The sequence below is a fragment of the Pseudomonas sp. L5B5 genome, assembly GCF_020520285.1.
Taxonomy (GTDB): Bacteria; Pseudomonadota; Gammaproteobacteria; order Pseudomonadales; family Pseudomonadaceae; genus Aquipseudomonas.
The window spans coordinates 2,548,568-2,603,159 of sequence record NZ_CP084742.1 but is presented as its reverse complement, the minus strand read 5'-3'; the positions used below and the strand labels follow the sequence as shown (position 1 = coordinate 2,603,159).

Genomic DNA, 54,592 nt, shown 5'->3' with positions numbered 1-54,592 from the left:
GTTCGACTATTGCACGTTCTGCGAGGAATGATTCCTCGTCTGCCTGTGGCCCGCCTCAGCGTCCGGCGTTGAGCCGGAACTGCCGCGGGCTGAGCCCGGTCAGGGCCTTGAACTGCCGGCTGAAGGCACTGTGATCGGTGTAACCGCATTGCAATGCCACTTCGGTGATGGGTTCTTCGGTGACCAGCAATCGCGAGGCATGCTCCAGGCGCGCCTTGTGGATCATCTGCCGTGGCGTCAGGTGGAAGATGCGCTTGCAGTAGCGCTCCAGCTGGGCGATGGACAGGTTGGCGATGCGCGTCAGGTCTTCGAGGCGGATAGCCTCGCTGTAATGTTCGCGAATGTGTCGGTCCACCGCCGCCAGGCGCTCATAGGCCGGATGAGTGTCGCGAGCGGCCTGCAAGTCCAGGGAGATGCCGGCCATGCCGATGATTTCGCCATTGCGCCCGTGCAGGGGCAGTTTGTGGGTCAGGCACCATCCGGGTTCGCGACTGCCGTACAGGTGCAGTTCCAGTTGCCCCTTGATGGTGATGCCCTGGCGCAGTACCCGTTGATCCTGCTCGGTATAGACCGGGCCGAGCATCACCGGAAAGACTTCGGCGGAGGTCTTTCCCAGCAGTGGCTGGATGTTCTTGAAGCCGCAGCGCTGGGCCAGGGTCAGGTTGGCGCTCAGGTAGCGGGCCTGCAGGTCCTTGATGAAGAACACGGCGTTGGGAATGCAGTCCAGCAGGGGGATGATCAGCTCCATGCTGGCCAGCAGGCTGTCGATATCCCGGGGGCGCAGGGTGGCAATGGCCTGGGGCAAATGGTGGAGCTGTGCGCTATCGATCATCGTCGGCCTCTCTGCGGGGGACTTGTTGTCGGGGTCGATGAAACCAGGGGGCACGACAGTGCGGGGCTGGGCCAGCCGGGACGATCACCCGGCTGGCGGTTCGCAGATGTCGGAATGCGGTGGTACCCCGTCCCGCATCAGGGTGGCGATCCGTGCCGGTACCAGCGGTGCGCGTGGCGGCGTGATGCTCCAGCCGAACAGCTGCTGGGCGGCGCTGGCACACACCCGGCCCTGGCAGGCACCCATGCCGCACCGGCTTTGCAGCTTGGCCGTGGGCCAGTCGGGGGCGGCGGCCACGGTGGCATAGGGCACATCCTCGCAACGACAGAGCAGGGTATCAGGACGGGCCAGTTCGAGGATCGGCGGCTGCAGGGCGAAGTGTTTCCGTAGTTGACCGGCAAACCGCTGCCAATGCCGGCGCTGGCGAACCAGCCCGGCAGCACGATCTTGCTGCCCTGTGGCGATACAGCCGGCTATTTCACCTTCAACCTGCGACAGCTCGCTGCCGCCGATACCGGTGCATTCACCGGCGGCGTAGATGTGGGACAGGCTGCTGCGCTGTTCGGCGTCGACGGCGATGGCGCCCTGTTCCAGACGGCAGCCCAGGTGACTGGCCAGGCGGGTGTTGGGCACCAGGCCGAAACCGCAGGCCAGGTAGTCGCAGGGTATTTCCTGGATGCGCCGCCCCTGGCGGATGCGCACGGCTTCCAGGCGCTGCTCGCCGAGGGCCTCGACCACATGGGCATTGCACCGATAGGCCGGGGTCGCCAGGCGCAGGGCCTGGGCCAGCTTGTTCGGCCAGCGCCACAACTGGCTGGTGAAGCCCAGCAAGGCACTGGCGGGGGCCTGCTCCAGCACCCGGGTCACCCGGGCCCCGGCCTGGCGTGCGGTGGCGGCGCTGGCCAGCAGCAGCGGGCCACTGCCGGCGATCAGCACGGATTGGCCGGCCAGAGGCAGGCCGTTCTTGAGCAATGCCTGCAAGCCTCCGGCACCGGTGACGCCGGGCAGGGTCCAGCCGGGAAAGGGCAGCAGCAGTTCCTGGGCGCCGCAGCACAGGATCAGTTGTTCATATTCCACCTGCCAGGCTTGCCGGGCATCTTCCAGCAGCAGGCTACGGGGCCCCAGGGCGCAAATGATGCGGGTGCCACCCAGGTGGCGCACCGCCGGATGCTGCAACGCCTCGAAGCGTTCGGCCTGGGTGGCGGTCGGCGGGTGATCGGGCCCGTTGCGCCAGATCTGGCCTCCGGGGCGCGGGTTATCGTCTACCACGAGGATCGAGCGTGCGCGCTGGCTGGCGGCCCGAGCGGCCGCCAGCCCCGCCGGACCACTGCCGACGATCAGCAACTGGCATTGCAAGCGGGTGGCGGTCATTGGCTGCGCTCCACCTGCATGCCATCGCGGCACAAGGTCTGGCAGGCCAGTTGGCGATAGCCATCGATGGTCATCCGGCATTCCTGGCAGATGCCCATGCCACACAGTGGTGCCCGTGGGCGACCGGTACAGGAGGTGCGGGTGCGCAGGTCGCCGCTGGCGGCCACCGCTGCCGCGACGCTGATACCAGGGCGCACCTGCAAGGGGTGCTGGTCCAGGTAGATGATCATGGAGTCTCTCCAGTCAGGGTGGCAAAGCGCCCGGGCAGGTAGGGGCGAGGGTCGATCGCCGGGCGTTCGCCGAGCATCAGGTCTGCCAGCAGCCGGGCACTGCCGGGCGCGGTGGTCACTCCCAGGCCTTCGTGCCCGACCGCCAGCCACAGGCCGGGCTGCAGAGGGTGTTCGCCGAGGATCGGCAGGCCGTCGGGGGTGGCAGCGCGAAAGCCGGTCCAGGCGCGGATGCCGTTGAGTTGCGCCAGTTCCGGCAGGTAGTCCACGGCCCGGTGCAGCATCGTTGCCAGCACTTGGGGGTCGACCTGGGGATCGAGTACGTCGAACTGGCGGGACGAGCCGATCAGCAACTGGCCGGTGGGGCGTGGCTGGACATTGAAGGCCACCGAGGTGCCGTCGCTGGCATGGGCACTGGCGGCATACCCCAGTTCCACCAGTTGATGGCCAACCCGGCGTGGATAACGGTCGGTGATCAGCAGGTGGCCCTTTTTCGCGCGCAGGGACAACGCCGGTAGCAATGCGTGGGCTCCCAGGCCGTTGGCCAGCACTACCCGGGGAGCGCGCAGCAGGCGGCCGTCGCTCAGCTCCAGCTGGTCTGCGGCGAGGCGGCGCACATGGGCGCGGTGGTGGCTGATCCGCGGGTGGCTGTCCAGTAGCCAGCGAGCGGTGGCGGGGGCATACAGGATGCCGTCGCCGGGGATTTTCAAGGCACCACCCAGGCCCTTGCGCAGCATCGGCTCCAGTGCAGCCAGTTGCGCACCATCAAGCATCTGGGTGGCCACTGCGTGGTCGACCAGGGTGCGCTGCTTGGCTCGCGCAAGGTCCATTTCATCGGCGTCGGCGGCCAGCCACAGGGTGCCGCAGCCGCGATAGGCGCAGGCCTCGGGCAGGCGCTCGCGCATTCGTCGCCAGAGCTCGATGGAGTAGTGACTCAGGGCCAGCTCCGCCGGGTTGTCATCCATGACCACCAGGTGGCCCATGCCGGCCCCGGTGGCCCCTCCGACCGCATCATCCACGACCAGAACCTGCAGGTTGCGCCGGGCCAGCTCGTGGGCGCAGGCGGCACCGATGATTCCACCGCCGACCACGATCACGTCTGCTTCGAGCGCCTGGCTCACGAATCGATGCCCCAGGCGAACGGGTCGCTGTCGTCCAGCAGCAGGGTCGCCTCGGCGCTGATGTGGGCGCTGCCCCGCAGGATCGGGATGATCTGCTCGCCGGCGGTTTCGTAGTAGGCGCTGAACTGGCTGCCGATGACACTGGCCTGGCGCCAGGTCTGGCCCGGTGCAAGCTTGCCGTCCGCCGCCAGGCACGCCAGCTTGGCGCTGGTGCCGGTGCCGCAGGGCGAGCGGTCGTAGGCCTTGCCGGGGCACAGCACGAAGTTGCGGCTGTCGGCCTCGGGATCGTCGGCGAACAGTTCGATGTGATCGATGAGCCCGCCCTGGGCCCCGGTGATCCCGGAAGCTTCCAGGGCCTGGCGCACGTTCCAGGTGTACTGGGTCAAGGCTTCGACATTATCCAGGGCAATGCGCTGGCCATGGTCGCTGATGAGGAAGAACCAGTTGCCGCCCCAGGCGATGTCGCCATGCACCAGGCCCAGTTCGGGGACTTGTACGGCTACCTGGCGGCGAAAGCGATAGGCGGGAACGTTGCGCACGCTTACCGAGAGGTCGTCGTGCAGGGTGGCTTGTACCGTGCCCACCGGGGTCTCGATGCGATGCACGCCGCAGTCGATGCGGCCCAGGTGATGCAGCGAGCGCACCAGGCCGATGGTGCCGTGGCCGCACATGCCCAGGTAGCCGCTGTTGTTGAAGAAGATCACACCGGCACAGGCATCGTTCGCCTGCGGCTCGCAGAGCAGGGCTCCTACCAGTACGTCGCTGCCCCTGGGCTCGAGGACGCAGGCGCGGCGCCAGGGATCGTGGCGCTCGCGCAGCACTTGCAGGCGTTCGGCCATGGATCCACGGCCCAGGTCAGGGAAACCATCGATGACCAGGCGAGTGGGTTCGCCGCCGGTGTGGGAGTCGATCACGGAAATTCTGTTCATGGCAGCACCTGATGGGAAAGGGCTACAGAGTGGGCCAGGGGAGGGCCGTGCCGCTTGTGGGTTTTCGCTGTATGGAATGACGAAATCAGCATAGTTGAAGCGACTGGAACGTTGCCTGGGCGCAGACCGGTGCCAGCTGGTGGCAAACAGAAAACCAGGCAAGGACGGTGGTTGCCAGTGCAGGGGCAGAGCGGAAAAGTGTGCCGATTTCGTCTATTTCGCGGAGGAAAACCCTCAAGCTGCGGCGAGGATAAAAAGCGACTCTGGTTTTTGTTTCCGGTCCCGAGCGGCCGGAACGACTTCTTATAAGGAAAAGACCATGAGCCGTACAGCCTTCTGTCGAAGCGGTGTTTTGCCCTCCGCGTCCACTGTGTTCGAAGCCCGTTCATTTCTCGATCCGCAGACCTTTGGCGAGCTGCTGCCGGGCCTGGTGGACGCTGCTGCTTCAGCCTTGCCAGGCACAGGCTGCTGAACGCTGGCGGGCTTGCGATTCAAGGACCACGACACGCTGTGACCGCCGGATGGCTCCCTCGGCGTGACATTCGATCTGCCTATTCCAATAACCCATAAAGGCGCGCCTCCATGTCAGGCAAAGGTAAATTCAAGAAACAACTCTCTCTGGTGGACCTGACCTTCATTGGTCTGGGTGCCATCTTCGGTTCCGGCTGGCTGTTCGCCGCCAGCCACGTCTCGGCGATCGCCGGGCCGGCGGGAATCTTCTCCTGGCTGCTGGGCGGCTTCGCCGTATTGCTGCTGGGCATCGTCTACTGCGAGCTGGGGGCAGCGCTGCCCCGTGCCGGTGGCGTGGTGCGCTATCCGGTGTTCTCCCACGGCCCGTTGCTCGGCTACCTGATGGGCTTCATCACCCTGATCGCTTTTTCCAGCCTGGTGGCGATCGAAGTCGTGGCAGCCCGGCAATATGCCGCGGCCTGGTTTCCCGGCCTGACCCACGAAGGCACCAGCAATCCGACAATCATCGGCTGGCTGGTGCAGTTCGCGCTGCTGTGCCTGTTTTTCTGGCTCAACTACAACAGCGTCAAGACGTTCGCCAAATCCAACAACTTCATCAGCCTGTTCAAGTTCATCGTGCCGCTGCTGGTGATCGGGGTGCTGTTCACCTTCTTCAAGCCCGACAACTTTCATGTCCAGGGTTTTGCCCCGTTCGGCATGTCGGGAATCGAGATGGCCGTCTCGGCGGGGGGCATCATCTTCGCTTACCTGGGACTGACGCCGATCATTTCGGTGGCCAGCGAAGTGCGTAATCCGCAGCGCACCATTCCCATCGCCCTGATCCTCTCGGTGCTGCTGTCGACCCTCATCTACGGCCTGCTGCAACTGGCCTTCCTGGGCAGCATCCCCACCGAGATGCTGGCCAACGGCTGGAGTGGCATCAGCAAGGAGTTCTCCCTGCCATACCGCGATATCGCCCTGACGCTCGGAGTGGGCTGGCTGGCCTACCTGGTAGTGGCCGACGCGGTGATCTCTCCCAGCGGCTGCGGCAACATCTACATGAATGCCACGCCGCGAGTGATCTACGGCTGGGCGCGCACGGGGACGTTCTTCAAGATATTCACCCGTATCGACGAGCAGTCCGGCATCCCGCGTCCAGCGCTATGGCTGACCTTCGGCCTGTCGGTGTTCTGGACCTTGCCCTTCCCGTCCTGGGAGGCGCTGATCAATGTGGTTTCCGCAGCGCTGGTGCTGAGCTACGCGGTGGCCCCCATCAGCGTTGCGGCCTTGCGCAAGAGTGCGCCGGACCTGGCACGGCCTTTCCGGGTCAAGGGCTTTGCACTGCTGGGGCCGGTGTCCTTCGTGATCGCCGCGCTGATCGTCTACTGGTCGGGCTGGAGCACGGTGTCCTGGCTACTGGGGCTGCAGATCCTGATGTTCGTGATCTACCTGTTCTGCAAGCGCCTGGTACCCACTGATCACCTGAGCCTGGGGGAACAGGTCCGGTCGTCCCTGTGGCTGATCGCCTTCTATGCCCTGACCATCGTCATTTCCTACCTGGGCAGTTTCGGCGGCATCGGTGTCCTGGCCCATCCGTTCGACACCTTGACAGTCACGCTGATGGCCCTGTGCATTTACTACTGGGGAGCCAACACCGGGGTGCCCAGCGCCAAGCTGGCGCTGGATGGCGACGAGTCGGAGTGATCCTGCCCATGAAGCAATAGCACCTGCTGCAATACCGCCTCCTGGCTGCAATGGCCAGGGAGGCGGTCAGCCATGCTGATGCTGGCAAGGGTTTGCTCACGTCAGGTGTCGTGCTGATTCTCTTTTGTCTGGCGCTGCTGTTTCATGGATACCTTCGGACCAGGAAGATGAGCCATGGAACTGCATTTCGAAACCCCCAACCTGCTGCTGCGCCCCCGGACTATCGAGCACTTCGAAGCCTGCTTGTGCATGGACCAGGATCCGCAAGTCACGCAATTCATCCCCGGGACCTGGGACGGTGGCCAATGGCACAGGGATTTCCTGCGCGGGCGAATGTCCCAGGACTTCGGTGATCGTTGCGGTTATTGGGCGATCTTTGCCAGGCAGGCGCCGGATGAGTTGCTGGGCTGGGTTTCGTTCATTCCGTTCGATGCCGTCGGGCCCGAGCTGGAAATGGGGTGGCGCCTGGTCCGCCGAGCCTGGGGGCGTGGCGTGGCGTCCGAGGCCGCCTTGCGCATCGTCGAGCATGCCTTCGCCGACCCGGCTGTCGAACGGCTGGTGGCCGACGCCCATGTGGACAATGCCGCGTCGCTGGCGGTGGCTCGCAAGATCGGTTTTCGGGTGACCCACGATGGTGAGTTCGAAGGCGTACCCAGCCGGTTCATGGAAATGACCCGCGAGGATTTCCATCAGCGCCAGGTTGCGGCACTGAGCCGGGTGGTTCGCTGACAGGGCAGGCGAGGCGCCGGTCTCTCGCGCCTCGCCGGTCCTTCACAGATGGCGACCGACCCACCACAGCACCAGGAAGGCGATACCGGCGACCAGGGCCGAGAGCTGGAACAGATTGATCAGCCACTTCAGGCCCAGGGGAAAGTTGCGGTAGTCACGCACATTCAGCCCGCCATTGCGCAGGAACAGATGGGGCATGGCGAACATTCCCCCGATGCACAGCAACATGAAGAACCGGCTCAGGGGATCCTTGCCCAGCAAGGGGATGCGGATGGCGATGACCCGGCACCGCGATAGATGCCCGACCATGTCGTCGAGCCTGAAATAGCCCAGGTAGATCTGGATCGCCAGGGACACCAGGGCGGACATGATCACCAGTACCCAACCGGCGGTGTAGATATCTTCGGCATTGCACATAGCTGTTCAGTGACCTCCTCAAGCCTTGCGCCATGGCGCTCGGCGTATCGCTCCTTCAGTGGACCCTGCACGCAGGGCAGCCGACCACCATACCATTGCGGGAGTGGTCAGGCCGGGCGAGGGAGCAATGGCGGTCGTGCGGGCCACCGGGTGAGGTGCGCGGGATTGTTGCTAGAGCTTGGCGCAGCGGTCGATGTCGGCCTGGGTCGTGACCTGGGTATCGATGCCCAGGCGATACTTGCAGTAGTCGATGATCATCTGCCGTTCTTCGCTGGTGAGCTTCTCCACCTTGCGGTGGTCACCGTCATTGGCGTGGATGTTGAAGAACTCCAGCTGCAGGCTTGGCGAGTGCTTGAGGAACCAGCGGGTATGGGTCTCGGCCTCCTCCAGTTCGGTGTAGTAGCCGACGTTGAGCAGGACCAGCAGTGCGAGTGTCAGCAGCAGGATGATTTTTTTCATAGGCGATACCTTCCATGGACAGAGGCACCTGTGGCGCCGGGATGGGCATGCTCCCGGGCTTGGCTCGACTTGGCAAGCCCTGGCGCCAGCGGGGCGCTTGTCATCAACTGTCACGATTGCCCCGGGCAGGTTCAGCTGGCAGACAGGCGAGGGCTGATAAAAAACCTTCGCCCGGCAGGAGCTGGGTGACGACAGGGGGCACACAGGCCGGGACTACGTCCCGGCCTTTTTTCATGTCGAAAAGGGCGATCGCCGGATCAATGCCAGTCAGTTAAGGAAATGCTAGGAGCGAGGCTTGCCCGCGATGGACTCCAGAGCGTCGCGTTGATCCAGTCAATACGCGCTACCGCTAACGACCATCGCGAGCAATCGAGCGTCGACCGGCTGCTCCTGCAGGGGACCACCTCGCTTGACTGACAGGCATTAATCAGCGGATCGCTTTTTAGTGTCTGCGATCAGGGGCAGGGAGCATGGCACCAGGGCGAGGACGCAGCGGGAGCGCGGTGTGTCGAGCGCAAAGCTCTGGCCCGGCCCTTTGGCGAGCGTGGCGGTTGCCGAAGGGCTACCGTTCGTCCGACGGATGGAATTGGCAAGCACCAGTCACTGCGTCATGCTGTCGACAGATATCGTAGTGCCACTACTTTGCTTGTAGGGCAATTCTCCAGGTGTCGTACTCCCCCCCTTTTGCTGGCGAGATAGGTTTTTTGATGATGCTGTTGATCCTGTCCGAGTCTAGGCATGCCGGATAAGGCATTGGCCGAGGAACAGCGCCTGGCCGCCCTGTATGCCCTGGAGCTGCTGGACACTGCCCGCTGCGAGCGTTTCGACCGCATCTGCCGGTTGGCCGCGCAGTTCTTCAAGGTGCCCACGGCGCTGATCACCCTGGTGGATCGTGATCGGCAGTGGTTCAAGTCGCGGGTGGGTTTCGTCGCCACGCAGACTCCGATCGATCAGTCGTTCTGCGCCTACACGATCAAGTCCGACGATGTGTTCGAAGTGGAAAATGCGCGCCAGGATGTGCGTTTTCACGCCAATCCGTTGGTGACCGAGGCGTCGGGTATCGGTTTTTATGCCGGTGCGCCCCTGATCACCTCCACCGGGCATGCCATCGGCAGCTTGTGCATCATCGACAAGCACCCGCAACGGCTCGATGCAGCCGAGCGCCAGCAGCTGCGCGACCTGGCGTCCCTGGTGATGGAGCAGATCGAGCAGCGCCAGCGCCAAACCCGTCGCGATCCGGTCAGTGGTCTACCCAACCGCGAGCAGTTCCAGCGCGACCTGCACGATCTGGCGGACCAGCATCCAGGGGAACGACGAGTGCTGGTGCTGGTGGATGCAGTGGACATGACCGTGGCCCATGAGCTGACGCTGGCCATGGGCATGGCGCCCTTCGAGACCATTGTGCGGTTCCTTGCCCAGCAGTTGCTCGCCTATCTGGGCCGGCATGTGCGGGTGTATCACGTCTCGGCCAAGCGCTTCGGTTTCCTGCTGCCTGCGGACCCGGCGGTGGAGCGCTTGCTCGAGGGCCTGGTGCGCCGCCTGCGTCGCCAGCCGCCAGGTCTGGAGCTGCCGATGATCCCCGCGGTATGTGGGGGCATGGTGGAGTTCTCCACGAACCACGATGCCGTGCCGGACGTCTTGCGCAAAGCCATGTTCGCCCTCGAACTGGCCGCCCTGGAGCGTTGTACCTGGGCGCCCTACGATGTGGTGCGTGACCAGGCCTATCGACGTGCGTTCAACCTGGCCTCGGACATCAGCGAAGCCCTGGCCACCGGGCAGATCTACTTGATGTTCCAGCCGCGCTTCGCCTTGCCCGATGGTGAGCAGGTCAGCGCCGAGGCGCTGATTCGCTGGGATCATCCCTGGCTGGGGCCGATTTCCCCGGCGGAGTTCATTCCAGTGATGGAGCGCAACGCCCAGATCCACCAGGTGACCCACTGGCTGATCAACGCTGTACTGCACAAGTTGCACCTGTGGAGGGGAAGCGAAGTGCAGCGGCTGTCGATCAACCTCTCGCCGCAGGATTTCGAGGACCAGGACATCGCCGATGTGCTGCGCGATGCGTGCCTGCGCCACCGCATCGATCCTCGCTGTCTGGAGGTGGAAATTACCGAGGGTGCCTGGCTGCGTTCCAATCCGAAGGTGCTGGAGCAGCTGAGCAAGATCCGCGCCCTGGGCATGGATGTGGCCATCGACGATTTTGGCACCGGCTACAGCAACTTCGCCTACCTGCACCAGATTCCGGCCAACGTGGTGAAACTCGACAAATCCATGGTGACCGACCTGGAGAGCAGCGCCCAGCACCAGAAGATCACTCGTTCGGTGATCGCCCTGGCCCGCGAGCTGGGTTATCGCACCGTGGCCGAGGGAATCGAGAGCTTCAAGTGCCTGCAGATGCTGCGTTCCTTCGGCTGTGACGAGGCCCAGGGTTACTTCCTGGCCCGGCCCATGGCCCAGGACAAGTTCCTGGCTCGCAGCGACGCGCAGCGCTTTCCGCTGCAGGGTGGTTTCTAGGGCGCGCCGAGCGTCCTGGCCTCGGGTTTCAGCGTTGCGCTGCCACCAGGAGCAGCATCGGGCGTTCCCGCTCCTCTTCCAGCGCCGGTTGGGCGCTTACCTGTTGTGGCGTCGGTCCCCATTCCTCGACATGGCGGATGCTGAAACCGCTGGCGATAAGGCTGTTGAGCAATGTGCCCAGGGTCCGGTGCTGCTTGACCACCCCTTCGGCTAGCCAATGGGTCACCCGCTCGCCTTCCTCCTGGTAACTGTCCACTGGCCAGGACTTTCGGCCTTGCTCATCCACTTGCCAGCCGGGGGTGCGCGGGGCCATGAAGATCGGGTGCTCGATGGAGAACACCAGGTACGCACCAGGCACCAGGGCCGTGTAGATCCGGGCGAACAAGGTGTGCAGGTCCTTGATGTAGTGCAGGGTCAGGGAGCTGTAGGCCAGGTCGAGGCTGCAGGCTGGCAAGTGCAGTTGTTCCAGGTCCGCCTGCCGGTAATGGATGTTTATGGCCGAGGTGGTGTCACGCGCGGTGGCCAGCATTTTCTGCGAGACATCCAGCCCCAGCACCTGCTGGGCGCCGTGGTCGCTAGCCCAGCGGCAGAACCAGCCGTAACCGCAGCCCAGGTCCACCACGTTCAGGCCATGCATCGGTGGTAGCAGCGCTTGCAGGGCCGGCCATTCCGGGGCTGCGTCGAGGCCGCCGAGAGAGCGTCCCAGCTGACCATAGGCCTGGAAAAAGGTGGGGTCGTCGTAGATGTTCTGGGCCATGTCACAGCTCCTTCAGTCGTGTGTGCCGCCCGTGGTTTCGGGTAGATAGGCAAATGAAGCGGCTGAGGGGCTTTTCCCTCGAAAGGCACGACGCAGGTATCGTCGGTGGCCGGGCAGGGTGGTGCGGGACTGTTGGCCATTTTAGCCAATCAGGGGCGCGGGCCGTCGGGTGCTTAACCTTTCTATACAAAATCCGAACACTTCATGATGAATGGTCTAAAGCCGCTCATTAGGCTGCTATCGGCAGGGGTCTTTGCTGTCGATGGCAGGCCTTGCCGTTTTCTTCCAGCCTGAATACCCAAGGGATTGCTTGATGATGAAGTTCGTCAGAGTCATGGCGAGTTGCGGTGTACTGATGTTCGGCGTGGCCAGTTGCAGCAATGCCACGGTACAGCAGCCTTACTCGCGGCGCTGCGAGTTGCCGGCCGTGGCTGCCCAGGCCAGGCAAGTATCGGCTCCCGGCGGAGCCTGGTGCGTGGGCAAGGCCGGTTTCACATTCCAGGATCCTACGCGTGCGGAGCCGTTTTCCACCGTCGCCAATGCGCGTCGCGAGCTGGCGCTGAAGGTCTGGTACCCGATTGCCAACCCTGCTCGCCAACGGCCTCGTGCCGAATATGCCGAACCCGAAGCCCTGAGTGCGATGAAGGCTGCGGGCGAGGTGCAGGTCGCCAGTCACTCGGCTGCTGGAGCCACGATGCAGATGCACCGTCAGTATCCGGTCCTGCTGTTTTCTCCCGGCCTGGGCGCGGTAGCCGAGTTCTATAGCGGCCTGCTGGAAGACCTGGCCAGTCGCGGTTATGTAGTGGTGGCCATCAATCACCCCTACATTTCCGCCGTGACGGTGCTGCCGGGGGGGCGGGTCATTCCTCTTCTGGATGTCCTCGAGCAGGATGACAAGAAACTGGCGGGCGCCGCGCCGCTGGTGGTGGCGGATCTGCGCAGTACCCTGGATTGGCTGGAGCAGCGCAACCGGGAGCCGGAGCACCTGCTGGGCGGGCACCTGGACCTGACCCGCATCGGTGCTCTGGGCCATTCCTTCGGCGGTTCAGCCGCCTTGCAGGCAACACGGCTGGACCCGCGCCTGCGAGCGGCAGCGAACCTGGATGGCACCATCCAGGGCGATCTGAGCGGCCCCTGGGTCAAACCAATGTTGTTGTACGCGGCCGGCAATGACCCGCAGGATGCCAGCATGGAAAAAGTCGGTAACGCTCACCGTGGATCGTGGGCGTACAAGGTCCTGGAGGACGCGGGGCACCACGACTTCACCGACGGGCGCTGGGTGCTCCCTGGGCCGGTCATCGAAGCCATGGGGGACGATTTCGGCAGTGTCGACCGCAGTCTGGCACTGCGCATCCTGCGCAGCGATCTCGGCAGTTTCTTTCATCGCTACCTGGGCGGTCCCTGAGTCCTCCCTCAATCACAGGTGCAAAAAAACGGCCAGGCGAGGTGATCCCCTGTAGGAGCAGTCGGTCGACGCTCGATTGCTCGCGATGGTCGCTTACGGCCGTGTGTTGACTGGATAAACGCAGCGCCCTGAAGTCCATCGCGGGCAAGCCTCGCTCCAACCATTTCCAGCTGCAGGGTCGGTTTCCTGTTTCTGCAGAGAGGGTCCGGGTGCCAGGTTTCACCCGGTGCCGCTATGCATTATCGTGCGCTGCGCACCGAGCGATCGGTAACGCATCAATGCAAGCGGGTCCTCAAGGACGAATGGAGTTCGCCGGGCCGGTACCCAAAGCGAGGAATCATGGGCAAGACGCGAGTGACAGGCACGACCCTGGAGTCGATCCGTGCTGCCGAGACGGCATTGGGACGAACCTTGCCCAGGTCGTACGCGGATTGGCTGCTGGAGCACAACGGCAAGGCACTGGGCGCCCTGGAGGTGTTCCCGGTTTTCGATGCCCGTGATCCACGCAAGACCTGGCAATCGATAGTCCGTCATGTCGAGGAGGGCTGGCAGGCCTGGCAGGACAACTTCCGTGACGACGAGAGGGACTTTTCCAGCTTGTTGCCGTTCGCCCAGTTCGGCACAGGTGACTATTACTGCTTCGACTATGCCGCGCTCGGCGATGCCGGTGAGCCCGTGGTGGTGCTGTGGTCCCACGAGACGGGCCGAACCTCTGCCGTTGCGGACAGCTATGCGGCTTTCCTGGTCGATCCCGATCGGCCGGGATAGGACCCAGGCTGGCGCCGCACAGGGTTTTCATCCCATGAAGCGCTACCGCGCTGCTGTCGATTGTGCTGAAGGCACGGTTGGCGGTTTCTCGGTACTGGCGGCCTGCGGCATCAGGTTGACGCCGAAATGATCATTGCCTGAAGGCTTCCTGCCGGGTGTTGGCGAGGTCACGGCAATGATCGTTGCCTGCTCCGGACGGCGCATCGGCATGACCACGCTGGTGTCCGCGTTGAGGTAACTGGCCATCGTCGCCAGGGCGAGGCCAACAAACGGTGAGGCCGAGCCGGTGTCACCCAGGCGCTGGGTCAAATCGTAGCTTTCGCGCGAGTCGAGCAGATCCAGCGGGCTGTGTGCGGCGGTGAGCGCCGGCAGCAGTTGCGCCAGGGGTGTGGTGTGCGGACCACCGTCAAAGAACACCCGAACCGCTTTCTGCGCGAGTCCGTCAGTGGCCTCTTTCCAGCCAGCGACCAGTTTGGCAGCCAGGGCGTCACCCTTGAGGCGTTCGCCATTGTCTGGCCGCAGCAATGACACCGTGACCGGCCGATGCAGTCTGGCCAGCACTGGTTGCGCATCCCATTGCTCGAACGCGCGCTGAGTCCAGGGTTGAGGAATGAAGGTCGTAGGCTGGAACTCCACGGCGGGCTCCTTCCTGCCCCAACCAGTGAACTCCGGGTCGATTCTGTTCTTGTTGACCTTGGCAAATTGCGCGTAGTAACGCAGCCATTCGACGCGCTCGGGGCGCCCGACAACCATGGCAACCATGGTGTCGGTGAGCTCGCCCGGCTTGCGTGGGCCAGGCCCGCCAATCAATGGTGCCTTTTTCGCCGACAGCGCAAACGACATGCTGAAACCTTCCACGTTGTAGACCAGCACAGCGGGGAGGTCGGGGTTCTGTTCGAACAGGTTGAACAGGTTGTCCACCAGGCCTTCGGGGGTATCACTGCAGACCACGCCATCTTGCAGGTTGCGCACGCGATGCCAGTGAAGGCCCGCTTCCGGGCGGTAGCGGTTGACCATGCCCGAGAGCATTTCCCGGGTTCTTTCCGGGGAGTAGCGCAGGTTCGGCGTGTCGGGATTCCAGCCACGCACGACCGTGATGGTCGGGATCGGCCACTTCTCCATGAAGCCGCGCAGGCCCAGCTCCAGCGCATCGGCCTTGCGCTTGTCATAGGCCAGGTCTTTGTCGTCGCCATCCACCGGATACTGTTTCGGGTCGGTGGGCAGGATGCTGCCCACGTGGAGGGCCTTGGTCTGCCTTGCATTCTGTTCCTGCAAGGCTTTCCAGGCTTGGCCCTGACGGAACACGTCGAGGCTCAGGCCAATGGCGAGCACATCCAGTGTGTCCAGGTGGGGTGAGGAAGCAGGGGCGCGATAACGGGCATCAACCGGCATGGTGGCGGTCCCCTTGGCCGAGGTATAGGCAGTCACGGGTGAAGCTGCGCTGGCAAAGCAACGGCTGACCGTGGATGAATGTTCAGCCGCCTGAACCAGAGGGCTGGTCAGGAGCAGGCTGGTGAAAAAACAACTGGCAACCTCGAGGCGCATCAGGCGATGCCCCCACAACGGACAGGCTCGCCTTTGATGAGTTTGGTCCGGGGCTGAGTGGCCACTGTTGGGCATTGTGATCGATTGGCTGGAACAGGTTTTTTCGGCTGGGCGGCGTCAGTCATTGCGCATTTCCTCCATGAACATTATCCCGTTGGTCCCGACGATTGGGGGCAAGCGTCTGTCCGGGTTGCTGGCTGCTACCCGACGCCAGTCGGTGGGTGTCGTGATGAGCAGACCTGGTGAGTTGCTGAGCTTCATTGTGCTCCCATCGGGTGATGACCCCTGCACGCAGCCAGGTCATGACGGATTTGTCGGCCGATGCCTATGGGCGCTGCACCTCAAATACGAACGGGTCCCCCTGAGTCGGGAAGTGCAACAGGTACTGCGCCACCGGCTTCTTTTCACCAGGCACCCGATAATCCACTGTCAGCCCGGTCGGGTTGTTTTCCTGCTCCGCTCCCAGGTAGGCGTTTTCCGGATAGCTGAACGGGTGGCGGGGCGTCTTGCGAATGGCCGAGCAAGAGGCGAACAGCGGCGGTAACCCGTACAAATGCTGACCCTGAACCAGCAACACCTGGGTGTACCGATCACCATGGCCACTGCTGACGTACTGCATCTCCACGCAGGTCGCGGTGCCTTGGCGCCAGACCGTGGCTGTCGCCAGGTTTTCCGGGCGGATGGGATCGCCGACGGGCCATTGCGACGGGGCGAAGTTGATTGCATCGCGCAGTGGCCAGCGTTGTTTGCCGATCGTGAGGGCCTCGCCATCGAAGACCATTTCGGGCGTGCCTTTGGGCGGATCGAGATCCAGCCCATCGGGTGCGCTCCACTGCTGGTCAAAACGCTCGAACGCCGGGCGCATGGCATTGACCCAAAGGCAATGCCGTGGCGACTCCGAGCAGGGCATGGCCAGTTCAATACCGGGCCCTGTGAACAGGTTATCGCCCAGGGACTGATAAAAAGCACGGTAATCGGTGAACCGTACCGGGGAGGCCTGTACCAGAAGGGGCAGGCTTGCGCCGAAAAGCAGGCTCAGACAACGGACGAGTTTTCTCATCGATGCCCCTTGGCGCCGGATGCCTTGATGTACCCTGGATGGGGGGTCCAGAAGATCGTTTTGCCGGTAGCAACCACCCATAAATGCCCGAACCCACTTTGAACAGTGAGCTGAAAGACGCGTAGCACAAAGCTTTCAGCAGTGTTAGTCAAAGACCAACCGCCTTGATCTGTTTTCGATGGGGCAATGTGAAACGCCGATGGCACCTAGGGGTGGTGCTGGCTGAGGTCTCGCTGCTGTTTGCGGATGCATTCGCAAGCGGACCTCGAGACGGCCCCAGCTGATTGCAGTCATGTACATGCACCGCTGGAGGCCTTGGAAATACTTGGAGCGGGTGAAGGGAATCGAACCCTCGTTATCAGCTTGGGAAGCTGGAGTAATGCCATTATACGACACCCGCTCGAACGGCTGACTTTGTACCAGATGTGGCCGTGGATTTGAAGTTTTTCTTTATCCAACCCGTGCTTACGTGTTTTTTCAGAGCGTTGCAGGCGCGCCACACGCCTGGGAACAGTGCTGGTCCGAGGACGAGTGGTGGCCTGGAGGAACGGCATCAACTGGCACGTGCATGTTGGTCCTGCGCAGGGTGGGGACGGTTGCGGATGTCGTACTGACCCGGCTCGAGGAAGCTCAGCAGCACCTGGCGACTGTCGCGACAGGCCGTCTTGTGTTCCATGTCGAGAAAGTGCCCGGTGGCCTGGATGGTACTGAAGCTCGAGTGCTGTACATGGTGGGCGAACAACTGGGCGTCCCTGGCCGAGGTGTACTCGTCCCATTCGCCGTTGACGAACAGCACGGGCACCTGGATGTTCCTCGCCGCCTTGATGTAGCACTGGCGGTCGCCGTTGAGCACGTGACTGATGTGAAAGTGCATCTGCCCGTATTCATGTTCGGCCAGGCTGCTCACATGACGGTAGTTGAAGCGCTTGAACAGCGATGGCAGGTGCTTGCCGATGGTGTCGTTGACCAGGTGCCCGACGCGGTGGCGGTCGAGGTTGCCGAGGTAGTCGACCCCCCGTTCCAGGTAGTCGCGCATCGGCTCGTTGATCACCGGCGAGAACGAACTGATCACGGCCTTCTCGATGCGCCGTGGACGTTGGGAGAGTGCCTGCAGGGTCGCGGCCCCGCCCCAGGAAAACGACAGCACATGCTCGGCCCTGAAGTGCTCGATCAGTTCCAGCAGGATCTGCCCCTCGATTTCCTTGGTCAGCATCCGTTCGTGTCGGTTGTGCGCCTTGGAGCGGCCGGCATAGGGCTGGTCGTAGAGCACCACGTTGAACTGCGGATGGAGGTTCTTCACGGTCTGGGCAAAGGACGCAGTGGTGGCCATCGAGCCGTTGACCAGGATGATGGTCTTGTCTGCGGCATCTGCGCGATAGAACTCCGTGTAAACCCGATACTGACCCTGTATATCCAGCACAGCGATTTCTGGCCTCATGTCATAAGACTCCTGGCAAGCGGGTATGCGCGCATACGATGAGTGTGCACGGTCAATGTGACAGGTAGGCATACGCCTGGAATGAAAGCCCATGCCGATCCGTTAATGCAGGTCGACGGGTGTTGTTATAGGCGGGCGGTTTACCGGGGGAGAATGCAGAGCTGGCAGGGCTCAGGCCGGCAAGAGGTTTCTTGATATGTTTTGTGACTGGTCGGTCACGATTCGGCCGACGGACTGATTCAAGCAGGGCAATCCCGAACCTGCAAGTGCCGTTGGGTAAATTGTTCGACAGCTTCCGCCCAGTGGTCGTCCCGGGCGCAAACCGTCAGATCAGGCGGATCTCGGCGTCGTGCAGTGCGCGGTATTCGCCGGGGGCCAGGTCCGGGTCGAGCACCAGTGGACCCATGCACTCGCGGTGCAGGCGCACCACCTTGTTGTCGAAGTGGCCGAACATGCGCTTGACCTGGTGATAGCGCCCTTCGACGATGCTCAAGCGAGCGCTGCGGGGACCGAGGATCTGCAACTGCGCGGGCAGGGTAGTGAGGTCTTCGAAGGCGAAATACAGGCCTTGGGCGAAGGTTTCGACGTACTCGGGACCGATCGGTTGCTCGGTTTCCACGTAATAGAGCTTGGGCAGCTTGGTCTGAGGCTGGGTCAGGCGTCGTGACCAGTTGCCGTCGTTGGTGATCAGCATCAGCCCGGTGGTGTTGTAGTCCAGGCGTCCGGCGATGTGCAGGTCCTCTGGCCCGGGCTCGTGGATCAGGTCGAGCACGGTCTTGTGCTCGGGGTCACGGGTAGCGCTGACGCAGCCCATGGGCTTGTGCAGCATGAAGTAGCGCGCTGGCTTGCCGGCCTGCAGCACTTCGTCGTCCAGTTCCACCCGGCTGAACTCACGGACCTCGGCCTTGGGGTCACTGACCGGCTGGCCGTCGATGCGCACACGCCGTTGCACCAGCAACAGGCGTACCTGCTGTCGGTTGAACCGGGGCAGGTTGCTGAGGAAACGATCAAGGCGCATGGGGCAAAGAACCGGCTGGCTGCGGATGCGGGTTCATGGTGGCGTGGCCTGGGCCGCGCGCAGTTGGGCCTCGACCCCGGCACAGCGCGGGCACAGGCAGGACTGGTTGCGCAATTCGGGCGCCAGGGCCTCGATAATGGCCGGGTCGATGTTCACACCGTAGCACCAGCAACTCCGGTCGACAGTGCGTGGGTCAGCCAGGGTGCAGTCGTTGCGAGCACCGCAGGCAGGGCAAGAATCAGGTTTGTTCATGATCGAGGCAGGGCATTTCATGCAGGTTCTGTGGAGTCCGGTCTGCTGGGCGCGGCGCATCGCGTGCCTGGCACAGGGCAGACTGTGCAGGGTGTCTGCCGTTGGCCGGCGGGTCAAGCGGTCACTGACGTTCAGGGGCGGCCTGACGCCGACAGGGCGTTCTCAAGGGGACGGCGAACCCGGGTTACCGGTGGTCGCAGGACATGTATCAATGTGTTGCATAAAACGCACTGAAAGGCGTTTTTACGGTCAGATATTTCGTCAACCAGCCTGTTGCTGGTTGCCGCCTGCCAGCGTCGCTGGCGTGGCTTCTTCGCGGTCCAGGAGGCCGCCATGTATCGTCGACTTCTGCTGATTGCCTTGTTGGCTTCGAGCCTCTCTGCGTGTGCCCCTTATTACGGTGGAGGTTATTACGACTCACAGGTCTACCGTTCCTCGGCGCCGGTTTATGACTACGGCGGCCCTTCCTATTACTACTCCACCGGCCGCGGGTACTACCCACCGCGTTATTACCGGCCAGCGCCCCGTTATTACCAACCGGGCCCCCGCTACTATCAGCCACCGCGTGCGGTGTACCGGCCCTATCCGAGCCATGGTTGGGGCGGACACGCCCGTCCAGGCAACTGGGGCAACGACCAGGGGGGCAATCACGATTGGGGTGGTCATGGCGGACGGGGCAACCATGACCGAGGCGACCACGGCCGGGGTGGCCGTGGTCATTGAACCCTGGTTTCCGGCCGTTGCCAGCGGTGCTGGCGGTCAGTAGTCCGTGAGGTCCGCCAGTGGATGGCGGCCTTCCCAGGCCTTGTGGAAATGCGCTTGCACCACGGCCTCCGGCACGCCGTTGATATCGGGCCAGTGCCAGCGCGGTCGCTGGTCCTTGTCGATCAGGCGCGCACGCACCCCTTCAGCGAATTCCGGGTGCCGGCAGCAGTTCAGGCTCAGGGTGTATTCCATCTGGAACACCTGTTCCAGGGACAGGTAGCGGGCCCGGCGGATCTGTTCCCACACCAGGTGGGCAGTCAACGGGCAACCTTCGCCAAGGGTCTTGGCCGCGCGGCTGTAGAGGGCATCCGGATGGTTCTGCAACTGGCTGATGGCGCGCCAGGCACACGTCACGTCGCTGACATCCAGCCACTGGTCGATCTGTTGCCGGCGCGGCAGCCATTGGGCCTCGGGCATCTGTCCCAGGGCTTCCTGCTGCAGTGCCCGGAACAGGCTGTTGAGCTGGCGTGGAGTCTGTTCCTGCCAGTTCAGTTGCAACAGCCCTTCGATCAGTTCCTCTTGCTGTTCATCCAGCAGGAAACGGTCGGCGAGGTCCAGGTCCAGGGCATCGCGGCCGTTGATATGGGCGCCGGTGAGGCCCAGGAACAACCCCAGCTTGCCGGGCATGCGCGAGAGGAACCAGCTGGCGCCCACGTCGGGATACAGGCCGATGCTGATTTCCGGCATTGCCAGGCGGCTGCTGGGGGTGACGATGCGGATCCCCGCGCCTTGCAACAGGCCCATGCCACCGCCGAGCACATAACCGTGGCCCCAGCAGATCAACGGCTTGGGATAGGTGTGCAGGCGATAGTCCAGGCGATATTCCGCGGCGAAGAAGTGCCCGGCCAGGGCCGGCACCTCGCCCGGATTCGCCAGGCAGGCCTGGGCCAGGCTACGTACCTCACCCCCGGCACAGAAGGCCTTGGCACCGTTGCCACGCAACAGCACACAGACGACTTGCGGATCCTTGGCCCAGGCTTCCAGGCGCTCGCTCAACTGCTGGATCATGGGCAGCGACAGGGCGTTGAGGGTCTTTTCCGCGTCCAGGGTGGCGATGGCGATACGTGCACCATCGGTGCCGGTGAGTTCTTCGACGTGCAGGTTCATCGTGACCTCGATGGAAAACAAGAGCGGTCAGTATGATCGCTGTGGGGGAAAGTGCCGGTTCTGTGTCAGATCAATTGACAAGCGAAGTCGGCTTTCCTAGGGTGCGGCCATTGTTTTTTTCACGGGCATGGCCATGACTGCTGACGATCGTATCAAACTCGAACCGAGCTGGAAGGAGGCCTTGCGGGCCGAATTCGAACAGCCCTACATGAGCGAATTGCGGGAGTTCCTGCGCCAGGAACACGCTGCCGGCAAGGAAATCTACCCACCGGGCCCGATGATCTTCAACGCTCTGAACTCGACGCCGCTGGACAAGGTCAAGGTGGTGATCCTTGGCCAGGACCCCTATCACGGGCCGGGCCAGGCCCATGGGCTGTGCTTTTCGGTGCAGCCCGGAGTACCCGCGCCGCCCTCGCTGGTGAACATCTACAAGGAGCTCAAGCGCGACCTGAACATCGATATCCCCAATCACGGCTACCTGCAGAGCTGGGCCGAACAGGGGGTGCTGATGCTCAACACCACCATGACCGTGGAGCGGGCCAATGCGGCGTCCCACGCGGGCAAAGGCTGGCAGTTCTTCACTGACCGGATCATCGAAGTGGTCAGCGAGCACCAGCCACACCTGGTATTCCTGCTCTGGGGCGCCCATGCCCAGAGCAAGCAGAAACTGATCGATGCCACCAAGCACCTGGTGCTGACCTCCGTACACCCATCGCCACTATCGGCTTATCGCGGATTCCTCGGTTGCGGGCATTTCAGCCGGACCAACAAGTTCCTCGAGCAGAGTGGCGAAGCCCCCATCGAGTGGCGCCTGCCGCCGCTGTGAGGAACATCCTGCAGCCGCTACAGAGGGCCTTTGTTCCAGTGGCGGAACAGGGGCTCGGCGAGGAACAGCACGAACAACAGCCGCATCACCTGCATCGCCGTCACCAACGGCACCGACAGCTGCAGCACCTCGGCCGTCAGGCTCATTTCCGCAATACCGCCGGGCATCATGCCCAGGGTCAGCGAACGCAGGTCCAGGCGGGTCAGCACACTCAGCGCGAGGGCCGCGAGGCCGGCGATCAGCATGCTCAGGGCCGTACCCAGCAGGGTACGGCCCATGAATGACGGCGCCCGGCGAAAGAACTGCCGGTTGAAGTGACAGCCCAGGCCGCTGCCGATCAGCCACTGGCCCATCTTGCTGGCGCCGTCGGGCAGGCCGATATGCAGGTTCCAGGTGAGGCTGACCACGGCGCTGAGCAGCAGTGGACCGAACAGCCACGGATTGGGTTGACGCAGCCGTTGCCAGAGCCAGGCCAGCAGCGCGCCTGCGGGAAACAGCAGGGCCAGCCAGCGCCAGTCGACACTGGCCGCTTGCAGCACCGGTGTGCCTTGCCCCAGCAGGTACTTGAACGCCGCCGGCACACACAGCACCACCGTCAGCACTCGCAGGCTCTGCCCGGCCGCCACGCGGCTGAGCACCGCGCCGTTGCGTGCGCCGAGGTTGACCATCTCCCCCGAGCCGCCGGGCATGCTGGAGAAAAAGGCAGTGGCGCGATCTTCCCCGGTACGTCGCAGCAGCCAGACGGCCACGACGCTGGACAGGCTGGTGACCAGGGCGCCACAGAAGATCAGGCCGAAGTGGCTCATGACCTGCTCCATCACCTGTGGCGTGAAGTGCAGGCCGATGCCAATGCCCACTATCCATTGTCCGCACTTGCGTCCGCCGGGGATCTCCGCCAGTTGCCAGGGGGTCAGGCAGCGCACCAGGATGATCGCCAGCAACGAGCCGACCATCCAGGGCAATGGCCAGCCGACCTGGCTGGCGAGGTAGCCGCCGGCCAGGCCGACCAGGGGCGTGCCCCACCAGTGCCGGGCAGTAGCTTCAGACATCGGCCACCACACGCTGGCGGGCCGAACGCTTGCGCCATATCCGCAGCAGCGGCATGCACAGCATGAAGACGGTCAGCACCCAGACCCCGACGGTGATCGGGCTCGACCAGAGGATCTCCAGCGCGCCGTTGGAGATCGACAGTGCGCGGCGCAGGTTCTGCTCCATCAGGCCCCCGAGAATGAAACCCAGCAGCACGGGGGACAGCGGGAAATCGAGCTTGCGCAGGATGTAGCCGAAGATGCCGATGCCGACCATCAGGAACAGGTCGAAGGTGGTGGCGTGCACGGCGTAGACGCCGATCCCGGTGATGATCGCGATCGCCGGCACCAGGGCCCAGTTCGGCACGGCGAGGATGCGGGTGAAGATCCGGATCATGGGGATGTTGAGGATCACCAGCATGATGTTGGCGATGAACAGCGAGGCGATCAGGCCCCAGACGATGTCCGGCTGCTGCTGGAACAGCAGCGGGCCAGGCGTGATGTTGTACAGCGACAGGGCGCCGATCATCACCGCGGTGGTGCCCGAACCCGGTACGCCCAGGGTCAGCATCGGCACCAGGGCGCCGCAGGCCGAGGCACCGATCGCGGTTTCGGGAGCCGCCAGGCCGCGCTTGTCGCCCTGGCCGAACGTGCCGCTGGCACCGGCGATGCGTTTTTCGGTCATGTAGGCCACGGCGCTGGCCAGGGTCGCGCCGGCTCCGGGCAGCACGCCCATGATGAAGCCCAGCAGGCCGCAGCGCATGTTCACCATGAACACCGAGGCCGCTTCCTTGACGTTGAACATCATGCGCCCGGTGGCCTTCACCGCTTCCTGGCCGCGATGGGTCTTCTCCAGCAACAGGAGGATCTCGCTGATGGAGAACAGGCCCAGCACCAGCACCACGAACTGGATGCCATCGGCCAGGTGGATGTTGTCGCCGGTAAAGCGGTACACGCCGCTGTTGGCGTCGATGCCCACGGCCGACAGGAACAGCCCGATCAGCGCGGCGATAAAGGTCTTCAACGGCCGGTCGCCGGCCATGCCGCCCAGGCAGACGATGGCGAACACCATCAGCACGAAGTACTCCGCCGGGCCGAAGGCGATCGCCCACTTGGCCAGCAGTGGGGCGAACAGCACCATGCCGCAGGTGGCGATCAAGGCGCCGATGAATGAGCTCCAGGCCGACAATGACAGCGCCACGCCGGCCAGGCCCTGGCGGGCCATGGGGTAGCCGTCCAGGGTGGTCATCACGGTCGAGGCTTCGCCGGGAATGTTCAGCAGGATCGAGCTGATCCGGCCGCCGTATTCGCAGCCCAGGTACACCGCGGCCAGCAGGATCAGCGCCGATTCCGGCGGCAAGCCCAGGGCGAAGGCAATGGGGATCAGCAGTGCCACGCCGTTGATTGGGCCCAGGCCCGGCAACAGCCCGACCACGGTGCCGATCAGGGTTCCGGCCAGGGCGGTGACCAGGTTGTAGGGGCTCAGTGCGACGCCGAAGCCCTGGCCCAGGTAGCTGAGGGTATCCATATCAATTCTCCAGAACGTCGAGCAGGCCAAGGGGCAGGGGCACGTCCATGACTCGGTCGAACAGCCAGTAGAGGGCGACACTGAGCAGGCCAATGATCACCAGGCTGGGCAGCCAGCGGCCGCCGTACAGACGCGCCATCGGCACGCCGGCCAGGATGCCGGCGAGGATGAAGCCCAAGGGTTCGAAGGTTCCGGCGAACACCAGCAGCAAGGCCACGCAGAGGGCGATCTTGGTCAGGGTCTGCCGGTCCAGGGGCGGTTCGTCGTCGCTGTGCTTGATTGGCGCCGGGCGAAACAGCATGTACAGCAGCGCCATGCCCATCAGCCCGAGCATCAGCAGGGGAAAGGCCCGTGGGCCCACCGGTTCATAGGAAAACGCGGCCTGGTACGGCCAGGCCATCAGTGCCAGACCGGCACAGGCCAGCAGCAACACCGCGGCGAAGAGACGTTGAACGAGCATGGCTAACTCCCGGGCCCGACCCTCTATGCGCAAGGGGCGGGCCGTCAGAAAGGATCGGTCACTGGATCAGGCCGAACTCTTTGGCCAGGGTCTTGTAGTCGGCCACCTGCTTTTTCACATAGGTGTCCAGTTCAGGGCCGGTCATCGCGAAGGGAAACAGCTCGCGCTGGTCGCGCAGCTTGGCGAACTCCTCGGAGGCCAGCAGCTTGTCGAAGGCGTTTTTCCACCAGGCGTATTCCTCGTCGCTGACTTTCGGCCCAAGGTAGAAACCGCGCACCACCGGCCAGACGATGTCGTAGCCCTGTTCCTTGGCCGTGGGGATGTCCTTCATTTCCGGCTCGTCCAGGCGCTGCTCGGAGAACACCGCCAGCAGGCGCATGTCGCCGGCCAGGATGTGCGGCATGGAGTCGGAGATGTCGGTACTGCCCACCTGGATATGCCCGCCCAGCAGGGCGGTGGCGATCTCGCCGCCGCCTTCCAGGGCCACGTAGCGCAGGTCGCGCGGATTGATCCCGGCGGCCTTGGCGATCAGTGCGGTCTGCATCCAGTCCTGGCTGCCGACGGTGCCGCCGGAGCCGATCACCACTTTGCTCGGGTCTTTTTTCAGGGCCTGGACCAGGTCGTCGAGGTTCTTGTAGGGCGAATCGCTTTTTACCGCGATGGCGCCATAGCTGGTGCCCACCGCCGCCAGCCAGTGCACGGCGTTTTCATCGAAGCGGCCGAACTTGCCCTGGGCCAGGTTCAGCAGCGATCCGCTGGACCAGGCCACCAGGGTCCCGGCATCGGCCGGGCGCTGGGCTACCACGGCGTTGTAGGCCACGGCGCCAACGCCACCGGGCATATAGGTCACGCGCATCGGCTTGCTGAGGATCTTCTCGTTGACCAGGGCGCTTTGCACCAGCTTGCAGGTCAGGTCGAAACCACCGCCAGGGGAGGCCGGGGCGATGCATTCCGGGCGCTTGGGTTCGGCAGAGGCCGCCAGCAGTTGGCCGGCAAACAGCAGGCAGCCGGCGGCGAGGGCGAGTTTACGCAGTGAAAAATCCATGATCGTCTCCACAGGAGTTGTTGTCGGTATGCCCGGGTCGTCCTCGACCCATGGGCGCGGAGGCCGGCTTGCCGGCCCCGCCATGGAATGGCCCGTGGGTTACCACAGGGCCACGCTGTAGCTCACCAGCAGGCGTACTTCGTCCGCATCGCGAGCCGAATAGTTGGAACGGTAGGTGGCATTGCGCAGGCGTACCGCGACGTCCTTGAAGGTACCGCTTTGCACCACGTACTTGATCTCGGTGTTGCGTTCCCATTCCTTGCCGGTGTCGCCGTTTTTCAGGGCGATGTTGTCACCGCGCAGGTAGCGGGTCATGAAGCTCAGGCCGGGCACCCCCAGCTTGGCGAAGTCGTAGTCGTAGCGGGCTTGCCAGGAGCGCTCCTCGGCGCCGGCGAAGTCGTTGATCTGCACGAAGTTCACCAAGTACGGATCGCTGCCATCCACGTAGGGAAAAGCGCTGTCGCCGGACATGTGCTGGTAGCCGGCACTGAGTTTATGGCCGTTGAGGGCGTAGCTCACCAGGCCGTTGAGGGACTTGTTGTCGATCTTGCCGCCGCGGGCCTGGCCCTGGTCGTCGCTGATGGCCAGGCGCAGGTCGGTGGCGAAGGTGCCCGGGCCCATGGGCCGGGAGGCGACCAGGCCGAGGAAATGCTGGCGGTAGACATCGTCCAGTTGGGCGAAGTGGTAGCTGCCGGTGATCTTGTCGGTGAACTTGTAGTCCAGGCCGCCGAAGTTGAAGTGCTTGCCGGCCACGGTGCCGGCGAAACGGCTGTTCTTGTTGTTGAGGCGGATGTCCTCGTAGTTGCTGTCGTCGCGGTCCTTGGCCTTGTTGAGGCGGCCGCCGGTGAAGGTCAGGTTCTTGATCTCCCTGGAGGTCAGCAAACCGCCCTCGAACGTCTGCGGCAGGATGCGCCCGTCATTGGGCTTGAGGATCGGCAGTTCCGGGATCAGGCTGCCGATCTTCAGTTCGGTGGCGGAGATCTTCACCTTGCCGGTCAGGCCGAGCTTGGAGTACTGGTCGGCCGCGCGCCCGTCATCGTGGGTCGGCAACAGGCCGGTGCCGGTGCGATCGGGGCTGGAGTCGAGCTTGATCCCGAGCATGCCCAGGGCGTCCAGGCCAAAACCCACGGTGCCGTCGGTGTAGCCCGACTGCAGATTGAGCATGAAGCCCTGGGCCCATTCATCGCGCTTTGATTGCTGGGCGCTGGTGCCGTCGCGAAAGTCTCGGTTGAAATACATGTTGCGGGTTTCGAAGGTGGCGCTGCTGTCTTCGAAGAAGGCGGCCTGGGTCAGCGGGGCGACACCGGCAAGGGCGGCGGCGCTGGCAAGGGCGGTCGGGGTCAGGCGGGAGAAACGCACAGGCGTGGTGGCCTGAGGGTGCGTGGATGGCATCCGGTGGTACTCCGTTATTGTTCTTATTTTGATGAAAACGCATCTAGGCGTTTTGCATGTCGGCGGAGTTCGGCAGGGCTGCCGAAACTTTCCGTTACAGGACTCTAAAGGGCCAACCTTTCGCTAACCTTTCAGCCAGCTTCCACGATTTCCAGGCTTCACAGCAGCGGTTGCGGCGTTACACTCCGCGCGCAAAACACGGTCGATTCCCCCTGAACGAGGTGCAAATCCATGCGGGTCCTGCTGGTCGAAGACCATCTGCAACTGGCTGAAAGTGTCGCCCAGGCGCTCAAGAGCACCGGCCTGACCGTGGATGTGCTGCACGACGGGGTGGCCGCCGACCTGGCCCTGGGCAGCGAGGAATACGCCATGGTGGTCCTCGATGTCGGCTTGCCGCGCATGGACGGTTTCGAAGTGCTGGCGCGCTTGCGTGCCCGTGGCAAGAACCTGCCGGTACTGATGCTTACCGCTCGCAGCGACGTCAAGGATCGGGTGCACGGGTTGAACCTCGGGGCCGATGACTACCTGGCCAAGCCATTCGAGCTGACCGAGCTGGAGGCCAGGGTCAAGGCGCTGTTGCGCCGCAGCGTGCTGGGTGGTGAACGCCAGCAGCGTTGCGGGGTGCTGGCCTACGACCTGGACACCCGGCGCTTTACCCTTGGCGAGGAGTTGCTGACCCTGACGTCCCGCGAGCAGGCGGTACTCGAGGCGTTGATCGCCCGGCCTGGCCGGGTGATGAGCAAGGAGCAGCTGGCCTCCCAGGTGTTCGGCCTGGATGAGGAAGCCAGTCCGGATGCCATCGAGATCTATATCCATCGCCTGCGCAAGAAGCTCGATGGCCAGGCGGTGGCCATCGTGACCTTCCGCGGCCTGGGCTACTTGCTGGAAAGCCGCGATGCATAAGCCCAGCAGCCTGCGCTGGCGCCTGTTGTGGAACCTGGCGCTGCTGCTGGTGGTGCTGATGCTGGCCAGTGGCCTGAGCGCCTACTGGAACGGTCGCGAGGCTGCCGACACCGCCTACGACCGAACCCTCCTGGCCTCGGCTCGAACCATCGCCGCCGGCCTGTCCCAGCGTGATGGCAGCCTCAGTGCCAACGTGCCTTATGTGGCCCTGGACACCTTCGCCTATGACAGTGCCGGGCGAATCTACTACCAGGTCAATGACATCCACCAACAACTGATTTCCGGCTACGAGAACCTGCCGGGGCCGCCGCCAGGTACGCCGCGCACCGATGACTACCCGGCGCTGGCACGGTTCTACGATGCGACCTACCTGGGGCAGAACGTGCGGGTGGTGAGCCTGCTCAAGGCGGTCAGCGAGCCGAACATGAACGGCATGGCGGAAATCCGCGTGGCGGAAACCGATGAGGCCCGGGTGGCCATGGCCCGCAGCCTGATGGCCGACACCCTGTTGCGCCTGGGCATGCTGGCCATCGGCGCCCTGCTGCTGGTGTGGTTCGCGGTGAGTGCGGCCTTGCGACCGCTGGAGCGCTTGCGCAGTGCGGTGGAGGAGCGTCAGCCGGACGACCTGCGGCCTCTGCCGCTGGTTTCGGTGCAGCACGAGCTGGGGCCGCTGGTACGGGCCTTGAACCATTTCACCGAGCGTTTGCGCGGACAGTTCGAGCGTCAGGCGCAGTTCATCGCTGACGCGGCCCATGAGTTGCGTACCCCGCTGGCGGCGCTCAAGGCCCGTCTCGAGCTCGGGTTGCGTTCCAATGAACCGCAGACCTGGCGCTCGACCCTGGAGAACGTGGCCCAGGGCACCGACCGTCTGACCCATCTGGCCAACCAGCTGTTGTCCCTGGCCCGGGTGGAAAACGGCGCCCGGGCGATTGCCGAGGGTGGGGCGCAACCGCTCGATCTCAGCCAGCTGGCGCGCGAGTTGGGCATGGCCATGGCACCGCTGGCCCATGCCCGGGGCGTCGCCCTGGCGTTGGAGGCCGACGAGCCCGTGTGGCTCAAGGGCGAGCCGACCCTGCTCAATGAGCTGCTGAGCAACCTGGTGGACAATGCCCTGGCCCATACGCCGTCGGGCGGTAATGTGGTGCTGAGGGTTGCCGCGCCGGGGGTGCTGGAGGTGGAGGATGACGGGCCGGGGATTCCCCTGGAGGATCGCGACCGGGTCTTCGAGCGCTTCTACCGGCGCAACCAGCAGGTAGCCGGATCGGGGCTGGGGTTGGCCATCGTCGGTGAAATCTGTCGCGCGCATCTGGCACAGATCAGCCTGCATGACGGCCAGCCGTCGGGCTTGAAGGTGAGGGTGAGTTTCAGCGCAGGTCAGGAGTCTCGATAAGGCCCGCTCAGTAGAGCATCGAGCGCGATTCCTCGAGGTCGCGGCACATGGCCTGGTCGTCCGGGTCGATCTTCAGTTTCTTGAAGGCCGGTACGCTGAAGGCATCGATCCGCGAGAGCGGGTGGTCGGTGTCCTTGTGGCAGTACAGGGTGGCGACCTGGACCAGATCCACGTAGTCGATCTGGGCGCCCTGACGCTGGAAGTCCAGGTATTGCTGGGGAATCTGCGCCAGTTGCTCGGGGAACTCCCAGACCTGCAGCAGCTTGTTGCCCAGGAGTGGGTGGATCTGTTCGATCACGTGGTTGAGGCTGACCGGGTCGGCCAGCAGCTCGTAGTGGTCTTCGGCGTAGGTCAGGATCGGCAGTACGCCGATCTGGTGCACCAGGCCGCCGAGCGCCGCCTGGTCTGGCTTGAGCTGGGTATAGCTGCGGCACAGGGCATAGCAGACCCCGGCCACTTCCAGGCTCCGGCGCCAGACGTCGCGCATCTTGTGCTCCACCACTTCGGAGCGGGCATTGAAGATCTGTTCCATCACCAGGCCGATGGCCAGGTTGCTGCTGTAGTTGACGCCCAGGCGCGTGATGGCGGTATGCAGGTCGGTGACTTCCTGGGCCGCTCGCAGGAGCGGGCTGTTGACCACCTTGATCAGTCGTGCCGACAGAGCAGTGTCGCGACCTATCACTTTGCTCAGGGTGCTGACGCTGATTTCCGGGTCTTCGGCGGCCTGGCGAATCTGCATGGCCACCTCCGGTAGGGTTGGCAGGACCAGGTCATCGTTGTCGATGGCCTCGACCAAATCCTGTTGGACCTTTTCCGCCAGCTCAGTCATTTCAGTTCTCTAGGGTGTTGCAGGAAAGGGCAGGCGATCAGCGCAGGATTTCGCGATCGCGATCCAGCTGGTACGGCAGGTCGAGCAATTGCAGGCCGGGCCCTTCGAGCGTGCCCAGGTGCAGGTTGCCATCTTCCGCTGCTTCGGCCTGTACCACGGCCAGCAGTTCCACTTGATCCGCAGCCTGGGCCGCCAGCACCACCTCACCGATGGCACTGCCGTGGGTCGGGGAAAACAGCGGGGTGCCCGGTAGCGGCAATTCGCCTGAGGGCAGGGCCAGGCGGTACAGGCGACGCTTGAGTTTGCCCAGGTACTGCATGCGGGCGACGATTTCCTGGCCGGTATAGCAGCCCTTCTTGAAGCTGACGCCACCCACGGCTTGCAGGTTGAGCATCTGCGGGATGAACAGTTCGCGGGTCTGTGGCATGACCTGGCCCAGGCCTGCGCGAACCTGGCCCAGCAGCCACTGGTTCAGCTCGCCTTCGGGCAGTTGCGCGGCCAGGTGCTGGCGCAACCCAGCGGCGCGTTCGGCCGGAATCCAGAGCTCTGCACGGTCGGTTGAGACACGCACGGCGATCAGGCCGTCCGCCCGGGCCACGGCACCATCCTCCTGGGGCAGCTCGAGCCCCAGCCCGGCGAGAACACCCTGGGCCGAATCCAGGCCGAAACGTGCCCAGCTGGAGCTGTCATCGTTGAGCTTGGCCTTGGAGAACACCGCGTATTTCTTCAGGTCCGCCAGTTGCGCCTCGATCAGTTCGCTGGCCATGGCCAGCAGGTAACCGTCACCTTCCAGGAGAATGCGGAAGCTGGATTGCATGCGGCCTTTCTGGGTACAGCGGGCGCCCAGGCTGGACTGGCTGTCACTGAGGTAATTGAGGTTGCAGGTCAGTTGACCCTGCAGGAATTTGCCGGCATCGGGGCCGCGGGCGGCGAGCACGCCTTCGTGGGACAGGGAGCAGAAAAAAGCGGAGTCAGCCATGGTTCATCGCAGGGTAAAAAGTCTGGGGCACATCATAAGGGGGCTCCCCTGAAATGGATAGTTCACAAAGGATGGGCGGTGACCGACCAAAGCCGACTGTCATCGCCTGTCCCTGACTGTATACTTGCGCCCTATTTGAGGAGCGTTCCATGGTTGAAGATGTTGAACTGAATCGCCTCTACTGGCACAGCCGTCGCGGCATGCTCGAACTGGACGTATTGCTGGTGCCGTTCGTCAGGGAGGTGTATGCGCATCTCAACGAAACGGATCGCGAGTGCTATCGCAAGCTGCTCGAGTGCGAGGACCAGGACATGTTCGGCTGGTTCATGGAACGCAGCGAATCCCCGGATCCCGAGTTGCAGCGCATGGTGCGCATGATCCTGGACCGTGTCCAACCCAAGTAAGCTGTTCGAGAGCCGCTGGCAGGCTTCACTGCAACTGCTGGCGGCCTATCTGTTGGCCCAGGCCTTCGCCCTGGGTGCCGTTTTTTTGCTCGATATCCCCCTTGTGTCCACGCTCCTTGGGCTGTTGCTGTGCCTGCTGCACGCCGCCTGGACACTGCCCCGCAAAATCCTGTTGAGCCACCCCCGGGCTTTTACGCGCTTGCGCCATGGCGTCGCGGGCTGGCAATTGTGGAGCCGGGCCGGGGGCTGGCAGGCGGTGCACTTGTGCCCCGACAGCCTGGCGCTGCCGTTGATCGTGGTGTTGCGTTTTCGCCTGAAGGGGCAGCGCCGGGTCTGCTCCATCTGCGTCCCGAGGGATTCGCAGGCGGCCGACGAGCATCGGCGCCTGCGGGTGCGGCTCAAGTTCGGTCGCAATAGGTGGGCGGCTGCAGAATAGTATCCCGGGCTTCGGCGAGCATCTGCGGGTAATCGAGGGTGTAGTGCAGGCCGCGGCTTTCCTTGCGCGCCATCGCTGAGCGGATCATCAGCTCGGCGACCTGGGCCAGGTTGCGCAGTTCGATCAGGTCGCGGCTGACCTTGTAGTTGCTGTAGAACTCGTCGATCTCGTCCAGCAGCAGGCGCACCCGGTGCTGAGCCCGCTGCAGGCGCTTGTTGGTGCGTACGATGCCCACGTAGTCCCACATGAAACGCCGCAGCTCGTCCCAGTTGTGCGCAATGATCACGTCTTCGTCGGAGTCGGTGACCTGACTGGCGTCCCAGGCGGGCAGGGCGATGGGGAGCGCGATCTGCGGCAGTTGCCTGAGGATGTCGGTCGCCGCCGAGCGGGCATAGACGAAACATTCCAGCAATGAATTGCTGGCCATGCGATTGGCCCCGTGCAAGCCGGTAAAGCTGGTTTCGCCTATGGCATACAAGCCGGGTACGTCGGTATGGCCATGCTGGTCCACCATGACCCCGCCGCAGGTGTAGTGTGCGGCCGGCACCACCGGAATCGGCTGGCGGGTGATGTCGATGGAGAACTCCAGGCAGCGCTCATAGACAGTGGGGAAATGACTCTTGATGAAACTTTCCGGTTTGTGGCTGATGTCCAGGTAGACGCAGTCGATACCGAGGCGCTTCATCTCATGGTCGATAGCCCGGGCGACGATGTCGCGGGGTGCCAGTTCGGCCCGGGGGTCGAAGCGCTGCATGAATCGCTCGCCATTGGGCAGCTTTAAGTGGGCGCCCTCGCCGCGCAGGGCTTCGGTGATCAGGAAGTTCTTGGCCTGCGGGTGATAAAGGCAGGTGGGATGAAACTGATTGAACTCCAGGTTGGCCACCCGGCAGCCCGAGCGCCAGGCCATGGCGATGCCGTCGCCGCAGGCGCTGTCGGGGTTGCTGGTATAGAGGTAGACCTTGGCTGCACCGCCGGAAGCGAGGATCACGAAGCGTGCACCGAAGGTATCGACTTCGCCGGTGGCGCGGTTGAGCACGTAGGCGCCCAGGCAGCGATGGCCTTCCAGGCCCAGGCGTTTTTCAGTGATGAGGTCGACGGCGACCCGTTGCTCCAGCAATTCGATATTGGGATGTTGCCGGGCCTTGGCCAGCAGGGTGGTGAAGATGGCAGCGCCGGTGGCGTCTGCGGCATGGATGATACGCCGGTGGCTGTGGCCGCCTTCACGAGTCAGGTGGAATTCGAAGCCGTTGTCGTCGTTGCTGGCATCTTCGTCGCGGGTAAAGGGCACGCCCTGGTCGATCAGCCACTGGATGGCCTCCCGGCTGTGTTCCACGGTAAAACGCACCGCGTCCTCATGACACAGGCCTGCGCCGGCATTGAGGGTGTCATCGACATGGGATTCGACGGTGTCGGTGTCGTCCAGCACCGCGGCCACGCCCCCCTGGGCTCGATAGGTCGAGCCATTGGCGAGATCGCCCTTGCTCAAGACCGCAATACGCAGGTGGCTGGGCAGGGTCAGGGCCAGGCTCAGGCCGGCGGCGCCGCTGCCTATTACCAGGACATCGTGTTGAAACTGTTGGCTCATTTGAAGGATTCCGCTCAAAGCGACCCGGGACGGGGTTGGCGCAAGACGCCTGAATCGGCAAGTCAAGGCAGCCACACAGCCCACTAGTATATAGAGGGGGGGATCGGCACAATAGTCGCGCCTGCATGGCATTGTGCGACTTCGCTGAGCAAAAGCGTTGCTCCCGGTCAGCCTGGGGCTCAGGCCGTTTTCGGGCCTGACAGGGACGATCGAGGGCACAGGGCTGTTTTTCTCTTTAGCGTTACACAAACTTCGTCCGGCACAGCTATAAAGATTGGGAACTTTTGCCAAGGCCCCAAACTCAATAGAAGGTTGCCTGGAAGAAGGGACAGCGTCGGTTTTATCCGGGGTTTACAGCGTATTCCCAGGGGGTGGAGACCGGCGACAGGATTATTCGCGCAGCCGGGGTTGCCCGCGCTGCGTTTTTCGTGCGTGCCGGATCAGAGCCCGCAGGAAACTTGCTTGGAGGGGGAGAACTTTTGCGAGAAGCCCGAGTCTATGTTTGCAAGCCTGATCGATTAGCAATGCAAGCTTCCTCCGAGTTTACCGAGGAGTGTTCATGCTAACCCAGGAAGAGGATCAGCAGCTGGTCGAGCGCGTTCAGCGCGGTGACAAGCGCGCGTTCGATCTGCTCGTGCTGAAGTACCAGCACAAAATTCTCGGGTTGATCGTGCGTTTTGTGCACGACACCCATGAAGCCCAGGATGTCGCACAGGAAGCCTTCATCAAGGCATACCGTGCACTAGGTAATTTTCGTGGTGACAGTGCGTTCTACACGTGGCTGTACCGCATCGCCATCAACACGGCGAAAAACTATCTGGTTTCACGCGGCCGTCGGCCGCCGGATAGCGATGTCAGTTCTGAAGATGCGGAGTTCTACGACGGCGATCATGGCCTGAAGGATCTCGAATCGCCGGAACGTGCGTTGTTGCGGGATGAGATCGAAGGCACCGTCCATCGCACCATCCAGCAGTTGCCTGAAGATTTGCGTACGGCTTTAACTTTACGTGAATTCGATGGTCTGAGTTACGAGGACATTGCGAGCGTCATGCAGTGTCCGGTGGGTACCGTGCGCTCCCGGATTTTCCGCGCTCGGGAAGCCATCGATAAAGCCCTGCAGCCGTTGTTGCAGGAAACCTGAGACAGCGGCGACAGCCAAGAGAGGAACCGCCATGAGTCGTGAAGCCCTGCAGGAATCGCTGTCCGCGGTGATGGATAACGAAGCGGACGAACTGGAATTGCGTCGGGTATTGAATGCCGTCGACGAAGTGGAAACCCGTGAGACCTGGGCTCGTTATCAGATCGCTCGGGCAGCCATGCACAAGGAGTTGCTGCTTCCGCGTCTGGATATCGCCGCTGCCGTTTCTGCAGCCCTGGCTGATGAAGCCGTGCCAGCCAAAGGCTCCCGTGGCCCCTGGCGCAGCCTGGGTCGCCTGGCGGTAGCCGCCTCGGTGACCGTAGCGGTGCTGGCAGGTGTTCGCCTGTACAACCATGACGAGATCGCGGGTGTAGAACTGGCCCAGCAAGCTGGCCAGCCAACCCTGGCGGTGCCTCAGGTCAAAGGTCCGGCGGTATTGGCTGGCTACAATGAGAGTTCCGAAGCCACTGGCCCGATGGCCAATGGTGTATTGCAAGGGCAGCCAGGGTGGCATGACCAGCGTCTGCCAAGCTATCTGCGCCAGCATGCTCAGCAAGCTGCACTCAAAGGCACTGAAAGCGCATTGCCTTATGCTCGTGCTGCGAGTCTGGAAAACCGCTAAGGAGGATCATGCGCGCCATCCCTCTACTCTCGCTTTTGCTCACTGGCTGGTTTGTGGTTCCAGCCCATGCCGATGAAGCCCAGGACTGGTTGCAGCGTCTTGGGCAAGCGGAGCAGCAGCAAAGCTTCCAGGGCACCTTCGTTTACGAGCGTAATGGTAGTTTCTCGACCCATAACATCTGGCATCGTGTCCAGGATGGAAAGGTTCTCGAGCGTCTGATCCAGCTCGATGGGTCCGCGCAAGAGGTGGTGCGCGTCGATGGTCGTACCCAGTGCGTCAGTGGTGCGCTGGTGGCCGGATTGGGCGACTCGCCCGATTCGGTAGCGCGTGCCCTCGATCCGCAGAAGCTCAAGAGCTGGTATGACCTTGCTGTCATCGGCAAGTCGCGAGTTGCGGGGCGCCCTGCTGTCATTATCTCGGTCGCGCCCAAGGACCAGCACCGTTATGGCTTCGAACTGCATCTGGATCGTGAGACTGGCTTGCCACTCAAGTCCCTGCTGCTGAACGACAAGGGGCAATTGCTCGAGCGCTTCCAGTTCACTCGCCTGGACACCAGCGATGTTCCTGGCGATGCCGAACTGCGCGCCAGTGCCGATTGCAAGCCGGTGATTCTGGGCAGTGACAAGGCCTCGGCGGTCAAGGCTGCACAAACGTGGCATTCCGATTGGCTGCCTCCGGGCTTTGAGTTGACCAGCAGCAGCGCACGCAAGGATCCGGAAACCAAGACCATGGTCAACAGTTTGTTGTATGACGATGGCCTGGCGCGTTTTTCGGTATTCCTCGAGCCACTCAATGGTGCAACGGTCACGGATACCCGTACCCAGCTCGGGCCTACTGTCGCGGTTTCGCGCCGCCTGACCACGCCTGATGGCGAGATGATGGTCACGGTGGTAGGGGAGATTCCCATCGGTACCGCCGAGCGTATTGCCCTGTCGATGCGTTCAGGTTCCGCCACCAAGCAATGACGCCTTGTTGGTTGTGCCAGAGGTCAGAGATGGCTACTCCACAATTGAGAAGATGAAATGTTTGGTCAGCAATTTCATTTGCATAATTCCCAGAGTTTTTTTATAGGTCAGGGCCTTTCGGTCCTGACCTGATTTGTCGTTCCTGGAGAAAAGCACCGCCCTTGCGTTGGGTGCTGTTTACTATTGCTTAACCACGCTCGTCGTAACGGGAGCCGTATGTCGATACCACGCTTGAAGTCTTACTTCACCATCCTTGCTACTGTGCTGGTGCTTGGGCAGGCTGTTTCTACCCAGGCGGCTGAACTGCCTGATTTCACGCAGTTGGTCGAGCAGGCATCGCCTGCGGTGGTGAACATCAGTACCACGCAGAAGCTGCCTGATCGCCGGGTATCTTCTGGTCCCATGCCTGATCTTGAAGGCCTGCCGCCGATGCTGCGCGAGTTCTTCGAGCGCGGCATGCCACCTCAACAGCGCTCCCCGCGTGGAGATCGCCAGCGTGAGGCTCAATCCCTTGGCTCGGGGTTCATCATCTCTCCGGATGGCTACATCCTGACCAACAATCACGTGATCGCCGATGCGGATGAAATCCTCGTGCGCCTGGCTGATCGCAGCGAGTTGAAAGCCAAGTTGATCGGTACCGACCCCCGTTCCGATGTCGCCCTGCTGAAAATCGATGGCAAGGACCTGCCGGTACTGAAACTGGGCAAGTCCCAGGATCTGAAGGCTGGTCAATGGGTCGTGGCTATCGGTTCGCCGTTCGGTTTCGACCACACCGTGACCCAGGGGATCGTCAGCGCCATCGGTCGCAGCTTGCCGAACGAAAACTATGTTCCGTTCATCCAGACCGACGTGCCGATCAATCCAGGTAACTCCGGTGGCCCGCTGTTCAACCTGGCGGGTGAAGTCGTGGGGATCAATTCCCAGATCTACACTCGGTCCGGCGGCTTCATGGGGGTGTCTTTCGCGATCCCGATCGATGTGGCCATGGACGTTTCTTCCCAGCTCAAGGCCGGCGGCAAGGTCAGCCGTGGCTGGCTCGGCGTGGTGATCCAGGAGGTCAACAAGGACCTGGCCGAGTCTTTCGGCCTGGAGAAACCCGCCGGTGCCCTGGTTGCGCAGATCCAGGATGACGGGCCAGCTGCCAAGGGTGGCCTGCAGGTAGGGGATGTGATCCTCAGCCTCAATGGTCAGCCAATTGTCCTGTCGGCGGACCTGCCACATCTGGTTGGAGCTCTGAAAGCTGGCGCCAAGACCAATCTGGAGGTGATCCGTGAGGGCAAGCGCAAGAATATCGAACTGACCGTTGGCGCCATCCCGGAAGAAGACAAGGACCTGAGCCAGCTGTCCAAATCCGGTGTAGAGCGCAGCAGCAACCGCTTGGGCATCGCCGTGATCGAACTCAGCGCTGAGCAGAAGAAGTCCTTCGATCTCAAGGGCGGCGTGGTCATCAAGGAGGTCCAGGACGGTCCTGCCGCGTTGATTGGCCTGCAGCCGGGTGACGTGATTACTCACCTGAACAACCAGGCAATCACCTCGGCGAAGGAGTTCACCGACATCGCCAAGGCATTGCCGAAGAACCGTTCGGTCTCCATGCGGGTGCTACGTCAGGGCCGAGCCAGCTTCATTACCTTCAAGCTGGCGGAGTAATCCGCGAGCCCCTGGGGTTAGCCCATCAAAAAGCCCGCCTCTTGTGAGGCGGGCTTTTTTATTGCTCTGCGCAGGGTCAGCGCATCATGTCCTTGATCATTTGTTCCTGATCTATCATCTCGCGCTGACGAGCGTCTATTCGTGACGACAACGGGAAGTTGCTGCCGGCACGACGCTTGGCGAAATCCAGTTGCTGGATGGCCTGCTGATAGTCCCCTACCAGGGCGAAGTATTCGGCGCGTGCCTGGTGCAGGCCGATGATGTTGCCCGAAAGACCGCGTGTTTCCGCCACCAGGTACCAGACATCCGGGTCGTCAGGGCGGCTTTTGAGGAGGCTTTCCAGGGCCTTTTCCGCATCGGCCGGGCGACTTTGCTTGAGTAGCAGGTCAACTCGGATCTGGTTCAGCGGATAGTTTTTCGGATACAGGTTGAGCATCCGCTCCACCCGGCCTTGTGCATCGGCAAGGCGGTTGTTGTTCATGTCCAGTTCGATCTGGGCCAGGTTGTAGGTGATGTCATTGGCTGACTTGGCCAGCAGCTGCTTGAGGTTCTCCCGGGCTTCGTTCCACTGGCTGCCCTTGATCTGGGCGATGGTCAGGCCGTAGCGAGCAATGTCGTTCTTCGGGTTTTCGTCGAGCTGGGCACGAAAGCGCTTGGCAGCCAGGCCAGGCGACTCTTCGTAGTTCAACTGCACCCGTGCGCGGATCAGTTGATAGCGCAGGCTGTCTTCGGCGCCGCCGGGCTTGGCCTGCTCGGCACGGTTGCGGGTATCGGCGATTCGCGATTCGGTGACCGGGTGAGTCAGGAGGAACTCCGGTGGCTTGGCATCGAAGCGGTATTGGCGCATCAAGCGTTCAAACATGGTGGGCATCGAGCGTGGATCGTAGCCGGCCTTTTCCAGGTTGAGGATGCCGATACGGTCGGCTTCCTGTTCGTTCTGCCGAGAGAAGCGTCGCTGCTCCTGGATCGCGGCGGCCTGTGTACCGGCAATGGTGGCGATCCCCGCATCGCCGGCACCGGCGGCGGCAATCACGATGCCGGCCAGCAGGGCGGCCATCATGGGTACCTGCATCCGGCGCTGGGCCTCGACGCCACGGGCGAAGTGGCGCTGGGAGAGGTGCGCCAGTTCGTGGGCCAGCACCGAAACATACTCCCCCTCGGTCTGGGCATTGAGAAACAGCCCGCCGTTGACCCCGATGATCCCGCCGGGTGCGGCGAATGCGTTGAGCTGCGGGCTGTTGATCAGGATGAACTCCAGGCGTCGGTCATTGACCTGGCTGGTCTCCACCAGCTTGTAGACACTGGTTTCGACGTAGTCCTTGAGTTGCGGATCGTTGAGTTGCGAGACCTGGCTGCGCAGCAAGGAGAGCCAGGCGCGACCCAGCTGGTATTCCTGTTGAGGAGAGACAATGGCTGAACTGGCGTCGCCAAGTGACGGCAGGTCGTCGGCGAAGCCCGGTGAGGCGAGCAGGCAAGCGAGCGTCAGCAGAGTAGGGCGCAACAAATTCATGCACAGAGCCTTAGTCAACAAAGGCTCTACTGTAGCTGGACACCTGTCCGGGAGCCAGACAAGGCCGTTGAAAACTCTGAGGAGACAAAGGTGCTTTTCGCCAAATTCCAGCGTCTACACCAGCAGGCCCGTGGCAGGCTGGCGTGTGGTGTTTGCGCGCGGTTGCCGACGGTGCTGTTTCACGGGGTATTCTAGGGCCCTTGCATTTATCTGCGGAGTAACACCATGACCGATGTCGTCGCCCATGATGCCGAGCTGGATGCCAGTGGCTTGAACTGCCCACTGCCGCTGCTCAAGGCCAAGATGGAACTCAATCGCCTGGCCAGTGGTGCGGTGCTCATGGTCATTGCCACTGATGCCGGGTCCCAGCGCGACTTTCGCACGTTCGCTCGACTGGCTGGTCATACGCTGCTGCGCGAAGAGGACGAGGCCGGGGTTTATCGCTACTGGCTGAAAAAGGCCTGACGTCGTTCACCTCTTTCATCTTAAGGATCATTGATGTTCAAAGTGCTACGCGACTGGATACAGCGTTACTTCTCGGACGAAGAGGCGGTGGTGCTGGCGGTCCTGCTGTTCCTGGCCTTCACTGGGGTACTGACCCTGGGAGGCATGCTTGCGCCGGTGCTGGCCGGCATGGTCCTGGCCTATCTGATGCAGGGCCTGGTAGTGAGCCTGGAGCGCTTGCGCTTGCCCGGTGGAGCTGCGGTGGGGTTGGTGTTTGCCCTGTTCATGGGGGTGTTGCTGTTGTTCATTCTGGTAGTGGTGCCGCTGCTCTGGCATCAGTTGATCACCTTGTTCAACGAGTTGCCGGGCATGCTTGCCAAGTGGCAATCGCTGTTGTTGCTGTTGCCCGAGCGTTATCCGCACCTGGTCTCGGATGAACAAGTGCTGCAGGCCATCGACGTGGCACGGGGCGAGATCGGCAAGTTCGGGCAGTGGGCGCTGACTTTCTCCTTGTCCAGCCTGCCGTTGCTGGTGAACATCATGATCTACCTGGTACTGGTGCCGATCCTGGTGTTCTTCTTCCTCAAGGATCGGGCGATGATCAGTCGCTGGGTCATCGGCTACCTGCCGCGGGAGCGGACGCTGATCACCCGTGTCGCTCATGAGATGAATCGGCAGATCGCCAACTACATCCGGGGCAAGGTCATCGAGATCGTCATTTGCGGTGGTGTGACGTACATCGCTTTCATCGCCCTGGGCTTGAACTACGCGGCATTGTTGGCGTTGCTGGTGGGGATCTCGGTGGTGGTGCCTTATGTCGGCGCGGTGGTGGTGACGGTGCCCGTAGCGCTGATCGCCCTGTTCCAGTGGGGGTGGAGTGACCAGTTCATCTACCTGATGGCGGTCTACGGGATCATTCAGACCCTGGATGGCAACGTGCTGGTGCCGCTGCTGTTTTCCGGCGCGGTGAACCTGCATCCGGTGGCGATCATCTGCGCGGTACTGTTGTTTGGCGGGTTGTGGGGGTTCTGGGGGATCTTTTTCGCGATTCCCCTGGCGACCCTGTTCAAGGCCGTGCTGGATGCCTGGCCGAGAAAGGATCCGATGGTGGCGCCACTGCTCTAGAGCGCCATAGGGCAGAGGCAAGCGGGGCGGCTGATCAGCCGCCCCGGTCATTTCAGGCCTTGTTCAGGGCCTGCGCTGCGGCCAGTACGGCGTCGACGTGGCCGGGCACCTTCACCCCGCGCCATTCCTGGCGCAGCACACCGTCCTTGTCGATCAGGAAGGTGCTGCGGTCTACGCCCAGGTATTCCTTGCCGTAGAGCTTTTTCAGCTTGATCACGTCGAACAGCTGGCAGACGGCTTCATCCTTGTCGCTGATCAGCTCGAAGGGGAACTCCTGCTTGCACTTGAAATTCTCGTGGGACTTCAGCCCGTCGCGGGAGATACCGAAGACCTCGGTGTTGGCCGCCTGGAAGGCCGGATACTGGTCGCGAAAGCCTTGACCTTCGGTGGTGCAGCCCGGGGTGCTGTCCTTGGGGTAGAAGTACAGCACGACCTGCTTGCCCTTGAGGCCAGACAGGCTGACGGTCTGGCCGCTGGTGGCAGGGGCCTGGAAATCGGCGACGGGTTGGTCGATAGCTACGGCCATGAGGGGGTCCTTACATGGGGTTCTGTGGGCGCCAGGGTTCGATCAGGGCGTCGAGGTTCATGGCATCGGCGAAGTCTAGGAACTGGTCGCGCAGCCAGCTGATCTGGGTCCCTGCGGGCAGGGTCACGGTAAAGGTGGCGTTGAGCATGGTGCCGCCGGTCTGCGGTGCCTGGTAGGTATCGCAGGTCAGGTTTTCCAGCTCCACATGGTGGTCGATGAAAAACTGGCACAGCTCGTTGATGATGTCCGAGCGGTAGGCGGCACTGACGTAGGCCACATAAGGCAGGGCCTGTGGGCGGTTCTCCAGGGGCGCACTGCGTACCACGTTGACAGTGAAGGCGTGCTTCTTGGCCAGGGAAGGCAGGTTGCCTTCCAGGCGTGCCAGGGCGTCCCAGCTGCCGGACACCTCCAGGATCAACGCGCTGCACTCACCGTGCCGGGTCAGGCGCGAGGTCACCACGGCGCAGCGGTTTTCATGGCTGGCGCGGCACAGGACGTTGGTCAGCTCCATGGGGTTGGCGCCGAGGGCACTGATGACAAGGAATTGTTCGCGAACTGTGGGGGTGGACATGCAGCATTCCTAAAGCGATGAGCGGTCGATACTGTCAACAAACCAGAGCCGGGCAAGCGTCGCCAGCAGGATTCCAACGGTCCTGGACCACAAGCCGGTGGCGAGCCCCGGAATTCGCGGAAGAGAGGCTGGCAACGCGGGAACGGGGCTTTGGGGAACCTGCAGGCGGGGGTTAACCCGACTCATGTGCTTATTCAGTAGCAATCAAAGGCTGAAGGGTAGCGAAAACCATCGCTCAGGGGAATGCTCAGGGTGCGGGACTTCGCTTGTGCAAGGAACTTGGCGCCAGTACCATTACCGCTCTCTTTTTCCGGCAGGAGCGGTTGCATGATTGCGGGCAGTATGGTGGCACTGGTCACACCCATGGATGCACAGGGGAATCTCGACTGGGACAGCCTGAGCAAACTGGTGGACTTCCACCTGCAAGAGGGCACCAACGCCATCGTGGCGGTCGGCACCACAGGTGAATCGGCTACCCTGGACGTCGATGAGCACATCGAAGTGATTCGCCGGGTCGTTACCCAGGTGGCAGGGCGTATCCCGGTGATTGCCGGTACCGGCGCCAACTCGACGCGCGAAGCGATCGAACTGACCTCCAATGCGAAGATCGCCGGCGCCGATGCCTGCCTGCTGGTGACCCCGTACTACAACAAGCCGACCCAGGAAGGCATGTACCAGCACTTCCGCACCATCGCCGAGGCTGTGGACATCCCGCAGATCCTCTACAACGTGCCGGGTCGCACCGCTTGCGACATGCAGGCCGAGACCGTGATCCGCCTGTCCACCGTGAAGAACATCATCGGCATCAAGGAAGCCACCGGCGACCTGGAGCGCGCCAAGGCCATCCTGGCCGGGGTGCACAGTGACTTCCTGGTGTATTCCGGCGATGACGCAACTGCTGTGGAACTGATCCTGCTGGGTGGCAAGGGCAACATCTCGGTGACCGCCAACGTCGCGCCCAAGGCCATGAGCCAGATGTGCGCCGCAGCCATGGCCGGCGACGCAGCCAAGGCCCGGGCGATCCACGAAACCCTGATGCCGCTGAACAAGACTCTTTTCATCGAATCCAACCCTATTCCCGTGAAATGGGCCCTGCACGAGATGGGCTTGATGCCGGACGGTATCCGTCTGCCGCTCACCTGGCTCAGTGCCGCCTGTCACGAACCGCTGCGGCAGGCCATGCGCCAGTCCGGCGTCTTGGTTTAATTGAGGAAGTACAACGCATGAAGCGAATGGCCGGACTTTCCGCACTTGCCTTGATTATCTCCAGCACCAGTGGCTGCGGTTGGATCTGGGGCCCGGAAGGCTACTTCCGTGACCGGGGTAGCGATTACCTGCAAGCGCAACAAACAGCACCGATGCAACTGCCGCCGGATATCCAGACTGCCAAGCGTCTGGACCCTTTGTTGCCGATCCCGCGCAACGTTGCCGACGATAGCGTCAAGGGCGAGTACGAAGTGCCTCGTCCGCAGCCTTTGTCGGCCATTGCCGACGCCAGCGACTACACCCTGCAGAAGAGCGGTGACTCGCGTTGGGTCATGGCCCAGCATCCACCGGCCGAGGTCTGGCCAGTGGCGGTGCAGTTCTTCCAGGACAACGGTTTCCGCCTGGACCAGCAGCGTCCGCAAACCGGCGAGTTCACCACCGCCTGGCAGCGCTCCGACGAGCTTTCCGCCGCCGTGGCCAAGCGCCTGGGCAGTGCGGGCGTAGCTGCCGACGGCGAAACTCGCGTACGGGTGCGCATCGAGCCGGGCGTGCAGCGCAATACCAGTGAAGTCTATGTGGTCAGCGCCGAGCGTCCTGCCGGCAGCACCGCCAATGTGGAGTTCACCAATCGTTCGCTCAACACAGGTCTCGATGCAGCGCTGGTGGATGACCTGCTGGCCAGCATGAGCCGTACCTCCGAGAAAGGGGGGTCGGTTTCCCTGTTGGCTGCCCGTGACTTTGATGCCCCGAGCCGTGTCAGCCTCAGCGAGGATGGCAGCGGCAACCCGGTGCTGAACCTGGGTGCCGACCTCGATCGCGCATGGTCCAGCGTAGGCCGGGCCCTGGAACAGGGTGAATGGCGGGTTGAAGACATCAACCGCAGCCTGGGCCTGTACTACATCAACCTGGCCGAGAAAGCCGAGAAGAAGAACGACGAGCCAGGTTTCTTCGGCAAGTTGTTCGGCAGCAAGCCAGCCAAGGAAGAGATCGAGGCCCGCGCCGAGCGTTATCAGGTTCGCCTGAGCAAGGTGGGTGAGAACGTACAGGTCACCGTCGAGAAGAACATCAACACCGTGGCGCCCGCCGATGTGGCGCGCAAGGTATTGGGCGTGATTCAGGACAACCTGGGCTGATCGGATGCGTTTCGCCGTTCTCGGCAGTGGTAGCCAGGGCAATGGCACTCTGATCGCCAGCGAAGACACCTATGTGCTGGTGGATTGTGGTTTCTCCTTGCGGGAAACCGAGCGGCGCCTGCTGCGCCTGGGTGTCGTCCCGGAGCAGCTGAGCGCCATCCTGGTAACCCACGAACATGCCGACCATGTGCATGGCGTGGGTTTGCTGTCTCGGCGCTACAATCTACCGGTCTACCTCAGCCAGGGAACCCTGCGAGGCATGCGCAAGCCTGTCGTGGCCACAGGGTTCGTGCAGGGCGGCGGGCGATTGCAGGTCGGTGCCTTGCGCATCGACGTGATTGGCGTTGCCCACGATGCCCAGGAGCCCACGCAGTTCGTCTTCAGTGACGGCCGGCGGCGCTTTGGCCTGCTGACCGATCTCGGTTCCTATGGCGCTGATGTGCTTGACGGTTACCGCGGGCTGGATGCACTGATGATCGAGGCCAACCATTGCCGGGACCTGCTGGCACGTGGTTATTACCCGTACTTTCTCAAGCAGCGGGTCGGCGGCGATGAGGGACATTTGAACAACCATCAGGCCGCAAGCCTGGTGGCCGAATTGGGATGGCAGGGCCTGCAGCATCTGGTCCTGGCTCATCTGAGCAGCAAGAACAACCTGCCGCAGCTGGCCCGGCAATGTTTTGTCGACACCCTCGGGTGCGACCCGGACTGGCTGCAACTGGCCGATCAAGATTCAGGGCTCGACTGGCGCCACATCGCCTAGCCCACCTACTTAGCAAGCGGAGCCCATCATGGAAAAACGTGAAGAACTCTACCGCGGCAAAGCCAAATCGGTTTACAAGACCGACGACGCCGACCGCTTGATCCTGCTGTTTCGCAACGACACTTCGGCGTTCGACGGCAAGCGCATCGAGCAACTGGACCGCAAGGGGATGGTGAACAACAAGTTCAACGCCTTCATCATGCAGAAGCTCGAAGCAGCCGGCGTGCCGACCCAGTTCGACAAGCTGCTGGGCGACAACGAGTGCCTGGTGAAGAAGCTCGACATGATTCCGGTGGAGTGCGTCGTGCGCAACTATGCCGCCGGCAGCTTGGTCAAGCGCCTGGGTGTGGAAGAGGGCATGAAGCTCAACCCCTACACCTTCGAACTGTTCCTCAAGGACGATGCCAAGGGTGACCCGTTCATCAACGAATCCCACGTGGTGGCATTCGGCTGGGGCACCGTCGAGCAATTGGCGCGGATGAAAGAACTGTCGCTGAAGGTCAACGAAGTCCTGAGCAAGCTGTTCGATGACGCTGGCCTGCTGCTGGTGGACTTCAAGCTGGAATTCGGTGTGTTCAGTGACGGTTCCATCGTCCTGGGTGACGAGTTCAGCCCGGACGGCTGCCGTCTGTGGGACAAGGACACCAAGAAGAAGATGGACAAGGACCGCTTCCGTCAGGGCCTCGGCGATGTGATCGAAGCCTACGAAGAAGTGGCCCAGCGCCTCGGCGTACCGCTGTAATCGACGCAAGCATCTGATAGCACGGAAAAATTTTGCTTGGGGGCTTCGCTTCGGGCAAAGGTGCTGTTATGATGCGCGCCGTTGGAGAGATGCCAGAGTGGCCGAATGGGACGGATTCGAAATCCGTTGTACCTTCACCGGTACCTAGGGTTCGAATCCCTATCTCTCCGCCATTATTGAACAAGACTAAGCCCCCGTAATCGTTGAAGATTACGGGGGCTTTTTCGTTTCTGAGCGTCTGATCGGGGCAGCTTTAGGGTGGACGGGGGTTGTATCGGCGGTTTGGGCCTTGGCCGTGTCTCCTGGGCTGTGTGCGCAATGAAATCTTGCCGTTGGTACTGGTGTTTGCCGTTGGCCAACGGGTTTTCAGCGATGCCCAGTGTCTCGGCGACATGAGGAAGCGGCGTACCAGCAGTCGCCCGGGCTTGGAAGGTTCGGAAAATGTCGTCCCGTCAACGCCAATACTTGTTCCTTGCGGTGCACATTACCCACCGTAAGACAGTGCCTAATCAGCCCGAGTCGAGCCATGATGCTCAATTGATGAATGATGATGTACCATCGGCGCTGCCCTGAATTCCGGTGTGCTTTCAGCACATTCCCGCCAGTCGTTCGAAATAATCAGAGAAACCATGATTACTATCCAAGAGCTTAATGACTTCACCAGCAATCCTGGATTGACTGCCAGCGTAGCGCAGGTATGGGAGTTGATCGGCCAGCATTTCGAGCAGGCGCAGGCCAGTTTGCCGCCTGAGCAGGCCATGCAGCGTCGTGAGTTGTCGTTCCATGACGATGTACGCCTCTTGGGTTACCTGTCTCTTCTGGTTGCCGAGTTGTCGGGTGACGTCGTGGAAATCGGCGTGTGGAAGGGCAAGTCACTGATGCTGATGAATGAGGTGTGCAATCGCGAGCGTCGTATCATTGGTATTGATCCGTTCGCGCTGCCAAATCAGTTTGAAGAGTTCTGTCACTACAAGGACTTGATGCTGCCTAATGCACTGGTGCTCCGTGGCCTTTCGGAGCTGAGTGCAGAGCGTTTCTACAACCTCGAGCCCAAGGTCGCCTTGCTGCATATCGATGGCGGTCACTCAAGTCGCAACGTGATGCTGGATTTTCTGCTGTATTCGCCGAGCGTGGTACCCGGCGGATTCATCGTGTTTGACGATTACCGCGACTTTCAACATTCGCCTGATGTAGGCCCAACGGTCGACTTGCTCAGGGCTACAGGCTTTTTCCGTGGTTTTAACGTGCTGGGCAGCGTACATGGCTTTGAAAGCAGTTACGTTCTACAGCGGATGTGAATGTCGATAGCAAACGAGCGGGCCTGGAGGGCCTCCTGATTGCGGGCGCTTGTAATGTTGGGCAACTGCAGTCACTGGCCTCATGAACAGTTGGGTGTGGGTGATATGACCCCGTAGTGACTGGGCCTGGCTGATATACCAAGTGGGTCGCCTGAAAGAATAAATGGTTCAGGAAGATGAAATAGAACCCAATGGCATCAGTGTATGAGCCGCTCGGCTTTCAGGCTGTGGGCGGGGGACATCTATCTCACCAAAAAGCCCCCGTGATCGATGATCACGGGGGCTTTTTCGTTTCAGCGCCTTTTGCGTGCGGTCATTGGACATGGATTCTGGCGTAAACCCCGCCACGGAATTTTTTCGGTGTCTGTATTGAGTATTTGACATATTTGATTTGTGATCACATATTGTGAGCACAAGAACCACAATACAGGTACACCCCATGTCCGAAGGTCCAATCCCTCTTCCCACGTTGCGTCAGGTTTCTCGCGATACCTTGCAGGAGCAGGTGTACCGGCAGATTCGCGAAGCCCTGATGAGCGGGCGTTTCCAGCCTGGCCAAAAGGTGACCATCCGTGGCCTGGCTGAAGCGCTGGGCTCCAGCCCGATGCCGGTACGCGAGGCCTTGCAGCGCCTGAGTGCGGAAAATGCCTTTGAAGTCACTGAAACCTCCCGGTTACGGGTACGGATGATGACCGTGGAGCGCTTGCGGGAAATTCGTGATGCCCGGGTGGCCCTTGAGGGGCTGTTGGCGGAGAAGGCCGTGCAACATATGCAGCCGTGCGACATGCAGGAGATCGCCGAGGTCTGTCGGCAGATGCGCAAGGCAGCCGACGAGGTGGATGTTTCACGTTACCTGTGGACCAACTTTGCCTTTCACCGGCGCATCTATGCCGTGGCCCGAGCCGAACTGACCATGGCGGCGGTGGAAAACTTCTGGTTGCACATGGGGCCTTGTTTCGCCCTGGTGGCGCCGGACAAGGCTCACCTGCAACGATCAATGGAAGCTCACGACCGGATTGTCGCTGCCCTGGAGGCCGCTGACGGCCCAGGCGCGCGGGCGGCTGTCACCGACGACATCATGCAGGCGGCGGACTCCCTGGCACGCTTGCTGGCCAAGGCGCCGAAGACAGCGGCCAAAGGAGGTCGGGCATGAGCGTCCTGCAGCGTTTGCAGCCTTATCCGGGGTTGCGAGTAATGATTTCCGGTGGCGCGGCCGGTATTGGCGAGGTATTGGCCCGTGCCTATCTCGAGGCAGGGGCCCAGGTCCATGTGTGTGACGTCAGCGAGGCCGCCCTGGCGGCGTTTCGTGATCGCCATCCGCAGGCACTGGCCAGCCAGGCCGATGTCGCCGATCCGGTACAGATCGAGGCGTTGTTCCAGCTGCAGGTCCAGCGTTTCGGCGGTCTGGATGTGCTGGTCAACAATGCCGGCATTGCTGGTCCCACGGCAGGTATCGATGCGGTCAGTGATGAAGACTGGCAGCGCACCATCGATATCAACCTCACGGCCCAGTACCGTTTTGCTCACCATGCGGTGCCCCTGCTCAAGGCCTCCAGCAACGCTCACCTATTGCATATCGCCTCGGTAGCCGGACGCCTGGGTTATGCCTGGCGCACGCCCTATGCAGCGACTAAGTGGGCGATTGTCGGTCTGATGAAGTCCCTGGCCGCCGAGCTCGGGGCCAGCGATATCCGGGTCAATGCGCTGTTACCGGGGATCGTCGAGGGGCCGCGCATGGACGCCGTGATCCAGGCCCGGGCCGAGCAAACCGGAGTGCCCATCACGCAGATGCGCCAGCAGTACCTGGACAAGATCTCGCTCAAACGCATGGTCAGCGCCGAAGACGTGGCGGCCATGGCGCTGTTTCTCTGCTCGCCGGCGGCGCGCAACGTCACCGGCCAGGCGATCAGCGTCGACGGTAACGTCGAGTACCTCTAGCCGCTCGGCCACCAGCCCCGCTGAAGGATCCGGCGGTGGTTTTCATCAGCGACACCCTGGGATTTTTTTCTTCAAGAATAAAAGTCGGAGTACCGTCATGCCTGGAAAAACCCCTGTCATCATCACTTGCGCCGTCACCGGTGCGATCCATACGCCGTCCATGTCACCGCACCTGCCGGTCACCGCTGGGCAAATTGCCGCCGAGGCCATCGCTGCGGCCGAGGCCGGTGCGGCGATCGTGCACCTGCACGCCCGGGACCCGGAAGATGGGCGACCCAGCCAGGACCCCGAGCTGTTCCGGCGCTTCCTGCCCCAGATCAAGGCGAGCAGCGACGTGGTGATCAACCTGACCACCGGTGGAGCGCCGACCATGGGGGTCGAGGAGCGGCTGCAACCTGTGCTGGAGTTCAAGCCGGAACTGGCCTCGCTGAACATGGGCTCGATGAACTTCGGCCTGTACGAGATGCTCAATCGCTTTACCGAGTTCAAGCACGACTGGGAGCGCCCTTACCTGGCCGAGAGTGACGACCGGATCTTCCGCAATACCTTTCGCGATATAGCGCACATCCTCAGTGCTTGCGCCGAGAACCGCACTCGCTTCGAGATCGAGTGCTATGACATCGGCCATCTTTATACCGCCGCGCACTTTCTCGAGCGTGGCCTGCTCAAGGCCCCGTTGTTCATCCAGTCGGTGTTTGGCTTGAGGGGGGGTATCGGTGGTCATCCCGAGGATCTGGCCCACATGCGGCGCACCGCCGATCGCCTGTTCGCCGAGAACTATCACTGGTCGATCCTCGGCGCCGGGCGCAACCAGATTCCCCTGGGGACCATGGGCCTGGCCATGGGCAGTCATGTCCGGGTAGGTCTGGAGGATTCGCTCTGGGACGGTCCGGGCAAGCTCGCCGCCAGTAATGCCGACCAGGTGCGGCGCATCCGCACCGTCATCGAGGCCCTGGGTGGTCGCGTAGCGACTCCGGACGAGGCCCGCGCCATGCTTGGGCTCAAGGGGCGTGACCAGGTCGCGTTCTAACCACGCCTCTATCCCGGGTGGAAGCCCTCCGCCCATCCCGCACAACAACAATAAAGGGATAACACCATGCGTATCGAAGTCCTGGTGGACGTCAAGACTCATCTCGGCGAGGGCCCGGTCTGGGACCTGGAGCAACAGCGGCTGTACTGGGTCGACAGCGCCGATGGGCGCATCCTGAGTTGTACCGCCCATGGCGCCGAACTCCGGGCATGGGATGTGGAGCAGAAAATCGGCTCCATGGCCCTGCGTCGATGTGGCGAGCAGGCGCTGGTCGCTTTGCAGGACGGCCTGTACAACCTGGACCTGCACAGCGGTGAGCTGGAGCTGATCGACAACCCTGAGCCGGGCCTGCCTCACAACCGGCTCAACGACGGCAAGGTCGACCGCCAGGGGCGTTTTGTCTTCGGTTCCATGGATACCCGTGAGGAAAGCCCTAGCGCCAGTCTCTATCGACTGGATCCGGACCTCAGCCTGCATACCCTGGATACCGACATCATCGTTTCCAATGGTCCGTGCTGGAGCCCTGGCGGTGAAACCCTGTATTTCGCCGACACCTGGTCCGGGGAAATCCGCGCCTATGACTACGATGGCGCGACAGGTGCGGTGGCCAACCGCCGGACTTTCGCCAAGGTCGATACCACAGCCGGCGGCGCGGCCGACGGCTGCACCGTGGATGCCGAAGGTTGCCTGTGGCAGGCCCTGGTCTACGCCGGCCAACTGGTGCGCTACAGCCCGGACGGGCGAGTCGACCGGGTCATCGAGATGCCGGTGAAGAAGGTCACCAGCCTGACTTTCGGCGGCCCGGACCTGGACGTCTTGTTCGTCACCTCGATGGCCCGCCCGCCATTGCCACGCTTCCCCGCGGACGGCCAGCAGCGTGGAGCATTGTTCGCGATCCATGGCCTGGGTGTACGGGGCGTTGCCGAGCGTCGCTTCGCTGGCTGAGGCAACCGTTCCCCACTTCTGCAATTGCGTGTCAGTGCGCGCCCTTGCGCGCCTGGAGAGGCCCATGGCTATCGTCAAGAAAGCTTCGCTGCGCCAGATTCACCGTCATTCCTGGGTGTCGCTGCTGGTCTGCTGGATGATCTGGATCCTAAATGCCTACGACCGCGAGATTGTCCTGCGGCTGGGGCCGACCATTTCCAAGCACTTCGAACTGTCCGCCGAGCAATGGGGCACCATCGCGAGCCTGATCATGCTGGCCCTGGCGCTGCTGGATATTCCCGGTTCGATCTGGAGCGACCGCCATGGCGGCGGCTGGACGCGTGCGCGTTTCCAGGTCCCGCTGGTGCTGGGCTACACCGCTATTTCCTTCCTGTCCGGCTTCAAGGCCTTGAGCGGCAACCTGGCGGCTTTCATCGCCCTGCGCGTGGGAGTCAATCTGGGCGCAGGCTGGGGTGAGCCGGTGGGCGTGAGCAACACTGCCGAATGGTGGCCGGTGGAGCGTCGTGGGTTTGCCCTGGGCGCACACCATACCGGTTACCCGATCGGCGCGATGCTCAGCGGCCTGGTGGCGAGTTTTGTCATCGCTACCTTTGGGGAGGAAAACTGGCGTTATGTGTTCTTTTTCGCCTTTGTCGTGGCGGTGCCGCTGATGCTGTTCTGGGGGCGCTATTCCACGCCGCAGCGCATCACCCAGTTGTACCTGGACATTGCCGCCAAGGGTATGACTCCACCGGATTGCACGCCCGTGACGCAGGTCAAGGGCCAGGCGTGGCGCACTTTCGCCGCGACCCTGGGCAAACGCAACATCGCTCTCACGGCTGGCAACACCTTGCTCACCCAGGTGGTGTACATGGGGGTGAACATCGTCCTGCCGGCCTACCTGTACAACATCACCGGGCTGTCCCTGGCCGAGTCGGCCGGCATGAGCGTGGTGTTCACCCTGACCGGGATCCTCGGGCAACTGATCTGGCCTTCGCTGTCCGATCTCATCGGCCGGCGCGTGACCCTGATCATCTGTGGCCTGTGGATGGCGGCCAGTGTCGCGGCCTTCTACTTCGCCAACACATTGGCGCTGGTCATCGTCATGCAGTTGCTGTTCGGCCTGGTGGCCAACGCGGTATGGCCGATCTACTACGCCGTAGCCTGCGATTCGGCCGAGCCGTCGGCCACTTCTACTGCCAACGGCATCATCACCACCGCCATGTTCATCGGAGGCGGCATGGCGCCGCTGCTGATGGGCAGCCTGATCGCCGCGGGCGGTGGCTGGACCCGCCTGCAAGGCTACACCCTGTGTTTCTTCGTCATGGCCGGTTGTGCCCTGGGCGGAGTGCTACTGCAGCTCTTTGCCCGGCATGCACAACCGTTGCCGGCGCAACCCGAACGCTAGAACAACACCGATGCGCCCCCCGGCCATCGCTGGCGGGGCGCCAATGCCGCTCGATATGAGGCCCGTCCCATGCATACCGCCGCACATGCCGCTCCCCGGGATCAGCAGCAGCTGACCCGTCTGATGTTTCGCAAGCTCATGCCGTTGCTGATCGCGGCTTATGTCCTGAGCTTCCTGGATCGCACCAACATCGCGCTGGCCAAGCACCAGCTGGATATCGACCTGGGCATTTCCGCCGCGGCCTATGGCCTGGGCGCCGGGTTGTTCTTCCTGACCTACGCGTTGTCCGAGGTGCCGAGCAACCTGATCATGCACAGGGTCGGCGCGCGTTTCTGGATCGCCCGGATCATGGCGACCTGGGGCCTGATCTCGGCCGCCATGGCCTTTGTCCAGGGCGAGACCTCCTTCTACGTCCTGCGCCTGCTGCTGGGTATCGCCGAAGCGGGGTTGTTTCCCGGGGTGATGCTGTACCTGACCTACTGGTTCGACCGCCAGCAGCGGGCTCGGGCCACAGGCTATTTCCTGCTGGGCGTATGCCTGGCCAACATCATTGGCGGACCACTGGGGGCGGCGTTGATGAAAATGGACGGCCTGCTGGGCTGGCATGGCTGGCAGTGGATGTTCCTGCTCGAGGGGTTGCCGGCAGTGTTCTTCGCCTGGGTAGTCTGGCGGCACCTGCCGGACCGTCCGGGCAAGGCTCGCTGGTTGAGTGACGAAGAAGCGCTGGCCATCGAACAGCACCTGGCAAGGGAGGCCGATGAGGGCGCAGGGCAGGGCGGACATTCGTTCCGGCAGTGCTTCACGCCACAGATCCTGCTGGCGATCTTTGTGTACTTCTGCCATCAGATCACCATCTACACCGTGATCTTTTTCCTCCCAGGCATCATCAGTAAGTACGGCAGCCTGAGCATCATGAGTGTCGGCTTGCTGAACTCCCTGCCCTGGATCGCCGCCGCCGTGGGAGCCGTGACCCTGCCTCGTCTGGCCAACAGCCCCCGACGCTCGCGGCGCCTGCTGGTCCTGGGGCTGCTGGTGATGGCGTCAGGGCTGCTGATGGCCGCGGTTTCCGGTCCGGTACTCAGCCTGTTGGGTTTCTGCATCGCCGCGCTGATGTTCTTCGTGGTGCAGTCGATCATCTTTCTGTATCCGGCTTCCCGGCTCAAGGGAGCCGCGCTGGCCGGCGGACTGGGCTTCGTGAACTGCTGCGGCCTGCTGGGCGGGTTTGTCGGGCCTTCGGTGATGGGAGCGATCGAAATGACCACGGGTGATGCCACGAACGGTCTCAAGATGATTGCTCTGGTGCTGCTGGTGGCGGCACTGGTGGCAATGCGTTTGCGCCAGGGACAGGAAGATCGGAGCCAGGCGGAGGGTGCGGCAAGGAGGCCAGTGAAACAGCACTCGATGTGATCGATCACGGCCGGCCTGGCTCAGGGGGAACAGGCCGGTTGCCCGGGAATGCGGATGTCCTTGCCCGCGAGCCATTTCGGTACGCCTGGATAGACATTGAACGGATCGAGCTGGCTGCCGTCGACCCTGGCTTCGCGGACCTGGTAGCGCACATTGCCGCTGGCCGTCAGGCGCGCGCCTGCCCCCTCGCAGTGGACCGACAGCGCCGAGTGCTCTCGGGCTGGTAGCTGGCGCACCAGGGTGCTGTAGGCCAGGTTGACCACGACGTTGCCCGAGGCCTGCTGCGGCAGCGAATCCAGCGGGTTGACGACAGGGCGTATATCCAGGCGGTAGACCTGTTCTCGCTCTACCTTGTGCAGGGGCCTGAGGATGACCGTCTTGCTTTGCCCAGGACGTAGCGAGACCTTGAACGGCGAGGCGTACAGGGGCGGGTTCTGCGACTGGGTGATGGCTTCGAGGTTCTCGGCTTCCAGCTCGACGCCCGGATTCAGCAGCCGTGACAGGCTGATGGATACGTATTCG

The 54,592-nt window shown here is 62.6% G+C and carries 55 protein-coding genes, 2 tRNA genes and 1 pseudogene (2 of these 58 cut by a window edge); 31 read left to right on the top strand and 27 right to left on the bottom strand.

The genetic code is table 11. The features are described 5' to 3' along the window. Positions 1-31, top strand: the end of a protein-coding gene (locus tag LGQ10_RS11860) for a GNAT family N-acetyltransferase (RefSeq protein WP_226525636.1). It extends 740 nt beyond the left edge of the window; 31 of the gene's 771 nt are visible here — the last part of the coding sequence; its start codon lies beyond the left edge, outside the window; its stop codon occupies positions 29-31. Positions 32-55: 24 nt separating this feature from the next. On the opposite strand, the gene LGQ10_RS11855 is transcribed toward LGQ10_RS11860, so the two are convergent. From LGQ10_RS11855 to LGQ10_RS11835, 5 genes are all read right to left on the bottom strand, one after another. After that, complete coding sequence (locus LGQ10_RS11855; RefSeq protein ID WP_226525635.1) at positions 56-832, bottom strand: AraC family transcriptional regulator; 777 nt, start codon at positions 830-832, stop codon at positions 56-58. An 84-nt stretch (positions 833-916) separates the two neighbouring features. Continuing rightward, positions 917-2,203, bottom strand: a complete 1,287-nt coding sequence (locus LGQ10_RS11850) for an FAD/NAD(P)-binding oxidoreductase (RefSeq protein WP_226525634.1) — start codon at positions 2,201-2,203, stop codon at positions 917-919. Further along, positions 2,200-2,433, bottom strand: a complete 234-nt coding sequence (locus LGQ10_RS11845) for a 2Fe-2S iron-sulfur cluster-binding protein (protein ID WP_058434883.1) — start codon at positions 2,431-2,433, stop codon at positions 2,200-2,202. Before LGQ10_RS11845 ends, LGQ10_RS11850 begins: the two co-directional genes overlap by 4 nt. Beyond that, on the bottom strand, positions 2,430-3,551 hold the full coding sequence (locus LGQ10_RS11840; RefSeq protein ID WP_058434884.1) for an NAD(P)/FAD-dependent oxidoreductase: 1,122 nt from the start codon (positions 3,549-3,551) through the stop codon (positions 2,430-2,432). The genes LGQ10_RS11845 and LGQ10_RS11840 overlap by 4 nt, the downstream gene beginning before the upstream one ends. Next, positions 3,548-4,480 (bottom strand): 4-hydroxyproline epimerase, encoded by a 933-nt coding sequence (locus LGQ10_RS11835; RefSeq protein ID WP_058434885.1) that lies wholly within the window; start codon positions 4,478-4,480, stop codon positions 3,548-3,550. The genes LGQ10_RS11840 and LGQ10_RS11835 overlap by 4 nt, the downstream gene beginning before the upstream one ends. Before the next feature lie 319 nt (positions 4,481-4,799). Between LGQ10_RS11835 and LGQ10_RS11830 the strand changes: the two genes are divergently transcribed. The 3 genes from LGQ10_RS11830 to LGQ10_RS11820 all read left to right on the top strand — a co-directional run bounded on the left by LGQ10_RS11830 (position 4,800) and on the right by LGQ10_RS11820 (position 7,363). Further along, positions 4,800-4,952 (top strand): hypothetical protein, encoded by a 153-nt coding sequence (locus LGQ10_RS11830; RefSeq protein ID WP_226525633.1) that lies wholly within the window; start codon positions 4,800-4,802, stop codon positions 4,950-4,952. Between the two features lie 110 nt (positions 4,953-5,062). Beyond that, positions 5,063-6,634, top strand: a complete 1,572-nt coding sequence (locus LGQ10_RS11825) for an APC family permease (RefSeq protein ID WP_226525632.1) — start codon at positions 5,063-5,065, stop codon at positions 6,632-6,634. A 174-nt stretch (positions 6,635-6,808) separates the two neighbouring features. After that, positions 6,809-7,363 (top strand): GNAT family N-acetyltransferase, encoded by a 555-nt coding sequence (locus tag LGQ10_RS11820; protein WP_226525631.1) that lies wholly within the window; start codon positions 6,809-6,811, stop codon positions 7,361-7,363. A 42-nt stretch (positions 7,364-7,405) separates the two neighbouring features. On the opposite strand, the gene LGQ10_RS11815 is transcribed toward LGQ10_RS11820, so the two are convergent. Next, positions 7,406-7,780 carry a hypothetical protein gene (locus tag LGQ10_RS11815; protein ID WP_226525630.1) on the bottom strand — a complete coding sequence of 125 codons (375 nt, stop codon included), beginning with the start codon at positions 7,778-7,780 and terminating at the stop codon, positions 7,406-7,408. A gap of 171 nt (positions 7,781-7,951) precedes the next feature. Next, complete coding sequence (locus tag LGQ10_RS11810) at positions 7,952-8,239, bottom strand: hypothetical protein (protein ID WP_058437405.1); 288 nt, start codon at positions 8,237-8,239, stop codon at positions 7,952-7,954. Between the two features lie 738 nt (positions 8,240-8,977). Here LGQ10_RS11810 and LGQ10_RS11805 point away from each other — a divergent pair. Further along, positions 8,978-10,753, top strand: a complete 1,776-nt coding sequence (locus LGQ10_RS11805) for a sensor domain-containing phosphodiesterase (RefSeq protein WP_226525629.1) — start codon at positions 8,978-8,980, stop codon at positions 10,751-10,753. A 28-nt stretch (positions 10,754-10,781) separates the two neighbouring features. Here LGQ10_RS11805 and LGQ10_RS11800 read toward each other — a convergent pair whose 3' ends face one another. Beyond that, positions 10,782-11,510 carry a class I SAM-dependent methyltransferase gene (locus LGQ10_RS11800; RefSeq protein ID WP_226525628.1) on the bottom strand — a complete coding sequence of 243 codons (729 nt, stop codon included), beginning with the start codon at positions 11,508-11,510 and terminating at the stop codon, positions 10,782-10,784. 316 nt (positions 11,511-11,826) lie between these two features. Here LGQ10_RS11800 and LGQ10_RS11795 point away from each other — a divergent pair, with 316 nt between their 5' ends. Continuing rightward, entirely contained in the window at positions 11,827-12,915 is a 1,089-nt protein-coding gene (locus LGQ10_RS11795) for an alpha/beta hydrolase family protein (RefSeq protein WP_226525627.1), read from the top strand. 339 nt (positions 12,916-13,254) lie between these two features. Continuing rightward, positions 13,255-13,683 carry an SMI1/KNR4 family protein gene (locus LGQ10_RS11790; RefSeq protein ID WP_226525626.1) on the top strand — a complete coding sequence of 143 codons (429 nt, stop codon included), beginning with the start codon at positions 13,255-13,257 and terminating at the stop codon, positions 13,681-13,683. A gap of 63 nt (positions 13,684-13,746) precedes the next feature. On the opposite strand, the pseudogene LGQ10_RS11785 reads toward LGQ10_RS11790, so the two are convergent. The 6 genes and pseudogenes from LGQ10_RS11785 to LGQ10_RS11760 all read right to left on the bottom strand — a co-directional run. Then, positions 13,747-15,228, bottom strand: a pseudogene (locus tag LGQ10_RS11785) (DUF2875 family protein); the annotation flags it as partial. Between the two features lie 325 nt (positions 15,229-15,553). Next, entirely contained in the window at positions 15,554-16,288 is a 735-nt protein-coding gene (locus tag LGQ10_RS11780) for a hypothetical protein (protein WP_226525625.1), read from the bottom strand. Between the two features lie 326 nt (positions 16,289-16,614). Next, a tRNA-Gly gene (locus LGQ10_RS11775) sits at positions 16,615-16,688 on the bottom strand. Between the two features lie 153 nt (positions 16,689-16,841). Then, on the bottom strand, positions 16,842-17,726 hold the full coding sequence (locus tag LGQ10_RS11770) for an alpha/beta fold hydrolase (protein ID WP_058435025.1): 885 nt from the start codon (positions 17,724-17,726) through the stop codon (positions 16,842-16,844). A gap of 325 nt (positions 17,727-18,051) precedes the next feature. Next, positions 18,052-18,744, bottom strand: a complete 693-nt coding sequence (locus LGQ10_RS11765) for a pseudouridine synthase (RefSeq protein WP_058435026.1) — start codon at positions 18,742-18,744, stop codon at positions 18,052-18,054. A 33-nt stretch (positions 18,745-18,777) separates the two neighbouring features. Then, positions 18,778-18,996, bottom strand: coding sequence for a cysteine-rich CWC family protein (locus LGQ10_RS11760; RefSeq protein ID WP_058435027.1), 219 nt, complete (start codon positions 18,994-18,996; stop codon positions 18,778-18,780). A 333-nt stretch (positions 18,997-19,329) separates the two neighbouring features. Here LGQ10_RS11760 and LGQ10_RS11755 point away from each other — a divergent pair, with 333 nt between their 5' ends. Further along, a complete protein-coding gene (locus LGQ10_RS11755) occupies positions 19,330-19,719 on the top strand; it encodes a hypothetical protein (RefSeq protein WP_226525624.1) in 390 nt (129 codons plus the stop codon). A 36-nt stretch (positions 19,720-19,755) separates the two neighbouring features. On the opposite strand, the gene LGQ10_RS11750 is transcribed toward LGQ10_RS11755, so the two are convergent. Continuing rightward, positions 19,756-20,868 carry an enoyl-CoA hydratase/isomerase family protein gene (locus LGQ10_RS11750; RefSeq protein ID WP_058433447.1) on the bottom strand — a complete coding sequence of 371 codons (1,113 nt, stop codon included), beginning with the start codon at positions 20,866-20,868 and terminating at the stop codon, positions 19,756-19,758. 133 nt (positions 20,869-21,001) lie between these two features. Between LGQ10_RS11750 and ung the strand changes: the two genes are divergently transcribed. Further along, the gene (gene ung, locus LGQ10_RS11745) at positions 21,002-21,694 is read left to right on the top strand and encodes a uracil-DNA glycosylase (RefSeq protein ID WP_226525623.1); all 693 of its coding nucleotides are present in this window, start codon (positions 21,002-21,004) and stop codon (positions 21,692-21,694) included. Positions 21,695-21,711: 17 nt separating this feature from the next. Here the strand turns inward: ung and LGQ10_RS11740 are convergent, their stop codons facing one another. The 5 genes from LGQ10_RS11740 to LGQ10_RS11720 form a co-directional block, all read right to left on the bottom strand. Next, positions 21,712-22,743 carry an AbrB family transcriptional regulator gene (locus LGQ10_RS11740; RefSeq protein ID WP_226525622.1) on the bottom strand — a complete coding sequence of 344 codons (1,032 nt, stop codon included), beginning with the start codon at positions 22,741-22,743 and terminating at the stop codon, positions 21,712-21,714. Further along, the gene (locus LGQ10_RS11735; protein ID WP_058437283.1) at positions 22,736-24,250 is read right to left on the bottom strand and encodes a tripartite tricarboxylate transporter permease; all 1,515 of its coding nucleotides are present in this window, start codon (positions 24,248-24,250) and stop codon (positions 22,736-22,738) included. The genes LGQ10_RS11740 and LGQ10_RS11735 overlap by 8 nt, the downstream gene beginning before the upstream one ends. Position 24,251: 1 nt before the next feature. Then, positions 24,252-24,710 carry a tripartite tricarboxylate transporter TctB family protein gene (locus LGQ10_RS11730; protein WP_058437282.1) on the bottom strand — a complete coding sequence of 153 codons (459 nt, stop codon included), beginning with the start codon at positions 24,708-24,710 and terminating at the stop codon, positions 24,252-24,254. 58 nt (positions 24,711-24,768) lie between these two features. Then, entirely contained in the window at positions 24,769-25,755 is a 987-nt protein-coding gene (locus LGQ10_RS11725) for a Bug family tripartite tricarboxylate transporter substrate binding protein (protein ID WP_226525621.1), read from the bottom strand. Between the two features lie 99 nt (positions 25,756-25,854). Then, positions 25,855-27,147, bottom strand: a complete 1,293-nt coding sequence (locus LGQ10_RS11720; protein WP_058438549.1) for an OprD family porin — start codon at positions 27,145-27,147, stop codon at positions 25,855-25,857. A gap of 231 nt (positions 27,148-27,378) precedes the next feature. Here LGQ10_RS11720 and LGQ10_RS11715 point away from each other — a divergent pair, with 231 nt between their 5' ends. Both LGQ10_RS11715 and LGQ10_RS11710 read left to right on the top strand, forming a co-directional pair. Next, on the top strand, positions 27,379-28,050 hold the full coding sequence (locus LGQ10_RS11715; protein WP_226525620.1) for a response regulator: 672 nt from the start codon (positions 27,379-27,381) through the stop codon (positions 28,048-28,050). Then, the gene (locus tag LGQ10_RS11710; protein WP_058434914.1) at positions 28,043-29,440 is read left to right on the top strand and encodes a sensor histidine kinase; all 1,398 of its coding nucleotides are present in this window, start codon (positions 28,043-28,045) and stop codon (positions 29,438-29,440) included. Before LGQ10_RS11715 ends, LGQ10_RS11710 begins: the two co-directional genes overlap by 8 nt. Before the next feature lie 7 nt (positions 29,441-29,447). Here LGQ10_RS11710 and LGQ10_RS11705 read toward each other — a convergent pair whose 3' ends face one another. Then, positions 29,448-30,269 carry an HDOD domain-containing protein gene (locus LGQ10_RS11705; protein WP_058434913.1) on the bottom strand — a complete coding sequence of 274 codons (822 nt, stop codon included), beginning with the start codon at positions 30,267-30,269 and terminating at the stop codon, positions 29,448-29,450. Between the two features lie 37 nt (positions 30,270-30,306). Next, positions 30,307-31,248: a YgfZ/GcvT domain-containing protein gene (locus tag LGQ10_RS11700; protein ID WP_226525619.1), complete on the bottom strand. Its 942-nt coding sequence runs from the start codon at positions 31,246-31,248 to the stop codon at positions 30,307-30,309. A 149-nt stretch (positions 31,249-31,397) separates the two neighbouring features. Between LGQ10_RS11700 and LGQ10_RS11695 the strand changes: the two genes are divergently transcribed. Both LGQ10_RS11695 and LGQ10_RS11690 read left to right on the top strand, forming a co-directional pair. Continuing rightward, entirely contained in the window at positions 31,398-31,652 is a 255-nt protein-coding gene (locus tag LGQ10_RS11695) for a succinate dehydrogenase assembly factor 2 (protein WP_058434911.1), read from the top strand. After that, positions 31,636-32,088 (top strand): protein YgfX, encoded by a 453-nt coding sequence (locus tag LGQ10_RS11690; RefSeq protein ID WP_226525618.1) that lies wholly within the window; start codon positions 31,636-31,638, stop codon positions 32,086-32,088. Before LGQ10_RS11695 ends, LGQ10_RS11690 begins: the two co-directional genes overlap by 17 nt. Here LGQ10_RS11690 and nadB read toward each other — a convergent pair. Continuing rightward, on the bottom strand, positions 32,051-33,673 hold the full coding sequence (gene nadB / locus LGQ10_RS11685; RefSeq protein ID WP_058434909.1) for an L-aspartate oxidase: 1,623 nt from the start codon (positions 33,671-33,673) through the stop codon (positions 32,051-32,053). The genes LGQ10_RS11690 and nadB overlap by 38 nt on opposite strands. Positions 33,674-34,232: 559 nt before the next feature. Here nadB and rpoE point away from each other — a divergent pair. The 4 genes from rpoE (at position 34,233) to LGQ10_RS11665 (ending at position 38,045) form a co-directional block, all read left to right on the top strand. Further along, positions 34,233-34,814 carry an RNA polymerase sigma factor RpoE gene (rpoE, locus tag LGQ10_RS11680; protein WP_007930230.1) on the top strand — a complete coding sequence of 194 codons (582 nt, stop codon included), beginning with the start codon at positions 34,233-34,235 and terminating at the stop codon, positions 34,812-34,814. Between the two features lie 31 nt (positions 34,815-34,845). Beyond that, on the top strand, positions 34,846-35,433 hold the full coding sequence (locus tag LGQ10_RS11675) for a sigma-E factor negative regulatory protein (RefSeq protein ID WP_058434908.1): 588 nt from the start codon (positions 34,846-34,848) through the stop codon (positions 35,431-35,433). An 8-nt stretch (positions 35,434-35,441) separates the two neighbouring features. Beyond that, complete coding sequence (locus LGQ10_RS11670) at positions 35,442-36,398, top strand: MucB/RseB C-terminal domain-containing protein (protein ID WP_058434907.1); 957 nt, start codon at positions 35,442-35,444, stop codon at positions 36,396-36,398. 216 nt (positions 36,399-36,614) lie between these two features. Then, positions 36,615-38,045 carry a DegQ family serine endoprotease gene (locus tag LGQ10_RS11665; RefSeq protein ID WP_226525617.1) on the top strand — a complete coding sequence of 477 codons (1,431 nt, stop codon included), beginning with the start codon at positions 36,615-36,617 and terminating at the stop codon, positions 38,043-38,045. Positions 38,046-38,121: 76 nt separating this feature from the next. Here the strand turns inward: LGQ10_RS11665 and LGQ10_RS11660 are convergent, their stop codons facing one another. Continuing rightward, a complete protein-coding gene (locus tag LGQ10_RS11660; protein WP_058434905.1) occupies positions 38,122-39,555 on the bottom strand; it encodes a M48 family metalloprotease in 1,434 nt (477 codons plus the stop codon). A 225-nt stretch (positions 39,556-39,780) separates the two neighbouring features. Here LGQ10_RS11660 and LGQ10_RS11655 point away from each other — a divergent pair, with 225 nt between their 5' ends. Further along, positions 39,781-40,020, top strand: a complete 240-nt coding sequence (locus tag LGQ10_RS11655) for a sulfurtransferase TusA family protein (protein ID WP_058434904.1) — start codon at positions 39,781-39,783, stop codon at positions 40,018-40,020. Between the two features lie 33 nt (positions 40,021-40,053). After that, a complete protein-coding gene (locus LGQ10_RS11650) occupies positions 40,054-41,124 on the top strand; it encodes an AI-2E family transporter (RefSeq protein ID WP_226525616.1) in 1,071 nt (356 codons plus the stop codon). A 52-nt stretch (positions 41,125-41,176) separates the two neighbouring features. Here LGQ10_RS11650 and LGQ10_RS11645 read toward each other — a convergent pair whose 3' ends face one another. Continuing rightward, complete coding sequence (locus LGQ10_RS11645) at positions 41,177-41,650, bottom strand: peroxiredoxin (RefSeq protein WP_058434903.1); 474 nt, start codon at positions 41,648-41,650, stop codon at positions 41,177-41,179. Positions 41,651-41,660: 10 nt separating this feature from the next. After that, the gene (locus LGQ10_RS11640) at positions 41,661-42,221 is read right to left on the bottom strand and encodes a glycine cleavage system protein R (protein WP_058434902.1); all 561 of its coding nucleotides are present in this window, start codon (positions 42,219-42,221) and stop codon (positions 41,661-41,663) included. 327 nt (positions 42,222-42,548) lie between these two features. On the opposite strand from LGQ10_RS11640, the gene dapA reads away from it, so the two are divergent. The 12 genes from dapA to LGQ10_RS11580 all read left to right on the top strand — a co-directional run bounded on the left by dapA (position 42,549) and on the right by LGQ10_RS11580 (position 54,070). Continuing rightward, complete coding sequence (dapA, locus tag LGQ10_RS11635; RefSeq protein ID WP_058434901.1) at positions 42,549-43,427, top strand: 4-hydroxy-tetrahydrodipicolinate synthase; 879 nt, start codon at positions 42,549-42,551, stop codon at positions 43,425-43,427. Between the two features lie 17 nt (positions 43,428-43,444). Beyond that, the gene (bamC, locus tag LGQ10_RS11630) at positions 43,445-44,560 is read left to right on the top strand and encodes an outer membrane protein assembly factor BamC (RefSeq protein WP_226525615.1); all 1,116 of its coding nucleotides are present in this window, start codon (positions 43,445-43,447) and stop codon (positions 44,558-44,560) included. 4 nt (positions 44,561-44,564) lie between these two features. Beyond that, positions 44,565-45,323: an MBL fold metallo-hydrolase gene (locus LGQ10_RS11625; RefSeq protein ID WP_226525614.1), complete on the top strand. Its 759-nt coding sequence runs from the start codon at positions 44,565-44,567 to the stop codon at positions 45,321-45,323. Positions 45,324-45,351: 28 nt separating this feature from the next. After that, positions 45,352-46,065 (top strand): phosphoribosylaminoimidazolesuccinocarboxamide synthase, encoded by a 714-nt coding sequence (gene purC / locus LGQ10_RS11620; RefSeq protein WP_058433542.1) that lies wholly within the window; start codon positions 45,352-45,354, stop codon positions 46,063-46,065. An 83-nt stretch (positions 46,066-46,148) separates the two neighbouring features. Continuing rightward, positions 46,149-46,238: transfer RNA gene (locus LGQ10_RS11615), tRNA-Ser, on the top strand. A 456-nt stretch (positions 46,239-46,694) separates the two neighbouring features. Further along, complete coding sequence (locus LGQ10_RS11610) at positions 46,695-47,363, top strand: class I SAM-dependent methyltransferase (RefSeq protein WP_226525613.1); 669 nt, start codon at positions 46,695-46,697, stop codon at positions 47,361-47,363. 439 nt (positions 47,364-47,802) lie between these two features. Further along, on the top strand, positions 47,803-48,516 hold the full coding sequence (locus tag LGQ10_RS11605; RefSeq protein ID WP_226525612.1) for a GntR family transcriptional regulator: 714 nt from the start codon (positions 47,803-47,805) through the stop codon (positions 48,514-48,516). Beyond that, positions 48,513-49,301 (top strand): SDR family oxidoreductase, encoded by a 789-nt coding sequence (locus LGQ10_RS11600; protein WP_226525611.1) that lies wholly within the window; start codon positions 48,513-48,515, stop codon positions 49,299-49,301. Before LGQ10_RS11605 ends, LGQ10_RS11600 begins: the two co-directional genes overlap by 4 nt. A gap of 97 nt (positions 49,302-49,398) precedes the next feature. Then, on the top strand, positions 49,399-50,331 hold the full coding sequence (locus tag LGQ10_RS11595) for a 3-keto-5-aminohexanoate cleavage protein (RefSeq protein WP_058433757.1): 933 nt from the start codon (positions 49,399-49,401) through the stop codon (positions 50,329-50,331). Between the two features lie 66 nt (positions 50,332-50,397). Continuing rightward, a complete protein-coding gene (locus LGQ10_RS11590) occupies positions 50,398-51,276 on the top strand; it encodes an SMP-30/gluconolactonase/LRE family protein (RefSeq protein WP_226525610.1) in 879 nt (292 codons plus the stop codon). 64 nt (positions 51,277-51,340) lie between these two features. Beyond that, positions 51,341-52,663: an MFS transporter gene (locus LGQ10_RS11585; protein WP_226525609.1), complete on the top strand. Its 1,323-nt coding sequence runs from the start codon at positions 51,341-51,343 to the stop codon at positions 52,661-52,663. Positions 52,664-52,732: 69 nt separating this feature from the next. Further along, entirely contained in the window at positions 52,733-54,070 is a 1,338-nt protein-coding gene (locus tag LGQ10_RS11580; RefSeq protein WP_226525608.1) for an MFS transporter, read from the top strand. Between the two features lie 20 nt (positions 54,071-54,090). Here LGQ10_RS11580 and LGQ10_RS11575 read toward each other — a convergent pair whose 3' ends face one another. Beyond that, positions 54,091-54,592 carry the 3' portion of a hypothetical protein gene (locus LGQ10_RS11575; RefSeq protein WP_226525607.1) on the bottom strand. The gene runs 188 nt beyond the window's last position, so only the last 502 of its 690 coding nucleotides appear in the window; the start codon falls outside the window, past its right edge; it ends in the stop codon at positions 54,091-54,093.

Excerpts from the sequence above, each read along its gene's own strand:
- LGQ10_RS11855 (WP_226525635.1), bottom strand. The coding sequence starts at position 832 with ATGATCGATAGCGCACAGCTCCACCATTTGCCCCAGGCCATTGCCACC.
- LGQ10_RS11850 (WP_226525634.1), bottom strand. The coding sequence starts at position 2,203 with ATGACCGCCACCCGCTTGCAATGCCAGTTGCTGATCGTCGGCAGTGGT.
- LGQ10_RS11845 (WP_058434883.1), bottom strand. The coding sequence starts at position 2,433 with ATGATCATCTACCTGGACCAGCACCCCTTGCAGGTGCGCCCTGGTATC.
- LGQ10_RS11835 (WP_058434885.1), bottom strand. The coding sequence starts at position 4,480 with ATGAACAGAATTTCCGTGATCGACTCCCACACCGGCGGCGAACCCACT.
- LGQ10_RS11830 (WP_226525633.1), top strand. The coding sequence starts at position 4,800 with ATGAGCCGTACAGCCTTCTGTCGAAGCGGTGTTTTGCCCTCCGCGTCC.
- LGQ10_RS11825 (WP_226525632.1), top strand. The coding sequence starts at position 5,063 with ATGTCAGGCAAAGGTAAATTCAAGAAACAACTCTCTCTGGTGGACCTG.
- LGQ10_RS11820 (WP_226525631.1), top strand. The coding sequence starts at position 6,809 with ATGGAACTGCATTTCGAAACCCCCAACCTGCTGCTGCGCCCCCGGACT.
- LGQ10_RS11815 (WP_226525630.1), bottom strand. The coding sequence starts at position 7,780 with ATGTGCAATGCCGAAGATATCTACACCGCCGGTTGGGTACTGGTGATC.
- LGQ10_RS11810 (WP_058437405.1), bottom strand. The coding sequence starts at position 8,239 with ATGAAAAAAATCATCCTGCTGCTGACACTCGCACTGCTGGTCCTGCTC.
- LGQ10_RS11805 (WP_226525629.1), top strand. The coding sequence starts at position 8,978 with ATGCCGGATAAGGCATTGGCCGAGGAACAGCGCCTGGCCGCCCTGTAT.
- LGQ10_RS11800 (WP_226525628.1), bottom strand. The coding sequence starts at position 11,510 with ATGGCCCAGAACATCTACGACGACCCCACCTTTTTCCAGGCCTATGGT.
- LGQ10_RS11795 (WP_226525627.1), top strand. The coding sequence starts at position 11,827 with ATGAAGTTCGTCAGAGTCATGGCGAGTTGCGGTGTACTGATGTTCGGC.
- LGQ10_RS11790 (WP_226525626.1), top strand. The coding sequence starts at position 13,255 with ATGGGCAAGACGCGAGTGACAGGCACGACCCTGGAGTCGATCCGTGCT.
- LGQ10_RS11780 (WP_226525625.1), bottom strand. The coding sequence starts at position 16,288 with ATGAGAAAACTCGTCCGTTGTCTGAGCCTGCTTTTCGGCGCAAGCCTG.
- LGQ10_RS11770 (WP_058435025.1), bottom strand. The coding sequence starts at position 17,726 with ATGAGGCCAGAAATCGCTGTGCTGGATATACAGGGTCAGTATCGGGTT.
- LGQ10_RS11765 (WP_058435026.1), bottom strand. The coding sequence starts at position 18,744 with ATGCGCCTTGATCGTTTCCTCAGCAACCTGCCCCGGTTCAACCGACAG.
- LGQ10_RS11760 (WP_058435027.1), bottom strand. The coding sequence starts at position 18,996 with ATGAACAAACCTGATTCTTGCCCTGCCTGCGGTGCTCGCAACGACTGC.
- LGQ10_RS11755 (WP_226525624.1), top strand. The coding sequence starts at position 19,330 with ATGTATCGTCGACTTCTGCTGATTGCCTTGTTGGCTTCGAGCCTCTCT.
- LGQ10_RS11750 (WP_058433447.1), bottom strand. The coding sequence starts at position 20,868 with ATGAACCTGCACGTCGAAGAACTCACCGGCACCGATGGTGCACGTATC.
- ung (WP_226525623.1), top strand. The coding sequence starts at position 21,002 with ATGACTGCTGACGATCGTATCAAACTCGAACCGAGCTGGAAGGAGGCC.
- LGQ10_RS11740 (WP_226525622.1), bottom strand. The coding sequence starts at position 22,743 with ATGTCTGAAGCTACTGCCCGGCACTGGTGGGGCACGCCCCTGGTCGGC.
- LGQ10_RS11735 (WP_058437283.1), bottom strand. The coding sequence starts at position 24,250 with ATGGATACCCTCAGCTACCTGGGCCAGGGCTTCGGCGTCGCACTGAGC.
- LGQ10_RS11730 (WP_058437282.1), bottom strand. The coding sequence starts at position 24,710 with ATGCTCGTTCAACGTCTCTTCGCCGCGGTGTTGCTGCTGGCCTGTGCC.
- LGQ10_RS11725 (WP_226525621.1), bottom strand. The coding sequence starts at position 25,755 with ATGGATTTTTCACTGCGTAAACTCGCCCTCGCCGCCGGCTGCCTGCTG.
- LGQ10_RS11720 (WP_058438549.1), bottom strand. The coding sequence starts at position 27,147 with ATGCCATCCACGCACCCTCAGGCCACCACGCCTGTGCGTTTCTCCCGC.
- LGQ10_RS11715 (WP_226525620.1), top strand. The coding sequence starts at position 27,379 with ATGCGGGTCCTGCTGGTCGAAGACCATCTGCAACTGGCTGAAAGTGTC.
- LGQ10_RS11710 (WP_058434914.1), top strand. The coding sequence starts at position 28,043 with ATGCATAAGCCCAGCAGCCTGCGCTGGCGCCTGTTGTGGAACCTGGCG.
- LGQ10_RS11705 (WP_058434913.1), bottom strand. The coding sequence starts at position 30,269 with ATGACTGAGCTGGCGGAAAAGGTCCAACAGGATTTGGTCGAGGCCATC.
- LGQ10_RS11700 (WP_226525619.1), bottom strand. The coding sequence starts at position 31,248 with ATGGCTGACTCCGCTTTTTTCTGCTCCCTGTCCCACGAAGGCGTGCTC.
- LGQ10_RS11695 (WP_058434911.1), top strand. The coding sequence starts at position 31,398 with ATGGTTGAAGATGTTGAACTGAATCGCCTCTACTGGCACAGCCGTCGC.
- nadB (WP_058434909.1), bottom strand. The coding sequence starts at position 33,673 with ATGAGCCAACAGTTTCAACACGATGTCCTGGTAATAGGCAGCGGCGCC.
- rpoE (WP_007930230.1), top strand. The coding sequence starts at position 34,233 with ATGCTAACCCAGGAAGAGGATCAGCAGCTGGTCGAGCGCGTTCAGCGC.
- LGQ10_RS11675 (WP_058434908.1), top strand. The coding sequence starts at position 34,846 with ATGAGTCGTGAAGCCCTGCAGGAATCGCTGTCCGCGGTGATGGATAAC.
- LGQ10_RS11670 (WP_058434907.1), top strand. The coding sequence starts at position 35,442 with ATGCGCGCCATCCCTCTACTCTCGCTTTTGCTCACTGGCTGGTTTGTG.
- LGQ10_RS11665 (WP_226525617.1), top strand. The coding sequence starts at position 36,615 with ATGTCGATACCACGCTTGAAGTCTTACTTCACCATCCTTGCTACTGTG.
- LGQ10_RS11660 (WP_058434905.1), bottom strand. The coding sequence starts at position 39,555 with ATGAATTTGTTGCGCCCTACTCTGCTGACGCTCGCTTGCCTGCTCGCC.
- LGQ10_RS11655 (WP_058434904.1), top strand. The coding sequence starts at position 39,781 with ATGACCGATGTCGTCGCCCATGATGCCGAGCTGGATGCCAGTGGCTTG.
- LGQ10_RS11650 (WP_226525616.1), top strand. The coding sequence starts at position 40,054 with ATGTTCAAAGTGCTACGCGACTGGATACAGCGTTACTTCTCGGACGAA.
- LGQ10_RS11645 (WP_058434903.1), bottom strand. The coding sequence starts at position 41,650 with ATGGCCGTAGCTATCGACCAACCCGTCGCCGATTTCCAGGCCCCTGCC.
- LGQ10_RS11640 (WP_058434902.1), bottom strand. The coding sequence starts at position 42,221 with ATGTCCACCCCCACAGTTCGCGAACAATTCCTTGTCATCAGTGCCCTC.
- dapA (WP_058434901.1), top strand. The coding sequence starts at position 42,549 with ATGATTGCGGGCAGTATGGTGGCACTGGTCACACCCATGGATGCACAG.
- bamC (WP_226525615.1), top strand. The coding sequence starts at position 43,445 with ATGAAGCGAATGGCCGGACTTTCCGCACTTGCCTTGATTATCTCCAGC.
- LGQ10_RS11625 (WP_226525614.1), top strand. The coding sequence starts at position 44,565 with ATGCGTTTCGCCGTTCTCGGCAGTGGTAGCCAGGGCAATGGCACTCTG.
- purC (WP_058433542.1), top strand. The coding sequence starts at position 45,352 with ATGGAAAAACGTGAAGAACTCTACCGCGGCAAAGCCAAATCGGTTTAC.
- LGQ10_RS11610 (WP_226525613.1), top strand. The coding sequence starts at position 46,695 with ATGATTACTATCCAAGAGCTTAATGACTTCACCAGCAATCCTGGATTG.
- LGQ10_RS11605 (WP_226525612.1), top strand. The coding sequence starts at position 47,803 with ATGTCCGAAGGTCCAATCCCTCTTCCCACGTTGCGTCAGGTTTCTCGC.
- LGQ10_RS11600 (WP_226525611.1), top strand. The coding sequence starts at position 48,513 with ATGAGCGTCCTGCAGCGTTTGCAGCCTTATCCGGGGTTGCGAGTAATG.
- LGQ10_RS11595 (WP_058433757.1), top strand. The coding sequence starts at position 49,399 with ATGCCTGGAAAAACCCCTGTCATCATCACTTGCGCCGTCACCGGTGCG.
- LGQ10_RS11590 (WP_226525610.1), top strand. The coding sequence starts at position 50,398 with ATGCGTATCGAAGTCCTGGTGGACGTCAAGACTCATCTCGGCGAGGGC.
- LGQ10_RS11585 (WP_226525609.1), top strand. The coding sequence starts at position 51,341 with ATGGCTATCGTCAAGAAAGCTTCGCTGCGCCAGATTCACCGTCATTCC.
- LGQ10_RS11580 (WP_226525608.1), top strand. The coding sequence starts at position 52,733 with ATGCATACCGCCGCACATGCCGCTCCCCGGGATCAGCAGCAGCTGACC.